Origin of the sequence: Fibrobacter sp. UBA2449, from assembly GCF_002342555.1 — a bacterium.
Classification (GTDB): Bacteria; Fibrobacterota; Fibrobacteria; order Fibrobacterales; family Fibrobacteraceae; genus Fibrobacter.
The window spans coordinates 1-57,671 of sequence record NZ_DDQF01000011.1 but is presented as its reverse complement, the minus strand read 5'-3'; the positions used below and the strand labels follow the sequence as shown (position 1 = coordinate 57,671).

Below are 57,671 nucleotides of genomic sequence, written 5' to 3'. Positions count from 1 at the left end.
CGGGGCGACTGCGATTACCAGTGCCGCAATGGCGAGTACGTGTTTGTGCCGAAACTGGCGGAAGAGTAATCCAGTAAAAAAAGGAGGAATGTCATGTTTAAAAAGATATTGTTTGCTAGACTCGGGGCTGCGACCGTAATCACCGCGTTCGGACTCGCCGCCTGCGGAAACGATTCCAGTTCTGGTTCCAACCAGTGCGAAGCGCTCACACCGGAATGCGGGTACACAGTCGAGGACCTTTGCCATACATATCATATTGAGCGATATTGCCCGGAACAAGGTTCCTCCTCCGTTGAGGAATCCAGTTCTTCGCGCTCCCTGGAACAGTGTGTTCATATGCCACACATGGATCCTGGCGAAGAAATCGTCTACCAGATTCCGATATGTGCGCAGGAAGAAGAGGGAACGATGCAACCCGACTGCAACACTGACGACGTGTATGTATGCCGAGATGGCCGTTGGACGGCTTCCCAGATTGAGACCTGCTCCCATATCACCGACAACGATTGTGTAATTTCGCAGGGGTGCAGCTTGACTCCGTGCATGTCGGGTACGGTGACTGTCGATTGTGCAAGGCATGCAGAATATACGTGTGAAGGCGGAACCTGGACGCTTTCCATACCCTCCGAAGGCAAAAGCTGTCTTGCCGAAGGCGATATCCAGAATGTCTTGGGGGAACAGACGGGTGGAAAAAGCAACACTTATGTTCCCTACCAGTGCAAGGACGGCAAGTGGGCGGAATTTTACCCCGCCTCCTCTGATGGGTGAGAAAAAATAGAAGGAGGTTCCCATGAGAAGGTTTGTGCTGGCAGCTGTCGCGGCTGCGTTCTTGCAGGCTCCGCTCTTTGCGGCTGGCCTCGTGAAGCAGTCTATCGATACGACCGACGCGATGGCGACGCTTGAAAATTTCGACCGCGGGTTTTATACGCCGCAGGTTCTGCATTTAAAACCTTCGGGCGGGATGCCGATTGAAAAACCATCAGGCAAGCTGTTGCACTTGCGTGCGGAGATTTCGGAATTCAGCAGTAACGCATGGCTTTCGATTGACACAACGGGCGGAAAGCGCGATACGGTGCGCGGCGTGAGCCAGGACCTGACCGAAGACGCCCTGAACGTTTTGCAGCAGACCTTCGACAACATTCGCGACTTTGGCGGGCGTGTGATTGTGCGCATCTGTTACGACCCGTGGTACAATGGTCGCAGCAACGTGACTCCGGCTCACGAGTGGGTGCTCAAGCATGTGAAGCAGTTGGCACCCGTGCTTTCGAAAAATACCGACGTCATCGTGGCGCTCGAGATGGGCATGCACGGCGCCTACGGCGAGATGCATTCCGACACGAGCATCACTTATGATCGCGTTGCCGAAGCGGTGAACATGATGCTGCGCAATACTCCGCCGGAATTGAAAATTCTGACCCGCACAGGAAACTATTCGGCGAAGGTCTTGGGCTTTGACAACTGGGGAGTCGACTTTCACATCGATGGCGAGAAGTTTGCGGAGATTGCGAAGGCCAAAGGCGACACCATGTACCGTGTGGGAATGTTCAACGACGGCTATCTGGGAACGCAATACGATTACGGCACCTGGGGCGCGGATTGCAATACTTCCATTTGTCGCGAAGAAGGTGTGGCCTGGCTTGAAAAATACGGCATTAACACGCCCTACGGCGGCGAGGCCTTGACGACGGCGAGCGGTTACGAGGTCATCAATACGCCGGAGTTCTTGGCGTACGAGGGATTCCGCACGCATACAAGCTATTTGAATGTCCAGTGGAACAACAACCTGATTGACAGTTGGAAGAAGACTCCCTTCAAGCAGAAGGATTTCGACTATGACCCGGCGCGGGTCGATTCGCTTTCGGGATTCAAGTATATCAACGACCACCTGGGCTATCGCTTCGTGCTGCGCGAATCTTGGATTACGGATACGGTTGGCGCCGATGGTATTTTCAAGGCGAAGCTGCGCATCCAGAACGTGGGCTTTGGGAACTTGACTCATAAGGTGAAGGCTTCACTAGTTGTTAATGGGACGCAACAAGTGGGTATGCTAGATACTTTGGCTTACATTTACTATGAAGTTCCTCTCCCTGATTCTATTGATTTTATGAAAGTGCATAGCCGCAAAATTGAAATCAAGGGTGCCGATACCGTGATGACATTTGATGGCAACAATGAAGTTTTGATCGAAGCGAAATTGGGCTCCTTGAAAAACCAATCTCCCGAAGATTGGACGGGCATCCCGTTGGAAGTGTACTTGAAGGTCTGTAATGACGACCCGGTCAAAGAATGCATCCACTTTGCGAACGACGAAACGAGAAACCGCATAAGCAACGGTGTTTTCATCGGAAAAGTTGTCTTCGATGAGAGTGTCAAATCCTCGATACCGCGCTCGTTGTCGACCCGCGACATACAGAAGCAAAACGCCCCCTTCGTGCAGAGGGCGCGCAACAGTGTGATTATTCGTGATGGCGAAAAACGTTACAAGTTGAACGGCGCGAAGCTAAAGTAACCGCTACGGAATCGCTTCGAGAATCAAGTTGCTTGTCAAGAGTTCCGGCAGTACGACCTGCTTGCTCTTATCACCTTTCGGGTAAATCGCGTAGGCGGGCACGCCGGATTTTCCCATGCTGTAGAGCAGTTCGTTCACTTCGGGCGTTTCGCGGGTCCAGTCCGCCTTCATGCGCACAACGCCTGCGCTATCCAGCTTCTGCAAAAGGTCTTTGTCGCTTAGGACGGCTGCCTCGTTCGCCTTGCAGGTAAGGCACCAGTCTGCCGACACGTCGATGAATACGGTCTTGCCTGCTTTCGCGAATTCCGAGACGAGTTCCGGCGTGTAGCGGTACCAGCCGTCTTCAAGTACCTGCTGGGCCATGCGGGCGTTGAACCGTTCGTCCAGAACCTTTTCGTATTGTGGGGCGATGTAGGCGAACCAGGCGAAGGCAAATGCGAGGGCGCATACAATGAGTAAGCGAACCTCTTTGGCAAACGATGAACCCGGAGGCGCGAACTTGCCGATGGCAAAACTGACGACGACAGTACCGAGGATGAACCCTACAAAGAGTGCAACGCCCCTTCCGCCGGCCTGCTCGTTTACGATCCACAGGAGCCATGCGACGGTCGCGATCAGCAGGATGCCCATGGCCTTCTGCAACGTGACCATCCACTTGCCGGGTTTCGGTAAAACCTTCAGCGTGGCGGGGAAAGCGCTCACCAGCAGGTAGGGGAGTGCAAGCCCGAGACCTGCGGCAGTAAAGAACAAGAAGAGTACGGGTGTCGATGCGGTAAACGCGAATCCCATCGCGGTCCCGAGGAAGGGAGCGGAACAAGGCGTGCTCAGCAGCACGAGCAGCGCTCCGGTAAAGAACGCCCCGACAAGCCCGGCCTTGTGGCCTGCGGCATCCATCTTCGTGGTGGCGCTACCCGGGAGCCAGACTTCGAACACTCCGAAGAAGCTCATCGCGAATGCGGTGAGGATGACAATCATGAAGGCAATAAAGCCCGGGCTCTGGAACTGCATTCCCCAGCCCGCGGCGCCACCGCCGGCCTTGATGGCGGCTACGATTCCTGCGAGCGTCCAGAAGCTCGCGAGGATGCCCGCGGTGGTCGCGATGCCGAGCGCCACGAGCCTGCTTCGTGACTGCCCCGCCTGCTTTATAAGGCTGAACAGTTTGAGCGAGAGAACCGGCAGCACGCACGGCATGAGGTTCAGGATTATGCCGCCGACAAACGCGAAAAAGAGCAGGAGCGCTACGGATGCGGCGTTGTTGGATTCTTGAGTCCCGTTCCCTTCATCGTTTTTTTTTAAATCGGCTGCGCTGTTGGCTTTGGAAATTCCTGCCTTGTTCTTGCCGATGCGGATGTCCACGCTCGCGGGCGCAAGGCAGATGGAGTTGTCGCAAGCCTGGTAGTGGAAGGTGGCGTTCGTGGTGAGGCTGTCGTAACCGTCGGTAACCGCCTTCACGGGAATCTTAATCTGGAAGTGTCCCTTGAACACGAGGTTCTCGAATTCGAGAACTTCGTTGTATTCCTTGATGGGCTCGGGCCACTTGGGTTCGCCGAACTCGATTCCGCGTGCCGCAATCTCGATGGACGAGGGCTTCAGGAATTCGTCGGCCGCGACGTTCGCGTTCACATGCCAGTTGTCAGGGATGACGATATCGACGGTGATTTCCGAGTTCTCGGAAAGGGCGCCTTCCGAATAGTGCATCGACGCTTCCGGAGGTTCCATGGCGTTCATGTTGAACTCTTGGGCGGATGCGGAGGCAACAATAGTTGACAAAATGCAAACGATTGTTGCCAAAGGGCAACAGTTGTTTGCAAAATTTTTTTCTGCCTTGAAAAATGCACCGATATTCATAAATTTGACGCCTAATATTTGGTTATGGACGATGATTAATCAAAATCTAGAAAAAACGCAGGCTCGGGAGTGGGTGGAGCAGGCTTGGAAAAAACATGGAGACATCATCTTTCGGCTATGCGAGATAAAATGCAATAATATTGATGATGCCAAAGATCTTTTCCAGACGGTTGCCTTGAAATTCTGCAGAAATGCCAAGGCTCTCATGTCGAGGGACGAGGTCATGTCTTGGCTCGTGAAAGTCTTGCACAATACCTTTCTAGATTCAGTGCCGGCAAGGTCCCGTTTTTCCCCGATGTCGTATGTCGCCGAACGTTCGCCAGACTACATCCCCTTTCGGCTGGAGGATTCTGTCTTTTTCGAGTCGCAGGGTCAGGAAGAAGCCTTGCGCCTGCTTGAAAGGGCTGCCGAAATCTTGAATCCGGTAGAGAGAATGATTATCGACATGACTTTCCTGGGCGGAATTTCTACCGAGATGCAGTGCAATATACTGGGGCTTTCCAAGAATGCGGTCCGCAAGCGCCGCTATTTCGCTCTGAAAAAGATGCGAAACATGGTGGATGCCGAACTCGATGGGTCGCTAAACGGCGCTACGGTCGCGTGAGGTCTTTTTTGCCGCCCGATAAATTCGTATTTTTATGTCGTGCGTTTTTTGATATACCTATCCCTGTTCCTTGGACTGATTTCGTCCGCCTTTGCCTCTGATGAGTGGCAGGGGTTTGCCGAACCGTTTCCCATAAGGGACGCAATCCGGATCGAGCATGTCCTGATGCTGGCGACCGATGGGGGCATGCGCTACAGGACTTCGGAAGGCGATTTTCTTTTCACGTCGGAGAAGGGGCTTGAAACGTCCGTATTCTATGGGGTCGCCATGGTCAAAGGGACAGCCTATGCCATTTCCGAATATGGCCTGGTGGCGAGGTATGCCGGGGATTCATGGGTCGTCGAGAACCGTTCCTTCCTTTCCCGGAAGTCCCGCGTAATCCCCGGAATGGTCGCGTCGGCCGAAAATATACTGGTAATCCCCTTCGAAGATGTAATCGCTTTTTTTGACGTGTCGACGAAATCTTCGATTATTTCCCTGGAGCGCGTCGCAAACGTCTCCTTGTCGCTCTCTCCTCCTGAACGCATTGAAATCAGGGGCGATTCGCTCTTTGTTTCGACGGTGCGTGGCTCTTTCGTGCGTGTCATGGACTGGAAAAATCTGGCCGCGGACAAGCGTCTGGCCGACCCGGAGACGTGGAAGCCCGTCGAGACCTGTGTCGCCTGCTGGGACTCTCTCCAAGTTGTCGTCGGTGGCAAGACCTTGACGGATTCAGTCCTGTACAGGGACGGTGTTAGCCGCATTCGCTGGGTGCTTGAAGGGAAAGACTTTTCCTATCTTGTCGGCCCCTCTGAAATTTTCAAGTACGAAAACGGACGGCTGCAGGACCTTTCCAAACACGAAAAGTACCAGCTGGGGCCCGCATACGAGGTGCGTGCGCTTCCTAAGGGCGGAGCCATTGCCGCTTCCCCTTCGGGAAGTATTGCCTTGAGCGACGGATCCATTTGGAGCGAGCCTATAGTCATGTACAACGGGCTTGGCAACGATATGGAAGCCTATGCGAACCGAATGAAGGTCCTTTCGGTTTTGGATGACGGCGTGCTGCTATACCATGTTTGGGGAATGGGCCTGTTCATCTACAGGGGTCTCGGAAACGAACCGCACTATTTCTTGACTCCGTGGATTGAAAGTTGCATGGACCAGTTTGTCGACCATTACTCGGTGACGGTCGGGACTACGGAGGCTCCTGACGGGACCGGTTTCCTTGCGGGAATATCTGTGGAGAAGGGCAAATACAGCCTCCTGTATATCACGAAGGATGGTGAGGTGAGTTGTGCGACAGGGATTGGAAGTACGACCCGCGCAGGTCCGTTGGTGGCGACGCTCGATGGGGACGACTGGATCGTCTATGTCTCCGCTCGTGAAGCCTTCGATGTCTTTGCCATCGGGGCCCTCGATGTCTTTCGTATTCCGGCGCCTTCCAGAAACGGCGGAAGGCTGGTGGGGGTAGAGCGGAAAACTATAGCGAGCATCGACAACAGGACTCCGGTAGACCTCGCCCTCAACGAGAAGGACAGCGTACTCTGGCTGGTGACGACCTCGGGTGTCGGCTACATGGAATTGGGCCAGGACACGGTCCGGAAGCCGGTTTCGATGAATGGTCTCCAGGGTGCGGAATACACCTCCCTTGACTTGGATCCCCACGGAAATCTCTGGATAGGTTCTTCGAACCGCGGAGCGTACCGGCTAGAAGTGCGTAAGGAAAGTTTTGATACTTTGTCTGTGACCCAGTATACGTCCCGGAATGGGCTCCTGGCGGACAACGTCTCGGATGTCGCCGTGGACAAGAAACTAGGCATGGTCTGGTTTACGCATGAAAACGGGGTCTCCCGATACAGGAGGAATGACCTTCGCGACGCTTCGGTTTTCATGACGGATTCTGCGGAAGCGAAAGTGAAGGCGTACCCGATTCCGTTCAGGCCGACTGTTTTCCCCTACCTGACGATAGACAATATCTCGGAAGGTGCCCGTGTCGACATATACAACCGCGGCGGCTCGCTCATTTGGTCGTTTGCGGGGAAGGATGTCCATGGCGGCAAGGTGGAATGGGACGGAAACGGGAAAAACGGCAAGCTTGTCGCTCCCGGCGTTTACTATTACGTTGTCCGGACCTCCCAAAAAACAGTAAAGGGAAAAATTCTTGTGGTCCATTGACGGAGGGCAGGAACTATGCGTAATGTGAGGAATATCGGGATATCGCTTTCGTTTGTGAGTGCAGTTGCCATTGCGGCCGTCCTTGCGGCGTGCGCCGGCGAACGCCAGGGCCTCGTATGTTCCGAAATCCAGTACAGGCTCGATACGCAGACGTATTCTCCGGACCAGCGCGCCTATATCGAAAACGAGCTTCGCGAATGCCGTGCGGAAGAAGCGAAAAAGCGTGGCGAAGATACCCAGACGAGGCAGGGAATCTACGAACGCTATGCAGCGAGCGCCCTGGCGGATTCTGTTTCTGCCGATTCCGCGAAAGGCGACATTTCCGTATCGGAAGCCTTGAAGGATTCCTCGGGCGAGGAGACTGTAAGCATCTACGACCGCTACAAGGCGGCCGATACTTCCGCTGCCGATGCGGGCAATTTCCAGTAAGGCGGTCTAGTAGATGGCACGCATCCAGACGCTAGCGGGGGAGTGGTTCGAGCCGGAACTGCCGAACCGTTTGTTGAAAATTGCGGGCGATATCCGCGACGCGGGTGGCCGTGCCTATTTGGTGGGCGGCTGGGTCCGCGATGCGCTCCTGGGAAAAGCATGCCGCGACTACGACATCGAAGTTTACGATATGGCGCAGGACGCGCTGGTGCCGATCCTCTCGAAGTACGGCCGCACGAACCTGGTCGGGAAGGCGTTCGGCGTGATTCACCTTGCCATGAAGGGACTGTCGCTCGATTTCTCGTTTCCGCGCACTGAGAGCAAGGTGGGCTACGGCCATCGCGGTTTCGTGGTGCATACCGACGAAAAACTCAGTTTCAAGGAGGCGGCGCTCCGGCGCGATTTCACCATCAACGCGATGGGCATGGAACTGCCGGAACTCACGCTCTGCGACCCCTATAACGGCATCGGTGACCTGAAGACGCATACGCTCCGCCATGTGGGCCCGGCCTTTGCCGAAGACTCCCTGCGTATCTTGCGCGGGGTGCAGTTCGCAAGCCGTTTCGAGTGCGTGCTTGCTCCCGAGACTGTTGAACTCTGCCGCACGCTGTCGCTCGATGACTTGAGCATAGAGCGCCTTTTCGAGGAATTCAAGAAGTGGCTCCTCAAACCGGGCAAGCCGTCCCTCGGGCTCCGCGCCTTTCTGGATATAAGGCTCGACGAATACTTCCCTGAAATCCGCCCGTTCGAAGGCTCCTGGGAAGCGCTGGGTGGAATTCTTGACAACATGGCGGAACTGCGCAACTCGAATGAGGGGGGCGCCGCTCCGCTTACCGATGCGCAGGCGATGGAATTCGCGTTTGCAGCACTCCTGAGTGGCAGTGCCGAAACCTCCCTCAGGTTCCTGGAACGCATCACGAACGAAGTTCACCTGCTGAAGGTCGTGCCGCCGCTCCTGGAAACGCTTCGCACGCTTGACCCGGCTATCGTAGGCGATATCCCCGCGCTTCGCCGCCTCGCCGTGAAGCTTGACGGACTCAAACTCCTTTGCCTGCTGGTCAGGTGCATTCCGGCAAGTTATTTCCGGTCTCCGGATTTCGCGGCTGCCCTGTGGGATTCCGCCGCCAAACACGGCCTGCTCGAAAAAGCCCCGCAGCCCTACCTTACGGGCAAGATGCTCCTGGACCTGGGATTGAAACCCGGCAGGCAGATGGGTGAAATCATCAAGGCGAGTTTCGAGCACCAGCTCGATGGAAAGATTACGAACGGCGAAGAAGCCGTTGAATGGGCGCGCGCCGCTATTTCCACCGGAACATGCCGGTAATGCCTGCGGGCACGGCGAACACGATCATCGGAATCTGGATAATCTCTACCGGCAAGAAGGCGAGCATCTTGCGCTTGGAATGCAGCTTCCAGGACGCTATCATCAGGAATACGAAATCCACGACGATTTTCGGAGCGATGCTGAACGCGCACCACTGCCACGGACAATCCAGGAAAGCCACGCACCAGGGGCTGATGAACATCCAGATGTAGTATGTATAAATTAATGTCAACAGCAGGACGTAAGCCTTGCTCTCGTAGTTCGTGCCGTTGCTGCTCCAGCGTGCGCGCTGATTGAAAAGCTGCTTCCAGGTGTGCACCGGCGCCGTTTCGATCACTGCGTCCTTGTCCAGGTTGTAACAGACCTTCGTGCCCGGGATTTTCATCATCTTGTGGATGAGCATGTCGTCGTCGCCGCTCGAGAGGTTGATGAGGTCGCCGAAGCCGCCCACCTTGAAGAACAGCTCCTTCTTGTAGGCGAGGCATGCGGCTGATGCTACAATCGGGTGGCCCCAGCTGAATCCGGCGGCTTCCATCGCGGTGTAGCCGAGCGTCTCGAGTTTCTGGTACAGGTGCGGCATGGTGCGGCTGCCGTTGTTCTGCTTGGGCCCCTGCACGATGCAAATGCCGTCCACGAACCTTCCCGCCATTGCGGTAATCCAGCTCTTGCGCGGGATGCAGTCGGCATCCATCGTCAAAAGCACTTCGTTTTTTGCAATCTTGAACGCGCTTTCGAGGGCGCGCTTCTTGGGGCTTGCGATAACCGGCAAGTCCTGCGGTAGCGACAGCACCCTAAAACGCGGGTGCGTGGTGGCGAACTTCTCGAGAATCTCTTTCGTGGAATCCGTGGAGCGGTCGTCCACGCAGATGACTTCCCATTCGCCCGCGTAGTCCTGCACGGCGAGGGCTTCGAGCGTGCGCTGCGCGAATTCCTCTTCGTTTCGCATCGGCACCACCACCGAGACGCTCGGGGTCGCCTTCGGCCCCCTGTAACGGTGCGTGCGGGCAAGCCCTATTATGAAGAATAGGAACAGGAGCACGTAGAGTGCGGTGAGGCATGCGACAATGATACCGCCCATATGCAGAAATATAGAAAATGCTATATTCTCCGCCATGATTCACCCGTCCGCATTTGTAAGCCCGCAGGCAAAAATACACGAGTCTGCCGTTGTCGGCCCGTGGTGCATCGTGGATTCCGGCGTGGAAATCGGGGAGGGCGTTGTCCTGGAATCCCGCGTGCATGTGTATGGAGGAGTCTCCATCGGAAAGGATACGCACGTATTTGACGGGGCCATCCTCGGCGCTCCTCCGCAGGATTTAAAATATGCGGGCGAACCGACCCGCGTAAGCATCGGCGAACGCTGCACCCTTCGCGAATACGTGACTGTCAACCGCGGCACCATCCAGGGCGGTGGCTGCACCCGGATTGCGGACAAGGTTCTTGTCATGGCGTATTCGCATATCGCCCACGACTGCGACATCCGCGAAGGCGCCGTCATCGCGAACGGTTGCCAGATTGGCGGCCACGTGCGCATCGGCGAGTATGCGACCCTCGGGGGCGTTACGGGAATCCAGCAGCGTAACCAGGTGGGCGCCTACGCGTTCGTGGGCGGCACGCACAAGGTGGACCGCGACGTGCCCCCCTGCACCAAGGCGTGCGGGAACCCCATCCGCTACGGCGGACTCAACCTGCATGCGCTCCGCCTGCATCCCGATTTGTTCCCCGACTCCCGCGTCGAAGCGCTCTCCCGTGCCTACCGCGAACTCTACCGCAGCGGCCGCCCGGTCGCCGAAGTTGTCGAGGAACTAAAAAAAGGCCCGGAACCTCTGTTCCAAGCCTTTTTCGACGAGCATTGGGGCGGTTCTCTCGTTCGCCCCTGAATACCGGAATCCGTTACTTGTCGAGTCCCAGACCCTTGAGGATTTCCGGGTACCATTCGTCGGTACTCTTGTTGTAGATGTCGAATCCGACCCCGGTGAATCCCCAGATGTGCCAGGAGTAGCCCAGCTGGTTTGCGACCTGGACAATCGACTTGATGTAGAGCGCCCTGTTCGCGTCGTCCTGGCCGTAGGCTTCGCACCTGGAGGAGGCTCCGAATTCACCGATGTTCAGCGGGATATGCGTCCCGTTCTTGCCGGGGAAGTATTTCTTCGCCATGCTCATGTAGCTCTTGAGGTCGGTCACGATTTTCAAGGTCGCTTCCTGGTCGTTCGCCTTCCACAGCACCTTCTTGGCGCAGTCGGTGTTGTGCCCCTGGTGGCTATAGTTGTAGGGCTCGTAGTAGTGGCCGTCGATGATGATATTGCTGTCCTTGATGTCGGCGAACACGTCCATCTGTTCGAACTTGCCCCAGTTGCCCGGGTCAATCATGATGGTGCGGCCGGGGTTGGTCTTGCGGATAATCTTGATGGCGCTGTCCGTCATTTGGGCGAGATAGGAGTCCGACTTTTCTCTGGATTCGTTGAGGATTTCGAAGATGAGCGAGTCGTTGTCAAAATCCTTGAATTCCTCGGCGATGTTTTCCCAGATGCCGTAGAATGCGGCCATGTATTTTTCGGGATTGGCGTAGAGTTCGTTGAAGTGGTGCTGGTTGATGATGACGGGCATGCCGAGGCCGTTTGCAATCTTGACATGGCGCTTCACGCCTTCGACGCGTTCGGGCTGCAGGGTGTAGGGAGGTTCGTGAAGTGCCGTCTGGTTCCAACGGACGGGCATGCGGATGGACTGGAAGCCCGCGTCCTTGGCCTTCTGGAACCATTCGTCCTGAATGGGGTTGCTCCAGTTTTCGTCGAGGTAGGTGTAGACCTTGCCTTCGACGAAGCACCAGTTGGTCTCTTCCCCTTCAGGGCATGATTTTGTCGGGTCTACGCCGGATTCCCAGGAGTTGCCGAAGTTGATGCCGTGGCCGAGCGCTTTGTTTACGGCGATGGCGCGGCTGTAGTTGGGGAGGTCGTCGCTTGTCTCGGACGAGGACTCTATTTCGACGCTCGAAGAGGAACGCACGCTTGTCTTTGCGGAGGATGATTCCGGTTCAGAAGACGCGCTGGACGAGTCGTCACAGCCTTGCATGAAAAGCGAAGCGGAAAGAGCGAATGCGATGTAAAGAATTTTTTTCATATGGGCGACCCTAATCCATCATGGTTGTTGTACGGGTATAAAACTAACTTTATTTTCGGTGATGTAACGGCCTTTTTACGCATTTGTGTTTACTCCCGAAACCATAATTCCGGTAAAGGCCTGATTCGGTAAAGGCCATAAAGAGCTATTTTTAGGCAGAGACTTTGAAATCTGTCTTTTTTTCGGAATCTAAGGTTTCGAAAAAAGATTATATTTTAGCTCTGTCTGTATTTGGAGACTCCTTAAGGTATGAAACATATGAGAATCTCGTCTTTACTGAAGTGCACTCTGGGTGTGCTTCTTGCCGTTTCTTTAGCGGATGCGGCCTCTTTCAGTAGCTATCGTGACCGCGATGCGGGGCGTTTTGTCCTCAAAGAAGGCAAGCCGTTCCGTCCGGACAAGGACATTGTCACTGTCGTGATGCGTGAAGCCATTCCCCGCGGCGGTGGATATACCTACCAGTACCCGCGTGAAAACCCCGAACCGGTTCTTACGGACAAGTATGCCATGGAAGGCGCCCTTTCCATGGAAATCGAGCTGATTGCAAGCGACTATTCCGGCGTGGCTATTTGTATTGCTGGTTCTGTCGACCTGACCCCGTACATGGAAGACGGCGTCCTCGAATTCTGGATCAAGGGTGCCAAGGGCGGCGAGAACGCCCTGTTCGTGCTTGTCGACGACGGCGTGAAGAGCGGCGGCGAATCCCTCCAGGTGAAGCTCCGTTCCAAGAGCCTCGGCGAAATCACTACGGAATGGACCCATTTCAGCATCCCCCTCAAGCTGTTCGGCAATACCGGTGTCTACTGGGATGCGAAGAACACCCGCGAAGTGATGCTCCCCTTCAACTGGGCCAATTTCAAGGGTTTCCGTATCGAAGTCCGCAAGGATGAAAACGAATATTTCAAGGTCTGGATTGACGATGTCGTCATCAAGAAACATGGCAAGGCTTACGAAGGCCCGGCCTATTACCCGTTCCGCAACGAGATTTAAGAGGGTTTTATGCGTAATTTAATTGTTGCTATGTTGCTTTCTTCCTCGTTCCTGCTGGCCCAGGAATCCGAGGAAATCGATGCCGCAGAAAGCTCCCAGAGCGAGGCCCCTGCAGTAGAGGAACCTGCCTCCGAGGAAGCTCCCGAAGCGGTTGCCGAGGCCGAACCCGAACAGGCGGTCGAAGCTGCCGCCGAACCCGCCCCTGAACCCGAACCGGTAGCCGAGGCCGAACCTGCGGCTCCTGCCGAAGAACCCAAGGTCGAAGGCGCCGCCGTGGAAACGGCTCCTGCGAAGGAACCTTCCATTGCCCCGGTCTACGTGCCTAAGGAAATGACCTCGGAACAGCGCGTTGCCGCTATCGAGGAAAACCTGGATACCCTCGCGAACAACATGGAATCCACCTTGCTTGGCAAGGACGACGCCCCGCTCGCCGTTTCCGGTTACATGGCGTTCCGTGTCAAGAACTTCGATTACACCGAAATCGCCCCCGTCTATGGCGACGACAAGGCCCGCACCCTCGTGGATGCTACCTTGAAGATGAACATGGTCCTCATGCCGAACTCCTACATGACGCTCTGGACCAACATGACGTTCCCCTTCGACTTGACCGGCCTCTACACCAACTACCTGGCCGACCACCCGAACACCAACCCGAGTTTCCACTGGGAACGCGTCCCGTTCGACCACAACACCGACTACACGCCGGCTTCAATCGAAGAAGAAATGAACTTCGGCGTCGATATCCGTTCGTCCGTGTTTGGCGCCTACGTGACTGCGGGCGGCGTGATCTGGGCCTGCGCTTCTCCCCTTACCATGTGGGAACGCGAGACGATGCCCCGCTTTGCCTGGCAGTACGAGACCTTCGAAGAAGAAAAGACGGTTTCTACCTACTATAAGGAAAAGTCCTTCAAGCCTGTCAAGGAAGGCGGCCGTGCCTTCTGGACCAACCGCTCGTTCGGTGGCGTGTTCATGAACGTGTACAACATGCCCTTCGGCCTTGTCGCCCAGGCGATGATTTCGCAGCCCAAGGACATGGATGCCGGCACCCGCGACGGTCTGCGCCTCTACGGTGGCCAGCCCAGCGAACTTGAGATGGACGGTAACTACGACTTCCGCGGCGATGTCTACCACGCAAGACTTGCGAAGACGAAGCTCTTCGACGGCATGACGCTCGGCGCGAACTACATGGGCGTGTTCTACGACAAGGGCCTCATCGACGAAGACGAATTCGCCGGTCCCTGGACAAAGCTCAAGTTCGATGGCGAACCGCATCTGGAAAACAACCAGATTGTGACGATGGATATCAAGGGAAACATCAACCCGAAGTTCTACTTGATGGCCGATGTGGGCTTGAGCTGGGATGATTCGACCTACTTCCATAACGCAGGCACCGAGAACAAGCGCTCCTATAACCGCGACTCCAGTTCTTCCGCCACGTCGAGCCCTGGATTCGGCCTCTATGTCAAGATTCAGGACAAGCACCTCGAATGGCTGCCGACAACAGTCGAAGCCGTATACTTCTCCAAGGATTTCTTCTCTCCCTACGGCATTACGGATCCGTCCCGCTTCCGCAGCTGGCGCAAGGATGAATTCTACCTGAACGGTGGTTCCCTGCGCTACGGCCCCAACATGGCCGGTGTGAACGTGAAGTTCGAACCCGAATTCAACCGCGGCCGCTTGGGCGTTCAGTACGGCCAGCACCGCCAGGTCACAAAGGGCAAGGACGTGCTCTTGTTCAACTACCGCTTGAACGGCCGCAACATGTGGGAAAGCTCCAACTCCTGGACCAAGTACAACGCCCTCTTCTGGGCGGACTCGGGTAACTCCACTGCCCCGAACGGCTACGTGAACCGTGCCGGCGTGCTGACCCCGGCCCGCAAGATGGAACGCCAGCGCGGCGGCCTCTACGGCGGAACCTGGGAACTCTGGGAATCCTTCGTTGCCTATGAAAATGCGGACCAGCTCAAGACCGAGACCGTTCCCGAACACGTCAAGTGGTCGACCTACCTCTCCATTGATGGTGGCTACGATATCGGCCACTGGGTCGGAACGGAACGCAACCTGATGATGGCCGGCTATGTCTCCATCTCGGGCATTTCCAAGACCTTTGCCCCGATCGCCTACAGCGAAGAACAGTCCGACATGATGCTGTGGAGCTTCTACGGTTTGTTCGAACCGACGTTCGCCCTGACACCGACGATTCACCTGGTTGGCCAGGTCGGCTTTGAATGCTGGCGTTCCCAGTATGGCTACACCGTGCAGGATGCAAACGTGTCGGTCGGCGGCATCAACAGCGCCGGTGCTTACGGCAACCTGATTCCGACAACCCAGACGACTTACACGAAGACTCCTCTCAGCTACTACCAGACAGCTCTCGGTATCGGTTTCGACTGGGACTTCTCTGCCCGTGCCGGTTTGCACATGCGCTACAAGTGGGCAACGCATACGGATAACTACGTTCCCGAAAACAACTGGAGCGGTCACTTCATCACCGCCGAAACAAAGGTTTGGTTCTAAGGGGTTAATGGTATGAAAATGATGTATAAAATATTGTTATCTCTCCTTGTCACTGCTTCTGTCGCGTCCGCACAGTCGGATTACGAGATGAACCAGCTGTTGAAAGCGAAGCAGGATTCCCTTGAAGCAAAGCGCGGCCTGGAAATAGGCGGAAGCGTTAAGGGCTTGCTCGTCAACTCCTACATGTCTTCCGACCAGGAGAAGGCCGAAATTAACAAGATGCCCAATGTCGAGCGCTCCCAGTTCGTGACGGCCGACTTGGACTTCCATTTCCGCCCCTACGATGCGGCCCGTTTCAACATGATTCTCCGCTTCCAGGCGGGCATGCAGAACTACTTCGCGAATTCCGCGAAGAGCATCTCGGTCGCATGGTTGAATATCGAGGGCAATGTCGGAAAGGACTTCTACTGGGTGGTCGGTGACTTCCGCCAGCAGTACAGCCCCCTGACCTTGTTCTCCCCATCGGGTATCGATGGACTCCTTTACGAGCCGCTGATTTTCACCAGGGGCCGCGACATGGCGATAAGCGATGCCATGATCGAAGGCAACCAGCGTAACCTGCAGGGTATGAACCTCCAGTTCCGCCACGACTTTGGCGGCTACGCCGGTGAACTCCGCGCGGAAGGCATCTTTGCCCGTCTCCGCCGCGTTCAGCTGCTCGACTTCTCGGGTGCGAACGGCAACCTCCTGCCGAACGGTGGCGATCCCATCATCAACAACGGTATGATTTATCCGGGCTCCTACCAGTCCGCCAACATGGACAAGTGGCTGTTGAGTGGAAACTTTGAATACCTGCCGGTCAACAAGAACGTCTTCGTCGGCTTTACCGGCATGTACGTGTTCGACGACAGTTCCTCGTTCACGCTCACTTCCCGTCCGGAATATCACGAATTGATTGTTAACGGCCAGCTGCAGTATGCGACCGACACGGAATTGATGGACAAGATCAACAACCCGACCCAGTTCAGTGCCGGCAAATACCAGACAGCCCTTATCAACCCGCTTGAAACGGAACCGCAGCGTACCACGATCATGGCTGGCCGCGTCGGTGCCGATGTCGCCGGAATCATGAAGAACAGCGCGCTCACCTTGGACGTGATGGGCGAATTCGCCATGTCAAACGACAAGCTCTACGAATACGTGACGGTCGTGGATCCCACGACGGGCGCTCCTGCGGTTGACCCTGCGACGGGCGCTGCCGTTATTCAGAGAAACGAAATCGACGACAACGGCATGGCTATCCTCGCGACTTTGAACGCGGGCTACAAGCTGCCGATGGGCCTCGACTTGCAGCTTTCCGTGAACTACATCAAGAACGACAGCAACTGGTACAACAACCTTGCCCAGTCTCCGCAGTTCTTCGCTTCGCGCATCCTGAATACGGACAAGGACGGGAACACGATCCGTTTCGGCGTGAATTCCCCGCTCTACTCCACCTTCGGAGCCCTGTATTACTTCGACCCGAAGTTTACTCCGGTTTCTACCCAGCTCGCGAATACCGACGACCCGACAATCAAGGGCCAGACCAACAGCTACAACATTGCTCCGTTCAACAAGAATTCCTGGAGCAACTACGTGTACACCCGCAAGGAGCTGATGCTTTTGAGCACGATGCTTGACCCCGCGGTGCAGATGAGCCTGCCCAACGGTCTTGCGACTCCGAACAGGAACGGTATCAAGGCCGACCTCAAGGTGGGCTTCAAGAACTTTGTCGAAGTCGGCGCCCTGTTCTCGATGCTCAACCAGGACAAGAGCGACAACGTCATCATGAAGGAAGCCCAGTTCATGGAATACGGTGCCGGGCTCAAGTTCGATGTCTTCAAGATGCTTAACTTTAGCCGCCCGCTCGAACTTTCCGGAAGCTACAAGCATTCTGTGAAGACCCAGGAATTGACGGACGATGGCAAGGCCGTCCTCCCTGTCCCCGACAAGGGTGAGCTGAGCCTCGACTTCATCAATGCCGGGCTCTATGTCCAGTACATGCCGCGCCTCGGCTTTAGCGCCGGCCTGCAGATGATTGACATGACTCTCGATGCGGTTTCTTCCATGAGGGGCGCTCCGGGATATGTGAATCCGCTCCTGAAGGGCAAGCAGATGCAGTGGATGGCCGGTCTCGACTACACGGTGGGTGACGGCGTCTACCTGGCCCTGAACTACGGCTGGATTACGACCGAAAATACCTACAATACGACTTCCGGAGTTCTCGGATCCAACATGCCGGATTACGCCGATATCATGGTGCGCGATGCCGATGGCAACGTGGTGAAGGACCCCGAGAGCGGCAAGAACGTCACTGTTCCTGAATATACGCACAAATTCTCCCAAGCTGTGGTTCAAGCAGTCTTGAACGTCAAATTTTAAGGGGGACGCAAGATGAAATGGTATAAGGATATGTTTAAGATGACCTCCAAGATTTCGCTTCTCCTGTGCGGAGCCATGGCCTTTGCCTATGCCGAGGATTCTACCTTGGTAGAAAAGCAGAAGAGCCTTGTCGGAACGCTTGATTCTGCCAATGCTTCCGTGATGGGGCTTCGCGTGGGTGGTACGGCCAAGGCCGGCGTCCTTTCTTCTACGCTGAGTTCCGACCAGCTCCTGGGCGGGATGGATTCTCGCGAAAGCCAGGCGTTCTCCGATGTGAACTTGGTGGTGAAGGCTCGCCCGAGCGAAGAGACCGAAGCGAAGGTCGAACTCCGCCTGCACAAGGATTGGCAGACGGCCTACGAAGAATCGGTGAACCCGATCATCGGCCACTGGTTCAGCTATGACGGCAAGATCCTGAACAAGCACGTTGACTTCAATTTGGGATACATGCGCGTCGGCTATACTCCGCTGACGATTTACGTGCCCCAGACCGAAATCCTCCAGGAACCGGAGATTTTCGCGTCCAAGCGAGTGGATGCACTTGCCATGCGCTCCCTGGATACGTCTTCCAACCGCCTGCTGCAGGGTCTCAACTTCAAGTACAACAGCTTCGATCTCGGCCCCCTCTCCAATCTCTATGTGCAGATGACGGGTGCCCGTATCCGTAACATCGCCAAGAAGAACGACGAAGTGTTCTTCGACTTCGACTGGAGCGACCGCTACCTTGCTGGCGCCAACCTCGGTGTCGAAGCGTTCGGCGTGACCCTCGGTGGAAACTTCGTCTACACGTTCGACCGCGAGAAGACATCGCGTTCCCGCGACGACTCCCACATTGCGGCGTTGTACTACGAAGACAACATGGTCTATTCCGGAATCTTGAACTATGATTCCAAGGACCTGATCATGGGCGGTGCGCTGCATGCGGGCTTGAAGTCCGAAATTGCGGGCTCTCGCTGGACCTACAGCGAGGATGCCTACCGTCAGGATACAATTGAATCTTTGGGCGTCTACGGCATCGGCTACGAAAAGTTCGACGAGAACGGCTTTGTTCACGACGATACGAACGCTATCGACTACGATACGCTCTTCTATGTTTACAAGAATACGACGACCGAATACAACTGGCACAAGAGCAAGATTGACGAACGCAAGGGCATGGCCATCAACGTGTCGCCCTATGTGAACGGCAACATTGCAAAAATCAAGTTCGATGTGCTGGGAACCATCGTGATGAACGATGAGGAGTTTTGGTCCGAACAGGCTGCGTCCAGCTACTACGAAGGCAACAAGTCCATCCTTAACGGCGATGCGCTGATTACGGGTGCGAACGAGGCCGTCGTGGAACGTTTCCGTTACGGAAGCCTCGAGAACATGTACTTCGCCCTCTACAACACCAACGTGCTGCAACAGCAGAACTTGATGAGCAAGAACGAAGGGGCAGCCATACTCGACCAGGGCGATGCTACTCATCAGAGAAAGGACTCCTACTACACCTTCGGCCGCCTGAACAACAACTACAAGCTGGGCCACTTCTACAAGAACGGCTACAATGCGGTCGCCTACAAGTACCAGGAATACCTGGCGGCGAAGGAATTCGTGGACCCGTCCGTGAACATGGCGATGCCCATGGGCCTTGCCACTCCGGACCGCAAGGGTTTTGCCGTGAGCGCGAATGCCGGCTGGAACGATGTCGTGACCTTGAACCTCCGCTTCTCGAAGTATAATGCGGAAGCTTCCGACAACGACTTCACGACCATCGGTGCCGGGCTCGGCTTCAATGCGGCTCCGCTCCTTGGCCTCGACCGCCGCCTGATCCTCCAGGGCTCCTTCGAAAGCAGCGAAGAGAGCGCAAACCTCAAACGCAAGACATCCCGCTTCGTGGGTGGCCTCACGGCCGATGTCTGGGGCCCGTTCTCGGTCCTCGGTGGCTTGCAGATGCTCACGAAGGAATTCGGCGATAACGGCCTCGCCTTGAACGAAGCCGGTACGGTCGTCATCAACGACGTGAACGAAATGCTCGCCATGGGCGGCCTCCAGATCAAGCTTGCCGCCGGTGCGAAGCTCGACCTGCAGGGTGGCCTCATGACCAACAAGGTCAACTACACGGTGAACGGCCTTGCCGAAGATGGTGTGACACCTGTTTCTGCAGGTGCAGAACTGAGCTTGGACAAACTGTTGCTCATGGGCAACGTTACGATTTTGTTCTAGGAGATGGATATGAATACGAAACTTAAACTTGGTTTGGGTCTGGGCTTGGCTCTCGTGCTTGGGGCCTGCTCTGCAGATAGCATCGACGCCCCCATTTCCGAAAACTGGCCCGATGACTTTTCGCTCTCGGAATATGCGAGGGCAAACCCCGATTTGGGTATTTACCAGAGTGTAGCCGCGGTTGCGGATTCCAACAAAGCCTATTTGACGGTCATCCGCGAAAAGATGCTGGATTCCTTGCTGCAGGTTGCCACTACCTCAAAAGATTCCTCGAACGCGACCCTCAAGGTGTCTAAGTTCACCATTTCCATGACCGACGAGGCCTCCGTGTTTTTCGACGATTCTGTCGCCGTCAAGACGATATTCACGGATTACGCGCTTCTCGACGAAGAATGGTGGCCGGGGCTTTCTGCACTTGTCAACGGCATGTTCATTGTCGACCCGGTGACGGGGGACACCACGATTGACGCTCTCAATGGCCCCCGTGCCATGGAATACCGCGAAGCCTTCAAGAAGTTCCACCGCTACGGATTCTCGGCAACTCAGGATCTCGCGTTCCTGAAATCCGTCAAGGTCGATTCTAGCCTCATCGAGAAGCAGTACATTATGGCGGGCCGCTACGAGGGCCGTCCCTACCGCTTCTGCCATGAAGGCGAAGCGAACATCAAGAAGCTCGATGTCCAGGTGGTATATGACACCATTCCGGACGGTATCAAGACCTACGTGTTCAAGGATACGATTCTCCTGATCGAGCCCGAGAGATCCACGTGGAAGTATGCGCTTTCCAATGGCGATACTTGCGTTTCCGAGATGGCCTGCGGCAAAAAGATCGAAGAAGATCCTACACTGAGCATCACGGATACCATCAAGCCCCCTCCAACCGAGAAGCCCGATTCCATCAAGGTCGATTCTGTCTTTACGGACAAGATAAACAAGAAGACGACCATCAAGCCGATGAGCGAGAATGCCGTGGCTCCTGCAGGCAACAAGGACCGCGTGTGGGATTTCTCCGCCGACCTGTATTGCAGGAACGAAGCCGATTGGGAAGTTTACTTGATCGAGAATCCGTAGAGAGGTTATTATGAAGAAGATGTCATTGCTTGCTATTGCCGCCCTTGCCGCCGCCGCCATTGCGGCTCCGTTTAAGGTCATCGGCTATTTCCCCTACTGGGCCCAGTATAGCCAGTTCATGCCGAAGGATGTCCGCTACCAGTTCGTGACGCATATCCATTACGCCTCCCTGGCTCCGGCCGAAGACGGCTCGATCGCGTTTGCCGACGAGAACGATGCCCCGCAGTTCGAAGAACTGGCGAAGAAAGCCGCTGAAAACAAGGTCTCCCTCATCGCCTCGATTGGCGGCTTTGAAGTGGAAGGCAACCTGAAGGCAATCGCCGAAGACGATTCCAAGCTTTCGGCTTTCTGCGACGCCGCTGCCGAATGGGTCGAGAAATATAACCTCGGCGGTGTCGAGCTCGACTGGCAGAACGCCACGGGCGAAGACGCTGCCGCTATCGGCAAGCTGGTCGGTGCGCTCAAGTCCAAGCTTTCTTCCAAGGAAGTGGCCGTGCTCACCTACGCAAGTTCCATGGATGCTTATTCCGATGCCCTCAACCAGGCCGATTACGTGGTGCTGATGCTCGGCGACCAGATGAGCGATTCCGAATCCTCGGTCAAGCCTAACCTTTCGAAGCAGGATATCGCAGGCGCTGTCGACGGTCTCTCCGGCAAGGGCGTTTCCAAGGACAAGATTGTCCCGGTGGTCTCCCTCTACGGTAAGTCCTTTGCTGGGGCTTCGGGTCTCGGTTCTTCCCATCAGGGAGTCGGCAGCGGAAACGAAGGGTTCATCCCCTACAAGGAGCTGATGAAGAAGTTCGAAGCGCCCGACTACAAGGTCTCGTTCGACGAATCCTCGGCTTCCGAAGTGGCCGTGAGCGATGCCGAAACGATCGTGTTTACGGGAATCCCTTCGATGAAGGCCCTTTGCGGCCTGGTGAAGGACGAAGGCTTGGCAGGAATTGCCGCCTACGATCTGAGCCAGGACCACAACGAAAGCATCGTTTCCCTGATGGTCACGATTGGCTTGCAGCTTCGCCCCGGGGTGGATTACTCCGGAAAGAAGAGGAAATAGTCGGGAAAACGCAGTCGTTTAGTGTGAAAAATCACAAACTATTGTAAAAATTCAAATTTTCCACTTTTTTTTCTTTGAAAAGAATATATATTTAACCACAAACCCTTTTCCCGGTGTCGGGAAATAAAAAAGAGAGAGATACTATGAAAAAGCAAATCCTTGCAACAGCAATCGCGTCCGTTGCTTCCCTTGCAATGGCGCAGACGGTAAATACGTCGATTTGGTTCAACGGCTCCGACCAGCAGGTGAACACTGGTGGAGACTGCGTCTACGAATACAACGAATGCGAATCCACCACCATGGGTTACTGGTACGACTACGATGACCGTAAGAACGACAACGGTGGTTCCTATGCCATGTATCCGTACGATACCACGGGTTACTATGGTTCCTTGATCGCTCCGGAAATCGAAAACCTCGGTTACGTGACCATCAAGTACCACCTGGAAGACCCGACCACTACTGGTCAGACGGCTGAATATCCGTACAACTTCGTTGGCTTCGGCTTCAACATCGTGGGCGGAACAAAGGCTCCTCTGGACATTTCCGCTGCCGGTGGCCTCTGTGTTACCTACACGGCTGATAACGCTGTCACGCTCGAAATTGCCGAAGAAAAGTCTGGCGATGCTTCCTGCTCCGTGACCCTCACGAAGGCAACCTCTCCGACGATGGTCAGCAAGACGATTGCCGACTTCTCTCAGCCGACTTGGGCTCCTGCAGGCAACAAGCTTTCTTCCTGCGCTGACGCCTTCAAGGCCGCCCAGTCCGTGAAGTTCAAGCTCGACGGCGGTGCTTCCGTAGCTGACGGTCAGCTCCGTATCTTCGAAGTTGGTCCTGCTGGTACTTGCACTGGTGCTGGTGCTATCAAGCCTGAACCGGCTTTCGGTTGCAAGGCTGACGGTGACGGCCATGCCGTTTGCACTGATGCCATCAAGGCTTCTGTTGCCGCTAGCAGCGTGAAGGCCATCGTTGCCAACCGCATGCTCTCCTTCACCGGCATCAACAACGGCATGTACGAAATCGTGAGCCTCCAGGGCCAGGTTGTGAAGAGCGGCAAGGTCGCTTCCTCCATCAGCCTCTCCTCCCTCGATGCAGGTGTCTACATGGTCCGCGTGTCCGGCAAGGCCGTCCACATGAGCCAGAAGATTCTCGTAAAGTGATTTAACTTACAGGAATTTTAAAAAAAGAGGTCCCCTTTAGACGGGGCCTCTTTTTTTATATATATTATGGAAAATTTTAAATTGTGAGGCTTTATGCGTTATTCCCATCTCCTGTTGGCGATGCCCTTGGCTTTTGGTCTTTATGCTTGCGGAGGCGACAGTCCGACCCATCCGCACGATCAGGTTCCCGTGTCTTCGGATGCTACCGGCCCGGGTCCTCTGCCCGCATCGTCTGCTGATGGCGGAATAATTCCGCCCCAGAGTTCCGCCGCCGTGGCCCCCGCGACAGTAAGCCTTGCCGCCAATGCGAACATCGCCAATGCGACGTCCCTGTATGCGACCTGGAAGGCCCGCTGGATTATGACGCTGCAAGACGAAAAGGCGGGCGGCTCCACCTTGAACTACGACTTGTTCGAAGGTCCGCGCGCAAAGGAACTTCTCACGGCAAAGATGGGCGCGTTCCATACGAACCCCGCCCGTGTCGTCTGGGATGGCGGAAACAAGAACCAGTGCGCCCTTACGGGGATGTCCAGCTGGAAGGGTACTTCCCTTACGGTGGCGCTTGCGAACAAGCTCGGCTGCACCGTTTCGGAAGGTATCGGCTACGGCATGCTTATAGCTTACTTCCATGGCGACAAGGAACTCTTCGATGCCCTTTGGGCCTACAATATCATTGCCCGCGACAACAACAACAACGGCCTGATGCCTTGGGAACTCCTCTCGTTTAGCGCTACGGTATCTACGGCTGCCGCCCTCGATGCCGACCTTGACGTGGCTACTGCCTTGATCCTTGCCTCCAGGAAGTGGCAGAACCCGCTCTACCTGAACGATGCGGTCGCGCTGATTGCCTCCATCAAGAACAAGGGACTCAATCCCAACAACCTGCTGATCCGTCCGGGTGATACGTGGGCGAACAAGGACGTCTACAACCTGAGCTACCTCTCCCCGGCAGCGCTCCGCCTGTTTGCGGAAGTTGACCCGACGGGTGGCTGGGATGCAATCCTTGCTGCGAACTACGCCTACATGATTAACATCCAGAACGCGGGGGCAGTCCCGCTGTTCCCGGACTGGTCCAATGCGGCCGGTCAGCCGGCCGACCCGAAGAACGGTTCTGCCGCGAACACCTACATGCTGTTCGACAAGGAATCCGTCCGTATCCCGTGGCGTATCGCGTGGGACTACTACTGGTATCAGAGTGCCGAATCGCAGCAGATTCTGACTGCCATGGCGAACTTCATTTCGACGGCGACGGCGAACAATCCGGCTTCGCTTCCGTCCACGTCGTACAACTACAGCACGGGTGCGCTTTCGACGAGCCAGACGGCCGGCGAGCACTATATCGGCATGTACTGCTTGATGGGATTCGGGGTGAACCCGACATGGCACAATGCCTGCTTCGACTACTTTACGCAGAAGGTGCAGGCATACCAGGCGGTGGGATACACGGGAACCTACTTCAAGGAAATCCTGACCATCATGTACAGCACGTTGATGAACGGCGGCTTTGTTAAGATTTGATAACTTTTTTGGAACGCTGAGTTCCAGGATTGTGTGAATTTCTTCACAAAAGCCCCTATTTGTCTACTGATGTAAACAAAGAATTTCTGAATGTGTGGTGTAATTTAGGGCTTTGAAAGTTATTTTTGTAATCGGATGTGGATTGCAAAAAAACGGGAGAGTTTATGATGAAAAAACTTTTATCGATAGCGATGTTGTCCTGCGCAGTGACGTTTGCGTCTGCTGCGGTAGATGCAAAGCCACTGCGTCTAGGCCCTGTTTCTGTATATGGAACGCTGGGTGTCAAGAGCGGCAAAATTGTAAGTCAGGCTAGCGGCAAGCAGGTGATGCTTCGCGGCATGAGCCTCTTCTGGTCCGATGCTACGGGATCGCAGTATTACAACCCGACCGTGATTAGCTGGGCTGCCGAAAAGCTCGGCATCGACGTTTTCCGCTTTGCGATGGGCATCAAGTGCTACAACAGCAATGGCGGCGACTGCCAGGCCAATAGCGACGATGCGATTATTTCCGCAAACTCCTATCTGGGAAACAAGGAAGGCAAGGAAGCCCAGCTCGACAACATGGTGAAGGCTGCCATCGAAAACGATATCTACATCATCGTTGACTGGCATAGCCACCGCGCCGAGAGCGAAAAGAGCTATGCGAAGGATTTCTTTGGCCGTATGGCAGCCAAGTACAAGGATGTTCCGAACATCATCTGGGAAGTCTATAACGAACCTGTCAATACCGATATGGGAACCATTGCTAGCTATGCAAACGAAGTGATTGGTGCTATCCGCAATAACGGGTCCAAGCACTTGGCCCTTGTGGGAACACCCTTCTATTCGCAGATGGGTTCCTGCTCGGGTGTGAATGACGCCAACTCTGCGTATGTGTTCCATTTCTATGCGGCATCGCATAGCTTGAATTCCTTCAAGGGGAATATCGAAGGCTGCTTGAATGGTGGAAAGGCTGTTTTCATTACGGAATGGGGCACGACCGATGCCAACGGTACGGGAAATGTGAGCTCTGGCGAAACCAACAACTGGACGAGCTACATGGACCAGAAGAACATTCCTAACTGCAACTGGTCCCTGCGTCATGCAACGATTGGCGGCAAGACCGAAGCTTCTGCCATGTTTGATGGCTCGACGCTCCTCAACTCGAAGGCTGCCTTGGATAATGCTAAGTATACTACGTCGGGTAACCTTGTCAAGAGCTATTTGACCAAGCACAACAACAAGAACTGGGCGGACTCGCTTGTTGCCGGCAAGAACACGGGCTCCTGTGCGTTCAAGGGCGCTTCGGCGAGCGAAATGGACGGAACCATTACGGGCAAGGCTGTAAGTTCCTGCACGTATACTTCCAGCGATCCGACCGTCGCGACCGTTGAAAACGGCACCATCAAGATTAACGGTGCGGGCTATGCCGTGATGACGGGTAACGACAATTCTCAGTCGGTCGTCTTGATTACGCAGGTTCCGGCCCAGACGTTCGAACAGGCCGCTATCACTTGCCGAGTTACTGGCGGCGGTGCCTGCAACAACTTTACGGGCAACTCCTCGGCCAAGCTTGAATACAAGATGAAGGTGACAAAGACCGTCGAAGGTTCCGATGTCACTTACGAATCCGACAATCCGAGTGTTGTCTCTGTGGCCAAGGCGACCTGCACGAGTTCCGAATGCTACGGCGACAAGGGTCAGCAGGTCTGGATTGCGACATTCAAATCCAGGGGTACTGCCAATATCCATGCGACGGCAAAGGCCATTTCTGGATACCGTGCCCTCGATACGACGATTACCTTCTCGCTTTTGAAGGCCGAGCAGACGCTCAATACCAAGTATTTTAAGGACCAGACCGTGGCGCTGAATTCCACGACGCAGGTCTTTACGCTGGAAGCGCACAAGGTCCCGGTCACCTATACCATCTACCCCGCGGGCTATGCCGAACAGCAGGGCGTGAACCTGATTGCCGGTGGCAAGAATGCGACCGTGATTATCAAGGCCGAAGCTCCCGAAAATGACCAGTACGAGTCCCTGCTCAGCTACATCAAGGTGGTTATCGGGACGGGCGATGTCGCGATGGAAGCACAGGCCTGGGCCGAAATCCAGGGGCAGAACTTCATTGCACCGAAGACCCAGAAGAACCTCGCCCCGACGGTCCGCATGAACGGCAGCCAGCTCGTAGTGGATGTGAAGCGCTCCGGGTTCGTGAAGGTCCAGGTTCTGGATGTCGCCGGCCGCAACGTCGTGAGCAACGTGTCGCGCTACATGAAGGCGGGCACGAACACGGTCGATCTTGCCAATGTGCCCCGTGGCCTCTACATTGTGGCTGTCAAGGACGGTTCTGCGATGCAGACTATTCGTTGGAGGAATAAGTAATGAAACGGTTATTCCTTGCAGGCCTCCTGGCCGTAAGCTCGCTTTCCATGGCAGCGGTTAAGTTCCCTTACCCGCAGGCCCAGACTTATCCCTATACTTCCAATATTGCAGATGTTTGGAACTGTTCCGGCCAGACTGCATCTACGATGCTCCTGAACCAGTTCGAAGCTTATCTGAAGGCCTATTACGAAGAAAGCGGCAACCAGGCCCGCATCAAGTTTGATGAAGACCAGTATACCGTTTCGGAAGGTATCGGCTACGGCATGATCCTCTGCGTTTACTTCAGTAGCAACACCAAGAGCTATCAGAGTCAGTTTGACAAGCTTTGGGCCTACTACAAGGCTCATTCTAACAACGGTGTTATGGACTGGAAGATCCAGGGCTTTGGTGGTACTGTCGGTTCTGGTGGCGCAACTGACGCCGAAGAAGATGTCGCGTTCGCGCTTGTCATGGCCTATCACCAGTTCGGGAACTCCCAGTACCTGAATGACGCGAAGACCTTGATTGCTAAAATGCGTACGAGCGAATTTGCCAGTGACGGTCGCCACAAGGTGGGTAACCAGTGGGACCCGTACCTGAACCCGAGCTACGTGAGCCCGGCAGCATACGAAATCTTCAAGGATGTCGATGACGCGAGCTTCTGGAGTAAGGCGATTTCGACCAACTACAATATCCTTCTGGGCAACCGCAATTCTTCGACGGGTATCCCGTCCGGTTGGGCGAATATGGGCAGTCCCTATTCTCCCATCACCGGTAACAACGGCTATAACTTTGCCGGCTATGACTACGATGCCGTGCGTGCCCCGTGGCGCTGGGCCTGGAGCTATGCGTGGTATGGACACTCCCAGGCGAAGGATTTGTCCGAAAAGCTTGCGAAGTGGGTGAGCACCAAGACGTTTGGCCAGCTCTACATCAACATGAAGACGGATGGTACGGCGAACCTGAACGGCGAACCCTGCAAGAGCAATGGTTGCAAGGCGAACGGTTCTTCGATCGGTTCGTTGAGCTCCGTGCTTATCGTAAACGATTCCTACCATGAATTGCTGAACACGAACTTTAGCGCCCTGATGGCTCAGCAGCCGGGTTATTTCCATTCCAACTTGCGTTTGCTGACGGGCCTCCTGATGAGCGGCAACATGGTGAACTTTGCGAAGGCGACTCCCGTGACCCCGAAGGAATTCGTGGTTCCGGAATCCTGCAACGAGGTTATCGAGTACCACAAGAACTCGGGCGCCTTCGGCTGGAATTCTACCTCTGTCGTGCTTGAAAACGAGACCAACACGAGTGTCCACATGGGTAATGTTATCCAGGGTGACCACCGCGAGGTCGTTCGCCATCTTACCGGCCTTACGGCGGGTTCCAAGTACACGTTGTCGTTCAGCGCTTCGCAGACTCCGGGATCTTCCCTCTGGCTGACCTATGCAGTCAATGGCGATAGCCTCAGCAACAAGTACTGCGGCGCCATGAAGAAGATGCCTATCGATATCACCTGCGAATTTACCGCTACGACTACCGATGCGTTCCTGTACCTGACCCTCAACAACTGGGATGACCCGCAGGTCGACATTAGCGGCCTCAAGCTCGTGGGCCCCGATGGCAAGGATCTGGTCGAGTCGGCCGCGCCCATCGCAGATGTCGCAAAGTCTGGCCTGGACAAGCTGAACGTGAGCGTGGATGGCAAGTCCCTCCTGATTCAGTTGCCGGGCTCCCAGACGGCTTCTGCGGCCCTGATGGACATGCAGGGCAGGGTTGTCTCCAAGTTCAGCGTGACCGGCTCCGAAAGGGTCTCCCTGAACCAGAGGCAGGGCAATTACGTGCTGATGGTGAAGCAAGGCTCCAACAGCTGGGTCCGCAATATCCGCATCACCGAATAGCGGTTCCCGTTCCTAGAAACTTTAAAACCCCGACACCAGTCGGGGTTTTATGTTATGCGAAATGGGCTGGCCCGTTTTTCGGGCTTGCTTCCTAGTTCATCATGTTGCCGGAGACGGGGACGTATTTGCGTGTGCCGTCGGCCTTGACGATGATTGCGATGCCTTCGAGGTACTTGATCCAGCGGCAGTCCGTGCAGTCTTCGGTGGCCGTGGCGTGCTTGCGCAAGATGGTGAGCTTGCGGTTGGTGCAGTAGGCGACGAGAGGACCGAGGAACATGTCGTGGCTGATAAAGAAGTTGACGCGGTTCTCGGTAGACATCCTCGGGAGGATTGCCTGGGTGATAATCTGGACGCCCGTCTTTTCGAGGTCGTTGAAGGCTTCGGCGAAGTCGCCGTCGAATGCCCACTGCGAATACATGAACGCTTCGTCGATGTATCCCGCTTCGCTCATGAGCGCCTTGAATTTTTCCTGGTCCGCGACGAAGGTGCTTGCGACAAGTTCGGGGAGCACGATGGGTTCGGGGAATACCTGGCCGCGGCCTTCGGAAATGTACTGGGCCGTCGCGCGCGTGCGGATGAAGTCGGTGGAGCCGTAAGAGAATGCTTCTTCGCTGACGAGGTGGCTGCCGAGCGTCTTGGCCTGCTCGATGCCCTTTTCGGTCAGCTGTGATTCGACTCCGGTGCTCTTTTCGCGCTGGGCGTGGCGGATGACGAAAGCCACGCGGTCGGTGGGGTCGAGGCTCTTGTAGAGTGTGGGGAGCTCCACGAATTCGGTCGTTTCGGAATTGGCGGTATAGATGCGTTCCTGGGCGATTTCTTCTTCGGTGGGCTCGCGGAAGCGGGCGCTGCTGCTTTCGGGCACGACCTCCGTGGCGGAGCTGGATTCGACGACCGGGCCGGCCGAGGATTCGGGGGTAATGGTTTCGGAGCCTTCTGCGCTGGAAGATGTCGCCTCGGGCTGGCCTGCTGCCGATTCGGGAAGCGCGGCTGCCGAACTCACGACTGGATCGTCGCCGCCAGAGGGCGATGTCGGCTTGTCGTCGCTGCAGGCAAAGAATAGGGGGATGGACGCGGCGGCGATGCACGTCAGGATGCGCTTTTTGGAAATAGTCATATTTCGGGACTCCTATTTGAAAATAATATAATAAAATTTTTTTGTATATTCTCCCTGTATGGAAAATGATTCTTTGAATATGGCAGGTGCGCCTGCCGATGTTGCATTACAGGATAGCGCTGCGGTGGATTCTGCGGCGGTCGCTCCCGAGATGGCGATGCCGACGCCCGAGCAGCTGGGAATCTCTATAACGGCGGGACCCGAAGGCGGGATGCCCGCCATTACCGTGGGTGACACGTTCGGATTCCCGGTGACGGTCAGCTGGAGCGTGCAGGGAAGCGCCCTGCTGGTCGTGCCTGCGAGTTCCGCGAACGCGAAGGGCCTTACGCAGGTGGGGGTGTCGCAGGAATCGGCGCGTGCCGTGAAGGACGGCAAGGAAATCGCTTCGATAAAGTTTACCTACAAGATCGTGGCGCAGGATACGGGAAACCTGAATGTCCCCGCGATGCGTTTCGAGATCCCGACGCAGGTGGGGCGGCCGCTCGACCTGCGGAGCGAAAGTGTCGCCATCCGCGTGGACGAGCCTTTCAATCCGCTGCCTGTTGCCGTTGGCGCCCTGGTTGCCGTGTGCGTGCTCCTTGCGGGCTTTTGGCGGATGCGGCGCCGTAACAAGGCGCGGGAGGCTCTCGCGGCCAGGAATGCGGCTCAGGATGCCCTGCGCGAGCGGATGCTGGTGCTCAAGCAGCGCGTGAACACCGCCGACAGCCGCGAATGGCTCCTGGAACTGGAAAATGTTTGCAAGGGCTATGTCGCACAGCGTCTGGGAATGGATGGCGCCGACGAATCCGCGGCTGCGTCCGTTAATTTGGATGCAATGGTGAAGGACGGCAAGCTTGAAGGGTGGGAATCCCTTGTCAACGAGTTCGCGCATGCGCGCTATGGTGGCGGCAAGCGCGACGATTTCGAGAATCGCGAAACCTGGAAGGCCGCGATGAAGCTTATGGGTATCGAAGAAGAGGAGTAGTCCTTACTTCTCTTCTTCTTCTTGGCATTGGTGGCAGGGACAGTGGTAGCAGTCGCCGGTTTCGGCGTAGTCCTTGCCGCTCCAGCAGTAGGTGCAGAGCTGGTCTTCGGGGAGCCCGATGGCGTGAATCACGTCGTCGATGCGCTGGAACGCAAGCGTCGTGAGGTTCAGCTTTTTGCGGATGTATTCGACCATGCCCTTGTAGGCGTCGCCATCCGGATCGGTGTACTTCTCGATGTCGGCGTTCTCGCCTTCCTGGTCGCGGATGTAACGGCGTGTGATGAGGTCGTATTCGTTCTTGGAACGCGAGAAGTTGATGAACTTGCAGGGGTAAACGAGCGGCGGGCATGCGATACGCATGTGCGTCTCTTTACAGCCAAGTGAATAAAGCTTCAGGGCCTGCTTTCCGAGCTGGGTGCCGCGCACGATGGAGTCGTCGCAGAACACGAGACGGCGGTCCTTGATGAGTCCCGGGATGGGAATGAGCTTCATGGAAGCGACGCGTTCGCGCTGCTTCTGGTCTTGCGGCATGAAGGAGCGGGCCCAGGTGGGCGTGTACTTCACGAAGGGGCGCGCGAACTTGATGCCGGCCTCGTGCGCGTAACCGAGGGCGTGCGACGTGCCGGAATCCGGGATGCCGCAGGCGGCATCGGCATCGGTGGGGGTGCGCTTCGCGAGCGCGGAACCGCAGCGGTAGCGCGTCATTTCCACGTTGCGGCCTTCGTAGCTCGAGGCGGGGTAGCCGTAGTAGACCCAGAGGAACGAGCAGATGGCCATCTTCTTGCCGGGTTCGACGAGAGTCGTGTCGCCATCGGGCGTGATTTCTGCGATTTCGCCCGGGCCGAGGTCGCGCACGTAGTCGTAGCCGAGGTTGTGGAGGGCGCAGCTTTCTTGCACGGCGATCATCGAGCCTTCTTTTTTGCCGAGGATAATCGAGGTGCGGCCCCAGCGGTCGCGGCTCGCGTAGAATCTGCCGTTGCTGTCCATCAGGAGCACGGAACAGCTTCCCTTCACCTTCTCGTGGACGTACTTGAGGCCGTCGACAATCGAGTCGCGGGTCGCGATGAGCGCGGATACGACTTCGGTCGGGCCGACCATGCCGCTCGTGGTGGAATACTGGAGCTGCATGCAGTTGTTGCGGAACAGTTCGTCCTTCAGTTCCTCGATGTTGGTGAGGAGGCCGACGGTGACAATCGCGAACGTCCCGAGTTTGGAGGTCATGACGAGCGGCTGCGGGTCGGTGTCGGAAATGACTCCGATTCCCACCTTGCCGGAGAATGCGGCGAGGTCATGTTCGAACTTGCTGCGGAACGGAGTGTTCTGGATGTTGTGGATGGAGCGGTGGAACTTGCCGCTGCCGTTCAGAACCGCCATGCCGCCGCGGTGTGTACCTAGATGTGAATGGTAGTCTGTCCCGAAAAAGAGGTCGCTGACACAATCTTCCTTGGAAACAACACCACAAAAGCCGCCCATAGAGACTCCTTGTCAAAAAGGGAATTTTTGTTTGCCACAAAGGTAGAAATTTTAGGCGGCGGATGCATCCGCAGTTTTAGATTTCGGTAAAGCGGTCGACGGTAGAACCGTCGGGGAGCGTCACCCTGCTTTCGAAATCCTTGCGGTCGCGCACCCAGAGCGTCCCCTTCGGGTGGTCGGGTGTCTCGTACTCGCTCCGGTAGACGACGAGGGGCTTCACGCTTTCGCAGTCGAGTGCATCGGCCGTGACCACGGTATAGACCATGGTCTCTTTCTTGTAGTGGCGGTAACGGTGCCCTGCAATCGCTTTCGACATGGTTCCCCCTGCGTAGGCTAGCGGCCCGCGTTCTCCATCAGCCACTGGAAGTCCTTCGGGTGGTCGACGAACTTTTCGGGGTGGAGCTTGTGCTTTGCGAAAAATTCTTCACGCGTCATCCACCTGAAGGCGTCGACTTCGCCGGGCTGTGGGACGAGCGAGTTCGCCTCCTGGTCGCTGAGTGTTACCTTGTACACATCGTAGTATTCGTTGTCGAGGTAGCTGCCGCCGTTGAGCACACTTTCGTGTGTCGCCTCGAATAGGTATTCGAGGTCGCGCGGACTTTTCGCGAGTCCCAGTTCCTCGCGCAGTTCGCGCACGGCGGCGTTGATGCTTGAATCCCCGGCCGAGATGTGGCCTGCGCAACTCGTGTCATAGAGTCCGGGATTGTTTTCCTTTACGCGGGCCCGCAGCTGGAACAGGATTTCTCCCTTGCCGTTGAACGCCCATATGTGTACCGTGCGGTGCCACAGGCCTTCCGCATGTACGCGCGTGCGCCCGCAGGAATAGCCCGCGGGGGTGCCGTCCGGATTCAGGATGTCGATTTGCTCTTCTGCCATGGGAAATAAGATAATACAAAAGAGGGGAAACGTCAACTTTGCTATAATTCGGGCAGGAGTTTCCCATGGTATTCAACGAAAGCAACATCTTGCGGCTCTTGGAACAGGCGGAAGAAACCGGTGTATTCCACAAGGCGGTCGCGGGGTTTCTTCTGCCCGACGGCACCACGCGTACGGTTGCACTCGATACGCCCGCAGATACGGTTTTCGACATTGCAAGCCTCACGAAAGTATGCCCCACCTCTACGCTCGCCCTCTCGTATATTCTCGAAGGGAAACTCGCCCTTGACGACCGCGTTGCAGACTATATACCGGAAATGCGGACAAACTACCGCGATGACATCCGCGTGTTCCACCTGCTCACGCACAGCCTCGATTACCGCGTGCCGATGAAGACGCTTCGCGAACTCCCGCCCGAAGGGATTCTCGACGCCCTGTTTACCTACCAGTTCTCAAAGGCGCCCGGTGCCGATTTCAACTACGGGAATCCGGCAAGCGTGCTCCTTGGGCTCATTCTGCAGCGCATCGCGGGGAAGGACCTGCAGCAGCAGGGCTACGAGCGGTTCTTCGGGCCGCTCGGCATGTCGCGAAGCGGCTACGACCCGCTGACGCGCGACACGAACCCGGTTCCGCGCGAAGAGATTGCCCCGACGGAAATCTGCGAATTCCGCGGGCGCGAGATTTGTGGCGAAATCCATGACGAGAGCGCCTGGGTTCTGCGCAAGCTGTTCCCGGTCGGAAGCGCCGGCATGTTCAGCTGTGTGCCCGACCTCCTGAAGTTCGTGAAGATGGTGATGGACGACGGTGTAGCCTGTGGCCCCGACGGATGCGAAATCCGCGTCGCGCCTGCGGGTATTCTCAAGATGGTGAGCGAAAATGCGTTCCTGTTGCCGGAAGCCCGTGCGTTTTCGAGTGCAGCGGACGCCTGCACAGCCCTCGGCTGGGAACTTGCCCAGGGCAAGTTCATGGGTTCGCGCGTGAGCCCGCATGCCTTCGGCAAGACCGGTTTCACCGGTGCGAGCATCGTCGCGGACCCATGCGCAGGCGCCGCGGTCGTGCTCCTCTCCGACTTCACCTACCCGCACCGAGAAAAAAACGCGGACCGCATCCATGCGTTCCGCGCTAAACTTGCCGATACCTTCTTCGGCGCGCTGTAGGGCGAGAGGCTAGCGGCCCATCGCCTTCTTCTGGAGTTCCTTCCTCTGGGCTTCGGCGAAGAGTCTCGCCATTTCCATGCGGTTGTTCTCCTGTTCCTTCTTCTTGGTCTCTTCCTTGCAGTTTACGCACTTGGTGGCCGTGGGGACTGCCATGAGGCGCGCCTTCGGGATGAGCTGCTTGCAGACCTTGCAGATGCCGAAGGTGCCGTTGTGGATGCGCTTGAGGGCCTCTTCAAGATACACGAGGTACTTGCCTTCGCGCGCGGCGAGCGAGAAGGTCGTCTCGAGCGTGTTGTAGTCGGTGGCCGAATCGGCGCTGTCGGAGTCGCCGCCGTCACCGGACTGGTTCTTCTGGCCCTGGAAGGCGTTCGCCTTTTCCGACTCGCTCTGGGCGGTTACCAGCTGACGGCGCTTCTCTATGAGCATCTCCTCGAAAAACTTGAGATCGGCATCGCTCATCTTTGCAGGTTTCTTTTCGGTCATGGTTAACTCCTTGTTAGAGTCGGTGAAACTTGATGGTTGTCTTTTATACGGGCTAAACTATCTTTTTTTTTACAAAAAGGACAAGAAAAATTAAAAAATATCCACATTTAGCTTGAGACCGCGCTTTTTTATATCGGAAATAAGCCTGTCGATGTCCAGGGCGAGCTTTTCGGTCTCCTTGGCGAGCTTCCCGTCGCTCTTGAGCGCGAGCCCTACGGTGTTGTCCTCGGCGTCGATCCGGGCGGCGAGGGCGTCCGCGTCCGCCTTGAGCTCCTTCACCTGCGAAAGCAGGCCGTCCACGCGGTCCAGGAGAGCTGACGCCGCGTCCACGGTAATGGACCCGCGCTTTGCCTCGGCGTCGATAGCCTCACGCGTCTTCGCGAGTGTCTCCTCGGCCTTGGAAACCACGCCGAGCACCTGGTCGCGCGTGTCGTTCACCAGGTCCTTGGAGGCCTTCACGATGCGCCCGCCCTTCTTGACGATGCGGTCGATCCGCTTGCCCGAGGTGCCCACGGTGAGCGAATCCTTGAGGGCTAGGACCATGTCCTTCATCTGGTTGACGTCGTCGATGGCGTCGAGCAGCACCTTGCCGACCCCGGCAATGCCGTCGTCGTAATTGCCGAACACGGTGTCGCCCTCGACAATCCAGTCGCTGTCGTCCGCGGTGAGGATGCTCATCTCGCGTTCGCCCATGAGCCCCGCGTTCACGAGCCTGAATTCCGAGTGCCTCGAAATTTTAGCGTCCGCAAAGACTTCTACCTTCACGAACACGGCGTCGTCCGTGAGTTCCACCTTCAGGATCTGGCCCTTCTCGATTCCCCTCACGCGTACGAGGTTGCCCGGCGAGAGCGTTCCGATGGACTGGTAGCTCACCACGAAGCTGTAGCGCGCGTGGTAGGGGCTCGCCGGGTGGAAGAAGTAGAACGCCGCCGCGCACCCGACCACCAATATCATGAATACGATAAAGGGGAACAGGTTGCTCTTGATTGTGTTTCGGAACTGGTTCATCGGCAGAAAGATAGATATTTGATTCGCCTATTCGTAGAGCGACCACTGGTCTATGTCCATTTCGAACGCGGGTTCGCCGCACTTGCCCTTCGCCTTGATCCTCTGCATCAGGTTTTCGTTGAAATCCTTCGCGACGTTCTGCCCGTTCATCTTCATGAGCGTGTTCATTGCGATAACTTCGGAAATCACGGTCAGGTTCTTGCCGGGCGCCACGGGCAGCACCACCTTGGGAATTTTGACTCCCATGATGGATTCGTCGAACTCGTTGAGGCCCGTGCGCTCGTAGCGCGCGTCGCGCTGCCAGGGCTGGAGCTCAACGATGACTTCGATCTTTTTCACCTTGCGGATGGCGTGGATGCCGAACATGGAACGGATGTCGAGGAGGCCGACTCCGCGGATTTCCATGTGGTGCCGGACGATGGGGTCGGGGCGGCCGATAATGGCGTTGCCGACGTGGCTGATGTGGACAACGTCGTCTGCAACCATGCGGTGGCCGCTTTCGACGAGGTCGAGCACGCATTCGGACTTGCCGACGTTGCTGTCGCCCACGAAGAGCATGCCGATGCCGTAGACGTCGACGAGGCTTCCGTGGATGACGGCATGCGGTGCGAAATATTCTTCGAGGATGCGCTGGGCGCCCTTGTTGAACTCGTAGGTGTGGAGGGTGGTCGAGAACAGCGGGATGTGGAGCTTGTGGCACATGTCGCGGAGTTCGTCGTGCGGTTTCTGCGCATGCGTCACCACCCACATCGGGGCCCTGAATACGGAAAGGGAGTCGAACACCTTCTTGCGGCCCTCGGGGCCGAGGCTTTCGAGGTAGTTCCATTCCGTGTGGCCTACGACTTGAATTTGTTCGGAACTGTAGACCTTGGTGTAGCCCGCCATGGCAAGCCCCGGACGGTGGATGCCGCTTTCCGCGATGCTTGTATCGAGGTCCTCGTCGGGAGAATATTGCGCGAGCTGGAGGTCCTTGCCGTAATTATCAAAAAAGCCCCGCACCGGGAGTTTTTCCCGGTGCAGGATGTTGAGATCTTTGAATCTGGATTCGGGCACGGCTTATGCGAGGTCGGAAACGGGCTGTGCGCGGTGATCGTTCTGCTTGTCGTTGGCCTTCTTGAGCTGCACCTTGACGCGTTCGAGGGCGACGTCGACGGCCTTGCCCATGTTTTCCTCGTCTGCCGAGGCGACCACGACGTTACCCGTAATCTTCACGGAGATTTCGCAGTGACGCTGGTGTTCCACTTCGTGGTCGAGGATGACGGAGGCTCCCGTGATGTTCGGGTAGAACTTGGCCAGTTTGTCCATTTCTTCCTGAATTCGGTCCTGGAGACCGGCAGATGCATTAAAGTGGCGAGCAGAAAACTGAATATCCATATGAATACCTCCGTATAAGTAGTGTTACGTTGTATTTTACTGTTGCAGGGCCTTTTTTTGCCTCGCATTTAGAGTATATACATCTTTTTTGGGCAAAAAAACAAGTGAAAATTCATTTTTTCGCAAAAAAAATCGTCCTAGTTGGAATAAGGCGTTACGGGGAGAGAAGAGTGGGCGAACGCTTGATTGTAAAATTTTATAAACATTAAAATTACGATTAGATATTTTGTTACTTTAAGTATACATTTTCCCTACGAAGAAGAGGAATAAACATGGCCATTATCGATTCTATATCCTGGCAGCCGCCTGACAACAACGCGCTTGCCTATAGGTATCCTGAAGAAAATCTCAGCACATTCACGCAACTTATCGTCAACGAGTCCCAGGAAGCAGTTCTGTTTTCGAAGGGACAGATACTAGGCAAGTTTGGCCCTGGCAAGCACACGCTCAGTACCGAGAACCTGCCGCTCCTGAGGAATTTGTTCGGAATACCGTTCGGTGGTAAGAATCCGTTCCAGTCGGTGGTCGTGTTCGTGAACAAGAGCATCCCCCCGACAATCCCCTGGATTACGAAGAAGTTCAACATATACGATCCCGGCTACAACGCCCGTATCCCGGTCATTTCGCAGGGCCGCTTTGGAATCGAGGTTACTAACGCCGAGTGCTTCCTCACCGAGGTCGTCAAGACGGCAAAGTCGTTCAGCGTTGTCGACCTGAGCAATGTCATGTGGGCCGAACTCACGATGAAGCTCAACAGTTTCGTAAGCAAGTACATGCAGACGAACCGCCTGAGCATCATGAACATTTCTGCCTATCTGGAAGACATCTCCAACTTTATGAAGGAGCCTGCAGCCGAGTTCCTCGAAAGGTTCGGCATCTCGCTCAGGTCCTTCAACATCGATTCCATCGATGTGGACGAAACGACGGAAGACGGGCGCAAGGTGATGGAAGCGATGACGGCGCGTACAACGCAGAATATCGCTGGCTACAGCTGGGCTCAGCAGCAGGCGTTCGACACCGCGAATAACGCTATCAACAATGGCGGCGAGATGGGAATGCTCGGCATGGCATTGATGATGGGTGGCGGCATGGGCGGTGGAATGGGAGCCGGCATGATGCAGGGTGCCCCCGTGATGAACCCGGTAAACGACCCGACCCAGCTGATGGCTGCCAATCAGGGCATGGCGCCGGGTGGCGCTGGCATGATGCCCGGTGCGACTGGCGGCATGGCGGCCGTTCCCCGCGAAGTGTTCTGTTCCGCATGTGCGAAGAAATTCCCTTCGACATCGAAGTTCTGCCCCTTCTGCGGCAACCAGTACAGGCCGTGCCCGAAGTGCGGAAGCGACAACAGCCCGAAGGCCCGTCGCTGCGTCAGCTGCGGCACTCCGCTTGCCTCGGCAGATCCGATGGTAGCAGGAGGCATGGGTGGCAACCAGTGCTCCCGCTGCGGACAGGCCGTTTCCCCGACCCTTAAATTCTGCCCCAACTGCGGCAACAAACTGAGGTAAACATGCTGAACTTTTTTAGAGCATTTATTTTCGCTTTCGGGCTTGGAGTGATTATACTGGCCCTGTTCCTCGTCCATGGCGATGGCGAGTGTTCTAGGGAGTTCATATTCACATGCATTTCCATCATTGTGATGTATGTCATGGTGATGGCTCCGTTCACGTTCTTCAGCATCCTGCCGAAGACGGAGAACGTGGAAAAGGCGATTGCCGCCTATACCGCGTCGTGGTTTGCGATAACCGCTTACTGCGCCTCCTCGATTGCGCTTCTGATCTTTGTCATCTCGCGCAATATAGTCATTGGCTGGTTCATGGGGCTGCCAAAGGACTGGATCGAGAAGGTGGTGGGCGAGAACAGCGAAATCATGCAGCAGGCGGCTCACTACAGCGACCTGATTTTCTACGCGGTGGTCGTCATTCAGCTCATCCTATTCTTTGCCTTCATGGTGAAGATGTTCTTCGGCTGCCTGGTCGCGCACCAGATTGGCTCCGTCAAGCAGCGCGAGACGCAGGAGTTTTCGCGGATTGCGCAGCTCCGTTCGCAGTCGCAGCTGCTGGAAGTCGAATGCGCGGCCAATGCGTCTATTCCGGCCGAGCAGAAGAACGCTATCGCAAAAATCAAAAATGACCTGCGCTACCTTTCGCCTGCGAACAGCGCCGAGGCTTTCGATTACGAGGCCCAGATGGTAGAATCCCTTTCTGCACTGCGCTCCCTTTGCAAGCAGGGCGGGGCGTCTGCCGATGAGATCCAGAATGCTATCAACGCGTTTGCTGGCCTGCTCCAGGCGAGAAAACTTATCTACAAGAACTAGAGTTAAACAAGGATTAGAACATGACCGGAAAAATATTCGCGGAATCCGAAAACATCTACCAGGACCAGGCCAAAATCCTGTTCAACTACTATAAGACCGCTGCCGAAAAAATCGTCACGGAAGAAATGGGACTTGAATCGAAAATCGACGAGACCCGGAACGAGATAAACCGGATCAAGGACAGCAAGACTCCGAGCATCGTGGGCCTCGTCATCTTTATCCTGGTGGCCATCGGCGGTATTATCCTTGCCGCGACGACCTCCGTGGGCGGGGGCGTCTTCCTCATGATCCTGGGTGTCGTCTTCATCATCGTGTTCGCGGTCAAGCTGTCGGGTCTCGGGAAGAAGGTCGAGGCTGCGGAACAGAAGATTCTCGCCTATGAACAGGCGAAGGCCGATATCCGTCGCGACTACAAGGTCTCGAAGATTGGCGTGGCCTATGTCCCGGTCGAGATGAACGTGCCGTTTGGAAACGGACATATCTCCGTGGACCTTACCGAAGGGACGGAACAGACGAAGTTCAGCCTTTCCACGATTCGCAAGCCGGAAGAATGGAACGAGACTCTCAATTCCGTGGCCGAGGAAATCAAGAAGATTCCGGTCGTGGAAGGTTCCGACGAAACGGAACAGATCGATACGGCCGACTATTCGACCTCGATGCAGAACGTGACGATGCACGACTACATGAGCTCCATCGACAGGCAGGTGAGAAATATCCGCTACCTGCTCGGTGACAGCGAAAGGAAGTCGGTGTCGCTTCCGCTCGTGAAGCCCAATTCCAAGGAAGACAACTTCCTCAAGAATTTCGCGACAAGCGAGGCTCCGGCCGGACATCCGGTCGTCAACGTGTTCGACGAGAAGAAGTTCGATACGTCGCTCAAGGTGTTCAATGATATCAATATCATGAAGAAGAACATGGAACAGAGCGATGCCTCCAGCGGCGCAAGCCATGTCGATTACTACAAGGCCCTGATGAAGACCCTGGGCGAATCCATCCAGGTGATTTCGGCCAGCAAGGCGAGCAGCTGCGACAAGCTGATCGATTACTGCAACGGCATCTTCGCAAACGTATTGAAGGCCGCCTACAACCAGTATTCTCCCGTCCTGGAAGCCGAAGAAATCGAGCGCATCCGGAACGTGGCCTTCGATTTCAAGGAAGATTCGACTTCCTACAAGCCGTTCAACCTGCAGGCTTCTTCGCGCGTGAAGTATGACCTGTTCCAGTCCGTCTGGCTTGCCGAGGACGGCTCGAGAACCAGCATGCCGTTCTCCATGAACCAGATTCAGGAAGAAGTGTTCGCGCCGCTTATTGAGAACCTGATGGAAGAGAACCGCAAGGACCGTCTCGACGTGTACAACGATATCGAGAACCAGAAGACGGATTACCTGATGCAGTGGCATCGTGACGCGGACGACTTCAACGCAAGAAACCGTGCCGCCGCCCAGGACCTTATCCGCGACTTCATGAGCGCGAACTCGGAATTCATGACGGCGCTGAATACGTACAAGGCGCTGCAGCAGTCGCTCGACGATATGAAGCAGAGCGGTTCGCTTGCCGCAGGCGAGGTGCAGGTCAAGGACAAGAAGGCGGAAGCGCTCGCTGCCATGGAAGTGCAGGCTGCGGCGTGCAGGCGCCAGCAGGAGGAATTCTCCGAATACATGGACCGCGTGGCCGAGGATATCCAGCAGAAGTCGGAACGCTTCAAGTATGTGGAATACTTCGAGGCGACGCTGCGCGATGCCGAGGCGAAGGATATCGCCGTGTCTTCCGACAGCGTCCAGGAACTCGATGACCGCCGCAGGTCGCTGCTGGCCATCAACGCCTATACGGCTGCGAACGCGGAACTGCCGCCCGAGCCGCAGGTGTCCGAGGACATGATGGAAGACTTCTCCTTGAACCTCATCAAGGAAGTGGACTCGATTCTCGAAAAGTACGAGAATATGGGTGTCGAAGAGAAGGAAGTGCAACCGTTGCCCGCCGAAGAGGATGCTCCCATCGCAGAGGATGTGGCTGCCGCAGATACCGCTGTAAATACCGCCGCTTCCGCTGCGGAGGAAAATGTGGAAGCCGCTGCGGAGGAAGAATCCGGGGATGCTTCCAGTGCGGAAGCGGGCGCATTCGTGTTCTGCACGGAATGCGGGGCCAAGATCCCGGCCGGTTCCAAGTTCTGCGAAGAGTGCGGAGCGCAGATAGATAACGAGGAGGCTTGATTATGGGTCTGTTTTCGTCATTCGGAGCCGACCATACCGAAGCCATCACCATCGACGTGCGGCCTCTCGCGCGGAAGGTGGACGAGGTAACCTCTTCCGTCGACAGGACGACGGGAGCCGTGGTTGCAATGGAAGCTGCGGTTATCGCCCAGGAAAAGAGGTCGGCAAAGCAGATTTGCGAGAACGTGAACTACGGATTCTATTCCCTGATTGCGTCGCAGATTAGCCAGAAGCTCGCCGTTCACGAGAATGCGGCGAATTCCAAGCTCGCGTTGATGCAGAGCATCTCGAAGAAGATTCACGAGATTCTCCTCACGGCGCAGGTGGACTACCAGCGTATCAGCCGCCGCTATATCGAAACGTTCAGGACGCTCGACAAGAATCTGAAAAACCGCATCACGGAACTCAACAAGCCCGCGGTCAACCTTTCCGAAAAGAAGAAGAGCCTGATTTTCAAGTCCACCACGAAGAACGTGGCATCGGCCATCTGCTACGCGAAGGAATCGCTGCCGGCTTCACAGATGTTCATCAACGCGGAACTGAAGAAGCATGCGAACATGGCGCTGGACAGCCTTTCCGGAACCATGGAAGAGGAGAAGGATTACGAGAGCAAGATGAAGCCCATCATGTGCGATGGGGCCCTGGAGACTCCGGCCATGGAATACGTTCCTGTAGTGGTTTCGGAAGCAGAAAGCCTTCACCAGCAGGATTCCAACGTATGGAACGTGACCCTGCCGGAAGACGGCCGGTTGAAAGAACGCGGCACGATTACGACTACCTGCCTCGAGAGCGCGAGGAACGCATCGTGGGACAACTCTTCCGAGGAGAAGAGGAACGCCCTGTTTGAGGCGATGACGGCGCTTCCTGAATTTGCATCGCTGAACCCGCGCATCGCGGAGGAAGTGAAGAAGATGTTCGCCGCGAGCGACCTGCAATCATGGGTTACCGGAGGTAACACATGAGTTACAAGGCCGGTAGCAAGTCTTTTAGCGTCCAGGTGCCTACGCACACCGAGTATATCACCGAATACCTCGGTGGTGGCGGACAGAACAGTCCCGTGCGTACCCGGCATAGGGCCGTCGAAGTCGCGGACAAGGACTACCTGGACGTGAATGTCGACTTGTATGTGGACGATGCCCCCTTCAATGAATCGGCCAGGGATTGCCGCAATTCGGTGACGGAACTGACGGGCTCCGTGGCTGCCATGAATGCGGCCCAGGTTGCAACCATCAAGAAGTCTGGCGAAAAGATTTCGCAGACGATTGTCAGCGGCTTCTACAACATGGTGAAATCCGAGATTTCGCAGCAGCTCGCCGAGATGTACAGCAAGTTCGAGGCCCTGCTCGCGCGGATCAATTCGATATCGAAGCTGGTCGCTGTCCAGAAGGAGACCATGGAGAGGGACTATTCCCGCATCAGCAGGCAGTATCTGGAACTGTTCGACGGCCTGGACGAAGCGCTGAACCGTCGCATCCGTAGCCTCGATGCGCCTGCATTTGAAGCCAATGCGGCAGGGAAGAACGCCCTTGCGCAGCGGTTCATCAAGTCGGGTGTTGCAGGAACCCTTATCTCTGCGGAAGAGAATCCGGCCTACCAGATTCAGCTGGAAATTTCTTCGCTGCGCCGCCGCATCCAGGAGGCCATCGCCGGTATCTCGACCATACTCGACCAGGAAAGGGAATACGAGAATTACATGCAGGCGATTGTCCATGGAGAACCGACGGAGCAAAAGAACTTTACCTATGTTCCGGTCATGGGTGTGACGGCTGACAGGTTCGATACCCAGGAAACCTATACCGAAGCCAAGATTCCATCGGATATTCCGTTCAACCTGCGACAGATAATGTCGAAGAGGGTTCTCGAGGAAATTGACAAGGAAGAAATGCCGCTGTCAAGCGAGGAAAAGGAAAAGATGGATTTCTACTTCCAGTCGGAAACCGAGAAATGGATGGACGGCACGGAAGAGGCGAACAGGAACAAGAACAATAGGGTTGCCGAGATGATCAATCGCCTGTGGAAGCAGGACGGGGCAAACTGAAATTTTAAAATCGGAGAATCAAAATGAGTGACATGACAGACATCCGCATCGGTAGCAACGACGTTATCCTCAAGGACAACCGTGTCAAATCTTCCATTATCCCTACCGGCACCAAGGAACTGAAGCGAAACGTGACGGTCCAAGGAAACGTGGAAATCGACGGCGCCGTCTATGCCGACAAGCTGCAGGTGGAAAGCGGCCCGACGCGCTTTGCGAAGTCGGTATTCGCGGAAAGCGAAATCTACGTGCTCGCCACCAGCAAGAACACGGTGCTGTTCACGAAGGCGGTCGGAAGTTCCGACCGTATCTCGGCCCTCGTCAATTCGGGTCGCGTCGTTTTCGGCTCGGATGTGAACGCTCCCAAGGTGTCGCTGAAGAACTGCTTTGTCGCCGGTAGCATTTTCGCCGAGACGGTGACGCTCGAGAACTCGGTCGTGCTCGGTGGCGTCTTTGCCTCGAAGAACCTGACTATCAAGAATTCCATCGTCGGGCTCTTCAATTCGTCGCACGTGAAGGCGGAAGGCATCAACTACATGCTGTACCCGACATCGTTCTCGGTGGAACCCATCGAACAGATTCCGGGCACCATCTTCAACAACATCTCCCTGGCCGATCTCGGTTCCCTCTTCAAGGGAGAGGCTTCCAAGCCGAACACGGGTCGCATCGAGATGAACCTCCAGGAAGACGCCCAGTACATGAACCTGTCGGACAAGGACGGCAACCAGTACGTGGTCAACAGCTACTCCGTGGCGGCCCGTATTATTGTCGCCGACCTCGTGAACTTCGAGAAGATGGAAAATCATTTCCTGATTACCGCGGCGAGCCTCGGCCCCCAGCTGCTGAAGTCGTATTCCCTCATCAAGGAAGACGGAAGCGCTTCCGACCCGCTGAACCTCGCGCATATCGTACCGTTCTTCTTCAACATCCTGAGCGGCAAGATCGATATCCCTGTCCTTGACGCACATGTTTCCTTTGAAGAACTCAAGTCGAAAATCATGAAGGAGTAGAGTATGGCCTTTTGTATCCAGTGCGGAGCCACTATAAAGGACGGAGCGAAGTTCTGCCCCAAGTGCGGCGCAAAGCAGGAAGCCGCCGAAGTAAGTGCTGCCGTTACAAAAAACGTGGAAGCGGTCGAAGACGACGATAACGAAGAGGAAGGCGAGGTAGTCTACGCCATCCACCTCAAGTCGGTGGATCCGGCAAGGAAGATGGATGTCCTCAAGAAAATCCGCTCCCTCTACGAAATCGGCCTCTCCGAAGCCAAGCGCTACGTCGACACCCCTGATTCCATTGTTGCGGCGCGGCTTACCATGGAAGAAGCGCAAGAGGCAAAAAAGGAAATCGAGGCTAGCGGCGCGACTGTTTCCATAGAGGAATTCGATGAGCCCGAAATCGATGACAACCTCTACGACGTATTCCTAATGGAAGTCAATCCTGACAATAGGCAGGAAATTATCGAGGAACTCACAAGAGCAGACATTGGAATGGATTCCGATGAAGCCGAAGAATGCGTCGACAATCCGGGCAGTGTCATTGCAGAATCGGTTTCCAGAAACGAAGCAGAAACAATGAAGAGTGTCTTCGAGGATCTATACGGGGCGACCGTGTCAATCGAGCTCGCCGAAGATGACGGTGATGACGATGATGAAGATGAGGAAGATGGGGAAGGCGAGGACGATGACGTTCCCGACGAAGGTGGCGAGGAAGTGCCTGATGGCGTATTCCGTCAACCCAATACCCAGCCGCGTGTCGTAGAGGAGAAGACCAGCTTTAAGGATACCTGCCTCGGCTGCGGCTGTCTGACCGTTATCGCCATCGTGGTGATAAACGTCGTTATCAAGTTCGTCCTTTAGTTTTTCTACACGCTTTTTCTGAAACGCGCGGGCAGAATCTTCAGTTCTGTCTCGCGGTATTTTGCCACGGTGCGGCGTGCGACCCCGAGCCCCATCGAGTTGAGCGCGTCGGCGATGGCCTGGTCCGAAAGCGGTTTCTTCTTGTCCTCGTTGTCGATTAGCTTTTTGATGGCGTCGAGAATCTGCGCGGAGCCGATGATTTCTTCTCCTGCCGCCTGGGTGCCGCCGTCCGCTGCCGGAACGTCCGTGGCCTGCGTCGCCTGCTTGCGCACGCCCGAAGTGAAGAACTGCTTGAGCTCGTAGATTCCGTAGGGGGTGTCCACGTACTTGCCGTTGGTGACGCGGCTGATGGTCGAAAGGTCGCGCCCCACCTCGTCGGCGATATCCTGGAGGATCATGGGCTTGAGGAACGCGGGGCCACCCCTGAAGAAGGCCTCCTGGCGCTTGACGATGGCGCGCATCACCTGTTCCATGGTGCTGAAGCGGCCGTTGACTGCGCTGATGAATTCCTCGGCCTTGCGCTTGCTGTTGCTGATGTATTCGCGGGTATCCTTGTCCAGCCCCTTGTCGTTCAGCATGTCGGCGTAAAGCTTGTTCACGTGCAGCCGCTTGGTAATGCGGGATGCGGCCTTGGTGCATTCGACTTCGAAGCGCCCCTTCTTTTCGACGACGCTCATGTCGGCATTCTTGATTTGGAGCGGCGCGTTCGAAATCTGGCGTCCCGGATGCGGCGAGAATTTCGAGAGCGACGTTATCGCCTTCTGCACTTCTTCCGTACTCCGCGCCATGCTCTTCGCAATCTTTGTGTAGCGGAGCGCCATGAGGTCCTCGAAATGGTTCTCGACGATTTCGAGTGCGACTTTCGGGAAGTTGTCGCAGGCGCGTGCCTGGATGAGGAAGCATTCCTGGAGGTTGCGCGCGCCGATGCCGAGCGGCTTGAACGTCTGCAGCACGTGTATCGCCTCGGCCACGGGGAGGCTCGCGTTTTCGAGCGGGATTTCGCCGCGGATGACGCGTTCTGCCTCCACGACGAACTTGTCGTTGTCCGAAAGGATTTTTACCATGGCCTCGTCGGGGGCGCTCTGCAAAAATCCGTTCTCGTCGAGGCTGTCGATAAGGTACTGCACCAGGTCGCGGAACCGTTGCTCCGAACAGCCCGCCTGCTTCAGCTGCTTGAAGAGTTCCCTCGTGCCGTTCCAGTCGCGCAGCTGGTTTCTCAGGTTGTCCTGGAGGCTCTGGTCGCGGTCTTTTTGCGGGCGGTCCCAGAGTTCGTCGGGGTCGGCGGGGGCGCTGTTCAGGTCCTTGAACGGGGCATCGGTATCGGCGGTGCCGTCGGAGAGACGGCGTTCCATGTCGGAATTCGTCGTGTTCTCGAGGATGTCGTAGTCCATGTCGGCGCTGTCTTCGAGGGATCCCGACTCGAACTCGACTTCTTTCGCCATGTCGTCGGAAGAACCCGAGGCGTATTCGTCTTCGCCCTGGTTCTCGGAGTCGCGGGTTTCGGGCAGGCTTTCCGGGATTTCGTCGTCGAGTTCCAGGAGCGGGTTCGATTCCACTTCCTGCACGATGGCGCTCTCCAGTTCCTGCGAGGTCTTCTGGAGGATGGTCGCCGACTGCAGCATCTGCGGCGAAATCGTCTGTTCGAGTCGCTGGGATTGTCCCAGCTGCATTCCCATATTCATCGCGTGCTCCTAATCCAGGCGGAAACTGTCACCCAGGTAGATGCGCCTTGCCTCGGGGTCGTTAGCGAGGTATTCCGAGGAACCTTCCGTCAGCACCTGGCTCTTGTACATGATGTAGGCGCGGTCGGTGATGGACAGCGTCTCGCGGACGTTGTGGTCGGTAATGAGGATGCCCATGCCCTTTTCCTTGAGCCCGGAGATGATGGACTGGATGTCGGCGACGGCAATCGGGTCGATGCCAGCGAAGGGCTCGTCGAGAAGCAGGAACGACGGGTCGCTCGCGAGCGCGCGTGCGATTTCGAGGCGCCTGCGTTCACCGCCGGAGCAGCTCATGGATTTCGTCTTGCGGATGTGTGTAATTTTGAATTCCTCGAGTAGCTGTTCCAGGCGCATCTTGCGTTCGCGGCGCTTGAGCCCCTGCGTCTCGAGGATGGCCATGATGTTGTCTTCGACCGAGAGCTTGCGGAAGATGGATGCTTCCTGCGGGAGGTAGCCCACGCCGAGGCGTGCGCGCTTGTACATGGGCTTGTCGGTCATCTCGATATCGTCGAGGAAAATGTGGCCCGCGTCGGGGCGAACCATGCCCACGATCATGTAGAACGATGTCGTCTTGCCGGCTCCGTTGGGGCCGAGGAGGCCTACGATCTCGCCCTGCGAAACGCTGATGGAGACGTCGCTTACGACTTGACGTCCGCCGTAGACCTTGCGCAGTTTGTCTGTACGGATTGTGCTTACCAGGTTCTTCATGGCTTCTTTTCCTCCGCATTTTCGGTTGTGGGTTGCCGGCCTTTTGCGGCGCGCCTTGCGCGTCGAGCGTTGCGGGCGTCGGTTTCCGCCTTCCTCTCTTCGCGCGTCATGGTCCGCATGTGCGGCTTCTGCCGGGCTGTCGCTGCGGAATCCGCGGTGATGCCCGCCTTTGCGAGCGAATCCCGCGTCACACGCTCCTTGGCGGCCTTGTTGCGCTGTTCCTTCTCGAGGTCCACGTAGCGTCCGCTCGCCATGGTGCCGCGGCCAAGCAGCCGGAGCGTCTTTACCGCGTTCTTGAGGGGGTCGAAAACGATGTTGATGGTGTCTCCCGCCGCCTCGTTCTTGCCCGAGACGGTGCGGTCTTTCTTGATGTAGAAGTAGGTGCTCTGCGCCTTGCCCGAAACGATGGCGTGGTCCATCTTGCCCTTGTTGAAGAAGAGGTCGAGGCGGTTGCCGTCCATGAGGTTGCGATAGTCGGGAAGGTCGGTCTCGTAGAAGAACCCCTTCGCGTTCAGGTTCACGTAGAGGCGTTCGATCTTGTTGTCCTTGAATTCGCAGAAGAGCGTGTCGCCGAAGGCTTCGGTCACGTTGCCGGGGGCGTTTCTCTTCGGGTCCTCTTTCGATATGCCGTGCGCGTTCCTGATGACGAGTGCCGACTTGAGCGTCTTTTTCGCCTCGTCGATCACGAGGAAGATGGAATCGCCCGTGAGGTGGTAGTTCTTCATGTCGAACGTCGGGTTGCCCTTCATCGAGAGCCATCCGTTCGCGCGGTCGAAATAGCCCGTGTCGCAGGTGACGACCATGTCCTTCTGCGTCACCTTTACGTTGTTGTAAGCTTCGGCAAAGGAGTATTTCTTGTTGTAGATGATTTTGCGCGCCTCGATGGTAGTCGTATCGACGGTGCCGTCCTTTTGCTTCTCGAACTGGAAAAGTTTCGGCTGAACGGGCATCGTGAGGATCTCGTTTTCGCGGTCGTATTCCAGCATCTCGCCCTTGAAAAGGTAGGTGTTGAGGGAATCCCCGGATACGACATTCCCGGAAGCGGTCGCGAGAGCCTGTTTCTTGCGGTAGATTCCATTGCTAGCTTGTATGTACCCGGAGGGGTGCGTGAAGAGGAACCCGCCGTCGCACTGCACGACTTCGGAATCCTTGTTCCAGGTGGCGCGCTGCGTGCGGAAGCGGACGCTGTCGTGCACGAAGAGCACGCGGCCCTGCAACAGCAGGGACCCCCGCTTGCGGGCGACAGCGAGGCTGTCCGCGTGCTTCATGATGAGCGGGGAACTCTGCGCGAAGACATCCGCCGTGGCGAGCAGCAACAGCATCAGGAATATGATGGGGAGGCGCTTCACTTGTTCCCCCGCGGCGGCGACTGGATTGCGGACGCTCCCTTCGTGGCGGGGGAGGCACCGCCTGCTCCGGGCACAGGGCCCCTCGCGGCAGGAGGCGGCGCGGGAGGCTTCTTCTCGAGTTCTTCCGCCTGCTTCTTGTCTTCTTCCTTCATGCGCTTCGCCGCGTCCTGGAATATGCCCGTCACGTTCGAGAGTATCCTCCAGTTGTCCATGTGCGCGTCGCTCACGAATCCCTTGCCCTGCAGCACGTCGCCATCTTCGGAAACCACGCGCACGTAGCTGTCGGTTTTGACCAGGTTGTCGCCCTTGTTCCAGAGGAGCGAATCCGCACGGACGGAAGCTCCCTTCGGGGTCAGTGCATACACGTGGCCGTAGGCGTACACGTAGGTGAACTTCATGTCCATGCGTCCGGAATCCGCGCGCAGGAACGCGACGCGCTCGCCGACCGAATCGTAGATATCCACGAGCACCGGGCGCACGAAAACCACTTCCTTGTCGGCCCAGCGTTCGAGGTAGGCCGTCTTCATTTTCCAGGAGAGGACATCCTTGTCGTAGCAGTCCAAAAGCGTCGTGTCGGTAAAGAGCATCTGCGGACGGTCCACATGGATCCACGGCTTCTCCTCTTCGATTTCTTCGCAGCCCATGAGCATGGCGAAGCACGCCGCCATCAGGAGGGCGGAAACGGCCTTCTGAGGGTGATGCAGAAGCCGTGCCGGGAGCTGTTGCAAGAGCAGTCGCGATAATTGTTGCAAAAACCGTGCCATCGTGCACAAAGTATAAATATTTGGGGCCCCGGATTGCATAATTTTGGCCCGGGAAGGCCGGAATCCGGCATTACCGGTTCTTTTTGGGGTTCTTGCCGCCCAATCCCTGGAAGTAGAAGGTCGCGAGGATAAGGAGGAGGGCGATGCCGTAGAAGACGCCCTTCGTCAGGAGGCCGGGCTCGAAACCGTTATTTAGAACAACGTAAAGCGCCGTGAGGAGGGCGATCCAGATTCCCTGAATCCAGAGGGTCCACTTGTAGGGCCAGAAACCTATCATGCGGTAGACGTAGATGTTCATCCATACTGCCTGTAGGATCTGGTAGCCCATCGAGGAAAGCGCCGCGCCCGCGATTCCGAGCCGCGGAATCAGGAGGTAGTTCATGGCGATGGCGAACACGAGCGAGACCACGTTCATGAGGAGCATGAACTTGCTGCGTCCGAGCCCGTTGATGACCGGCCCTGCAAGGCCGAACATGCCGTTGATCAGGTTCCCGATCATGAGGATGCCGAGCACGGCGACGGGGTTTTCTTCGGTAATGAACGACTTGCCCGCAATCATCATCGTCTGTTCCGGGAAGAGCACGATGAAAAATCCGATTCCGAGCTGTATCAGCGTCACCATCGAGACGCAGTAGCTGAAAACGGGCTTGAGGTCTGTCTTGAGGCGTTCGGGAGTCATCCCCGCGACAACGGGGAGGAGGATCGGGTTGTAGCTCTGGCGTATGGTCTTGAGGCCGTTCGAGATGGTGACCATCACGGCGTAGATGCCCGCCGCTTCGGGGCCGAGCAGCGCAAGCACCATCCACAGGTCCATGCGGAGCAGAAACGAGGTGACCACTTCCGAAAAGCCGAGCGGGATGGAATAGTTCAGCAGGTCCTTGGAAAGGCCCTTGCGCGGACGCCACGGCATCTCGGGGAACTGCTTGCGGATAAGGTAAAGGTAGCAGACTACGCCGAGGCAGTTTGCGACGAAGAGGCCCACCGGCAGGGCGAGCGTCTGCGGGAACGATGCGTAGAAGAGGACTAGCCCGATGACCGGCGCAAGAGCCGATACAGCAAAGTCGTTGATGAAAATCTTGTATTGCGGATTCCGGTTTCCTTCGGAGGCGCCCGCGAAAATGTGGAGGAAGGACCAGGGTACGAGTGAGAGGATGTAGATGGAAATTTCCGTGGAAGAGAGCATGGCAAGGCCGCTCGAGAGCTTGTGCAGGCCGAAATAGGCGGCAATCAGCACGGCTGCCGTGAGGATGACGGAGAAGAGCACCGTGCGCTTGACGGATTCCATGATGCCCTCGAACCTGTCGCGCCCCTGCACGATATTCTGCGGAATGTAGCGGTGGAGGCCCTTGTCGAGGCCGAGAACCGCCACGCGGCTCATCGTGAGCACCCACAGCTGGGTAGAGACATAGACGCCGAAGAGCGCCTTGTCGAACACGCGCGCCACCACGATCATCAAAAGCGGGGCGATGACCTTGAGCGCCGTACCCGCCAGATTGAGGAACGCGCTTTTGACAAGGTATTTTTGGTCTGTCTTGATGTCCGACATCGGAATCAAATTTAATATTTTTAGCACGTATGAAATATTCCTGGTCGTTCCTTGTCGGCTATCCGTTCGATTTCCTGCATGCCATGTTCTTCAGGATGCTTGCGCCCCTTTATGCGGAGTGCAGGGCCAAGGCTGCGTGCCCGTGGGTCATCGGCGGCCACCGCGGGAGAATTTACGAGGACAATGCCGCTGCCGTCCACCGCTACGTAGCTGAATCGACCGACCAGAAAATCATCTGGATTTCTGGAAACAAGTCGTTGACGCGGGAACTCGAGGGCAAGGGCTACAAGGTATTGCGCAGGAATTCCTGGAAGGCGAGGCTTGCCATGATAAAGGCGCCTGTCGTGATGTATTCCCACGGCGAAGACGATATCGACCAGTTCTTCAGATACTTCAGGAAGTGCGCCGGTTTGCGGCTCTACCTGAACCACGGGCATTCATTTACCAAGACGGGCTATTTTGCCGTCCCCGCCGCCGCCACCTGGAGCGAAAAGAAACGCCGCCAGATGCAAAAGAAAGTAGTCAATTTCGACTACATGCTTCTCGGTTCCGAATACGAGCGCGAGATGCTCATCATGTCGATGCCCTTCAGGTCGCCAGATGCTTTTATCGCGAATTGCGGGTGCCCCCATGTGGACAAGTTCATTCTCGCTGCGCGAGGCAAGCCCGAGAAGAGGATTCTCTGGTTTCCGACATTCCGCGACGACCCCGTAGATGCCGAACAGCTTGACCGCATGGAAATAGAGATGCTGCAGAATGCGAAACTCCGGCAGTATCTCGAAAGTACGGGCACGACGTTTACGCTGGTAAGGCACATCAATTCGGGGAAGAAATCCTTTGAAGGCATTGCGCCTTGTTTTGAAATTCGCGACATACAAGAAATCGGGAGCATTTTGCCGACGGCTGAATGTTTTATATCGGATTACTCCGGCATCATCATCGACTGGCTTTTGTTTGACCGCCCGTTCGTGAGGTTCGCCTTCGATATCGAGCGGTACACCCGCAAGCGCTCCTTCTACATCCCTCTCGACGAACTCGTCCTCGGTAAGGACGTGAAGACCGTCGATGAGCTTGCGGAATTTATATCGTCGGGTGCATGGAAGGACAGAAGCCCGTACATCCCGAAGATTGAATACTACAAGAACAGGATTTTCCCGAACCTGGAACCGACCCACACCGAAATTTGCGTTGCAAAAATCCGCGAACTTCTCCATCAAAGGCAGGCGACGTAAGCATGGCAAAGATTCCTTATGCGATGGCGATTGGCAACTGGCTCCCTTACAGCGAGACCTTTATCTACGACCAGGTGAAGCATGCCTGTAGATACGAACCCTACGTGCTCGCTCGCGGTCTCAACCCCGCGAGGGAAAATTTCCCCTACGACCATGTGACTTCGCTTGGCGCCTTGGAACGTGCGCTCTACTATGCGGCATTGCCGAGCGGCAAGTTTGTCCGTACCATCCGCGAGAGCGGAGCGAAGTTCGTGCATGCGCATTTCGGCACCAACGGGGCGCTTGTCGCCGCGACCGCGAACAAGGCGGACGTCCCGCTTGTCGTGACGCTCCACGGAGTCGATGTCGGAATCCTCCTGAACGAGCGGATCCCGGTTGACTACCTTTTCTACAAGCGCACTTACAAGCGCATGTTCGAGACGGCTCAGCTGCTGCTGCCCGCCTCGCAGGAACTTGCCGACTGTCTCGTGCAGCTGGGTGCACCCGAAAGCAAAATCCAGATTCACAGGCTTGGTGTCGACACGTCGGCTTTCACGCCCTTCACACGTCCCGAACGCCCCGCGCAATTCCTGATGATCGGCCGCCAGGTCGAGAAGAAGGGATTCGAGTACGGCATCCGCGCCTTCGCAAAGATTGCAGATAAACACAAGGAATCGACCCTCACGCTCATCGGCAAGGGCCCATTGCAAGAGCAGTTGCAAAGCCTCGCCACAGAACTCGGAATCGCCGACAAGGTAATTTTCAAGGGCAGCGTCAATGCGCAGCTGATGCCCGCCCTGCTCGAAAACTACGACGTGCTCGTGGCGCCCTGCATTGTCGCGAAGAACAACGACCGCGATTCAGGCCTCATCGTGCTCAAGGAAGCGGGCGCGAGCGCGATGGCGAGCATCGGCACGTTCTGTGGCGGCCTTCCCGAAATCATCGACGACGGCAGGACCGGGATGCTTGTCGGCCAGCGGGATACAGAAAAGCTCGCCGAATGCATGGACGCACTGGCGAGCGATTACAGTTTGCGGACGCGGATGGGTGCCGCCGCACGGGCCAAGATCGAAAGCGATTACGACACCGTGAAGCAGAACGAAAGGCTCGAAGAAATCTTCGACACCATCCTTCACGGAATGTAGTTTACCCTTCGCGGCCGAGCATGAACGCCTTCTTGTTGCCTTCGTGGAACTTTTCGGCGAAGAGCTTGTTCAAAGCGACCGTCCACTGGTCCACCGTGAAGTCGAAATGCTTGCTGAGCTTGCCGAGCATCGCGACGTTCAGGGCCTTCACGTTCTCGAGCTTCGAGACATCGATGTCCGCCGGAGTGAGGAGCACGCCGCCCTGCTTGAGGAAGGCCTCGTTCACCACGACCTGCGTCTCGTCGAATACCACCAGGTAGTCGGCTTCGCCCGTCGGGATCATCGGGGACTGAACTTCTTCGCCCTTCGCAAAGCGGACGTCGCTTGCGATGGAACCGCCGCGCTGGCTCATGCCGTGCACTTCGGCCTTCTTCACGTCGTAACCCTGTTCGAACACGAGTTCCGCCATCACGTCGCTCGCCTTGATAACGCCTGTGCCACCGAGGCCGGCAAATTTCACGTTAACTACGCTCATACAAATTAATCTCCGTTAAAAGTTGCCGTTTTTCTTTGCGGCGGCTTCGGACTCCGCGAGAGCCTTTTCCGCCTTTTCCTTGTTGGCCTTGTCCCAGGCGAGGATGCTCTTGAGGGCAAGAATGCAGGGGCTCTTCGCCACGATGAGCGTGAGCTCGTCCTTCTCGAGAGCGTCCTTCACAAGTTCCTTGAACTTCTCGGGTTCCTTGACCTGGTTCACTTCGTATACGTTATCGAAACCGGCAGTCTTAGCGATGGCACCGTAGTCAAGCTTGTAAGCCGGGCTGTGGTCCAGGTGGCGGCCCGTACCCGGGTGTTCCTGCTGGCCCGTCATGGCGGTGATGCTGTTGTCGAGAATGACGACCACATGGCCGGTGTCGGGGCGGTTGTAGCCCGCTTCCACGAGGCCCGTGATGCCGCTGTGCACGAAGGTGGAATCGCCAATCACGGAGACGACCTTCTTGGCCTGTTCGCGCGGGAGCACGTTGCGCAGGCCAATACCCATGCCGATAGCGGCACCCATGTCAATCATGTAGTCCATCGCGCTGATGGGCGGAAGGGCTGCCAGCGTGTAGCAACCGATGTCGCCGGAAACGATGCAGTCGAGTTCCTTGAGAACCGCGAAAGAGCTGCGGTGCGGGCAGCCCGGGCAGAGCATAGGCGGCTTGCCCTTCACCGGAACCGGGTCCGGATTGCGATCGCCAGCGATAATGCGGCGCACGCGGTTCACGTCGAGTTCGCCGAAACGGAAAATCGGGTCGAACTTGCTTTCGCACTGGATGCCCGCGGCCTTGATGTTCTCGGCGAGCCACGGGTCGTTTTCTTCAATCACGAGCAAGCGCTTGCCTTCGAACTTCTTCGCGAAATCCTTGATGAGCTGCATCGGCAGCGGGTAGGTCATGCCGAGCTTGAGGATGCTTGCTTCCGGGGCGGCTTCGCGCACGTGGTGGTAGCTGATGCCGCTCGTGATAATGCCCATGTCGGCACTGCGCATTTCCACCTTGTTCGGGCCTTCGGCCACGTTCCAGGCTTCCATCTCGTCCATCTTGGCACGGAGCTTGCGGCCCGCAGGCTTGGAGAAGCCGGGCACCATCACGTGCTGGGCGATGTTGCGTTCGAAGTTCGGCACCATCGCCGGGAGCTCTTCCTTCGGGACGACGATGGACTTGGAGTGGTCCACGCGGGTCGTCATGCGGAGGATTACCGGAATCTTGAACTTTTCGCTGGTCTGCATGGCAATGCGGAAGAAGTCGTAGGCTTCCTGGGAGTTGCTGGGCTCGAACATCGGGCAAACGGACGCCTTCGCGTGGTTGCGAGTATCCTGTTCGTTCTGGGAACTGCCCTGGCCCGGGTCGTCGGCAACGATCCAAACCATGCCGCCATCCACGCCCGTGTAGGTCGCGGTGTAGAGCACGTCGCTTGCCACGTTGAGGCCCACCATCTTCATGGTGACCACGCTGCGGGCATGGCCAAAGGCTGCACCCAGGGCCACTTCGGCGGCGACCTTCTCGTTCGGGGCCCACTGGGCATACCCGCCGAGTTCAGAATAGTCCTCGAGGATTTCGGTGGAGGGGGTTCCCGGGTAGCCTGCGGCAAACTGCACGTTGCAGTGGCGCATGGAAAGCGAGATGGCCTCGTTTCCCGAAATCAGCATCTTTTTCGCATTCGGATCAAAAGCTGGCATAGCGTTCCTTTTCTTGTGTCAAATGGATTATAAGGCATGGCCTTAAACACACGGAAATATAGAAAAATTAGGCGGAAGCAGCGTTATCGAGCACCACGTTCACGTAAGTCTGGTAGGGGATGCCCGCGGCGGCGGCCTTGCGCTTGATCGATTCCACCGTCTTGACCTTGAGCCTTATGGAATACATCTTCTTTTCTTCCTTGGCCTCGGCAATGGCGCGGCTGATGCGCGCAATGGATTCCTCCAACGTCTCCGACTCATGACCACCGGTGATAACCATCGGATCCCTCATCGTGGTATCGTTCTCGAGCGCCTCGATTTCCTCTTTAGACAAGAAATCGTCAACCAGCTTGAACCCCTTGGGCAGCCTAACCTTCTTGCACTTTTTGCACTTCATCTTCATGAGCTCTCCTTACAGTTATTGCAGACCCTCCCTATTGTAGAAAATGTATATACACTTGTCAATACACATTACAATACACATTGAAATACATGTTTTTTACACCTCGTCCTTATCGGCAGGGCTATATTTTGAGCAGAACAAATCAACCCCAATTAACTGTTGGTTTTCCACAATGCAGTCCTTCATCTGCTTGAAAAGGCGAATAAGAGCCTTGCTTTGGGCGGTAGCCCGTTCGCCCTTGAGCACAGTCATGAGCATGTAGATGCCCTGCTCGGTAAAGGCGTAGGGACTGGTTTTTGAGTATTTTCCCTGTTCTAGGGTCAAAAATTTTGACCCTAGAATTTCGCGATATTCCGTCCTCGTCAACTGAAACCGGAAATCGTCATCGAATTTTTCGATATTATTCTTGACCTGCTGATTGAATGCTTTGGTCGTATACCCGTAAATCTCGGCCAGGTCGGCATTGAGCATCACCTTGACCCCGCGAATGGTGTATATCCGCGATTTGAGCAGGGCTTCGTCGATGAGCGGGAATTCCGCAACAGCCAATTTATCAGTTTTTCTTGCCATAAAAATCCTCTAGCCCGCACGGCCTGTGCGAACGTTAAAAACGGTTTTAATTGCGCCTACACTGCGGACGCAATTAAGGTTTGTCTATGTTTTGATTTGGGATGCTCTTGCGGTGCTGTTGGCGAGGG

Annotated in this window: 48 protein-coding genes and 1 pseudogene (1 of these 49 running past the window's edge); 29 read left to right on the top strand and 20 right to left on the bottom strand. The window is 56.2% G+C overall.

Features of this window, described 5'->3' with window-relative positions; all coding sequences use genetic code 11:
- The 3 genes in view from B4B27_RS07615 to B4B27_RS07605 are tightly spaced (at most 24 nt apart) and all read left to right on the top strand, a layout consistent with a single transcriptional unit that may run on beyond the window.
- Positions 1–69 carry the 3' end of a hypothetical protein gene (locus tag B4B27_RS07615; RefSeq protein WP_290725274.1) on the top strand. The gene continues 981 nt to the left of window position 1, outside the view, so only the last 69 of its 1,050 coding nucleotides appear in the window; the start codon falls outside the window, past its left edge; its stop codon occupies positions 67–69.
- Between the two features lie 24 nt (positions 70–93).
- Positions 94–768, top strand: coding sequence for a hypothetical protein (locus tag B4B27_RS07610; protein ID WP_290725272.1), 675 nt, complete (start codon positions 94–96; stop codon positions 766–768).
- A gap of 22 nt (positions 769–790) precedes the next feature.
- A complete protein-coding gene (locus B4B27_RS07605) occupies positions 791–2,509 on the top strand; it encodes a DUF4832 domain-containing protein (RefSeq protein WP_290725270.1) in 1,719 nt (572 codons plus the stop codon).
- Between the two features lie 3 nt (positions 2,510–2,512).
- Here the strand turns inward: B4B27_RS07605 and B4B27_RS07600 are convergent, their stop codons facing one another.
- Positions 2,513–4,237 carry a protein-disulfide reductase DsbD family protein gene (locus B4B27_RS07600; protein ID WP_290725268.1) on the bottom strand — a complete coding sequence of 575 codons (1,725 nt, stop codon included), beginning with the start codon at positions 4,235–4,237 and terminating at the stop codon, positions 2,513–2,515.
- Between B4B27_RS07600 and B4B27_RS07595 the strand changes: the two genes are divergently transcribed.
- From B4B27_RS07595 to B4B27_RS07580, 4 genes are read left to right on the top strand one after another with little or no spacing between them, the layout of a single operon-like run.
- On the top strand, positions 4,227–4,961 hold the full coding sequence (locus B4B27_RS07595) for a sigma-70 family RNA polymerase sigma factor (RefSeq protein ID WP_173365067.1): 735 nt from the start codon (positions 4,227–4,229) through the stop codon (positions 4,959–4,961). The two genes, B4B27_RS07600 and B4B27_RS07595, sit on opposite strands and share 11 nt — an antisense overlap.
- Positions 4,962–5,000: 39 nt before the next feature.
- A complete protein-coding gene (locus B4B27_RS07590) occupies positions 5,001–7,115 on the top strand; it encodes a gliding motility-associated C-terminal domain-containing protein (RefSeq protein ID WP_290725265.1) in 2,115 nt (704 codons plus the stop codon).
- Positions 7,116–7,130: 15 nt separating this feature from the next.
- A complete protein-coding gene (locus B4B27_RS07585; protein WP_290725263.1) occupies positions 7,131–7,544 on the top strand; it encodes a hypothetical protein in 414 nt (137 codons plus the stop codon).
- A 13-nt stretch (positions 7,545–7,557) separates the two neighbouring features.
- Positions 7,558–8,868 carry a CCA tRNA nucleotidyltransferase gene (locus B4B27_RS07580; protein WP_290725261.1) on the top strand — a complete coding sequence of 437 codons (1,311 nt, stop codon included), beginning with the start codon at positions 7,558–7,560 and terminating at the stop codon, positions 8,866–8,868.
- On the opposite strand, the gene B4B27_RS07575 is transcribed toward B4B27_RS07580, so the two are convergent.
- Complete coding sequence (locus tag B4B27_RS07575) at positions 8,843–9,946, bottom strand: glycosyltransferase (protein ID WP_290725259.1); 1,104 nt, start codon at positions 9,944–9,946, stop codon at positions 8,843–8,845. The genes B4B27_RS07580 and B4B27_RS07575 overlap by 26 nt on opposite strands.
- Before the next feature lie 34 nt (positions 9,947–9,980).
- Here B4B27_RS07575 and lpxA point away from each other — a divergent pair, with 34 nt between their 5' ends.
- Positions 9,981–10,748, top strand: coding sequence for an acyl-ACP--UDP-N-acetylglucosamine O-acyltransferase (gene lpxA / locus B4B27_RS07570; RefSeq protein WP_173365072.1), 768 nt, complete (start codon positions 9,981–9,983; stop codon positions 10,746–10,748).
- 13 nt (positions 10,749–10,761) lie between these two features.
- Here lpxA and B4B27_RS07565 read toward each other — a convergent pair whose 3' ends face one another.
- Positions 10,762–11,985, bottom strand: coding sequence for a glycoside hydrolase family 5 protein (locus B4B27_RS07565; protein ID WP_290725256.1), 1,224 nt, complete (start codon positions 11,983–11,985; stop codon positions 10,762–10,764).
- A gap of 249 nt (positions 11,986–12,234) precedes the next feature.
- On the opposite strand from B4B27_RS07565, the gene B4B27_RS07560 reads away from it, so the two are divergent.
- From B4B27_RS07560 to B4B27_RS07515, 10 genes are all read left to right on the top strand, one after another.
- Entirely contained in the window at positions 12,235–12,975 is a 741-nt protein-coding gene (locus tag B4B27_RS07560; RefSeq protein WP_290725254.1) for a sugar-binding protein, read from the top strand.
- A 9-nt stretch (positions 12,976–12,984) separates the two neighbouring features.
- Positions 12,985–15,492, top strand: coding sequence for a hypothetical protein (locus B4B27_RS07555; protein WP_290725253.1), 2,508 nt, complete (start codon positions 12,985–12,987; stop codon positions 15,490–15,492).
- A 12-nt stretch (positions 15,493–15,504) separates the two neighbouring features.
- A complete protein-coding gene (locus tag B4B27_RS07550) occupies positions 15,505–17,853 on the top strand; it encodes a hypothetical protein (RefSeq protein WP_290725251.1) in 2,349 nt (782 codons plus the stop codon).
- A gap of 12 nt (positions 17,854–17,865) precedes the next feature.
- Positions 17,866–20,061 (top strand): hypothetical protein, encoded by a 2,196-nt coding sequence (locus B4B27_RS07545; protein WP_290725249.1) that lies wholly within the window; start codon positions 17,866–17,868, stop codon positions 20,059–20,061.
- Positions 20,062–20,070: 9 nt separating this feature from the next.
- The gene (locus B4B27_RS07540; RefSeq protein ID WP_290725247.1) at positions 20,071–21,132 is read left to right on the top strand and encodes a hypothetical protein; all 1,062 of its coding nucleotides are present in this window, start codon (positions 20,071–20,073) and stop codon (positions 21,130–21,132) included.
- A gap of 10 nt (positions 21,133–21,142) precedes the next feature.
- Positions 21,143–22,189 (top strand): glycoside hydrolase family 18 protein, encoded by a 1,047-nt coding sequence (locus B4B27_RS07535; protein ID WP_290725244.1) that lies wholly within the window; start codon positions 21,143–21,145, stop codon positions 22,187–22,189.
- A 143-nt stretch (positions 22,190–22,332) separates the two neighbouring features.
- The gene (locus B4B27_RS07530; RefSeq protein WP_290725242.1) at positions 22,333–23,349 is read left to right on the top strand and encodes a T9SS type A sorting domain-containing protein; all 1,017 of its coding nucleotides are present in this window, start codon (positions 22,333–22,335) and stop codon (positions 23,347–23,349) included.
- Positions 23,350–23,442: 93 nt separating this feature from the next.
- Positions 23,443–24,867, top strand: a complete 1,425-nt coding sequence (locus B4B27_RS07525) for a glycosyl hydrolase family 8 (protein ID WP_290725240.1) — start codon at positions 23,443–23,445, stop codon at positions 24,865–24,867.
- Positions 24,868–25,031: 164 nt separating this feature from the next.
- Complete coding sequence (locus B4B27_RS07520) at positions 25,032–27,227, top strand: cellulase family glycosylhydrolase (RefSeq protein WP_290725237.1); 2,196 nt, start codon at positions 25,032–25,034, stop codon at positions 27,225–27,227.
- Positions 27,227–29,101 carry a glycosyl hydrolase family 8 gene (locus tag B4B27_RS07515; RefSeq protein ID WP_290725234.1) on the top strand — a complete coding sequence of 625 codons (1,875 nt, stop codon included), beginning with the start codon at positions 27,227–27,229 and terminating at the stop codon, positions 29,099–29,101. The genes B4B27_RS07520 and B4B27_RS07515 overlap by 1 nt, the downstream gene beginning before the upstream one ends.
- 91 nt (positions 29,102–29,192) lie before the next feature.
- Here the strand turns inward: B4B27_RS07515 and B4B27_RS07510 are convergent, their stop codons facing one another.
- A complete protein-coding gene (locus tag B4B27_RS07510; RefSeq protein WP_173381075.1) occupies positions 29,193–30,215 on the bottom strand; it encodes a histidine phosphatase family protein in 1,023 nt (340 codons plus the stop codon).
- Between the two features lie 58 nt (positions 30,216–30,273).
- Here B4B27_RS07510 and B4B27_RS07505 point away from each other — a divergent pair, with 58 nt between their 5' ends.
- Entirely contained in the window at positions 30,274–31,179 is a 906-nt protein-coding gene (locus tag B4B27_RS07505; protein WP_290725230.1) for a protein BatD, read from the top strand.
- A 3-nt stretch (positions 31,180–31,182) separates the two neighbouring features.
- Here the strand turns inward: B4B27_RS07505 and B4B27_RS07500 are convergent, their stop codons facing one another.
- The 3 genes from B4B27_RS07500 to B4B27_RS07490 all read right to left on the bottom strand — a co-directional run bounded on the left by B4B27_RS07500 (position 31,183) and on the right by B4B27_RS07490 (position 33,528).
- On the bottom strand, positions 31,183–32,652 hold the full coding sequence (locus B4B27_RS07500; RefSeq protein WP_173365083.1) for an amidophosphoribosyltransferase: 1,470 nt from the start codon (positions 32,650–32,652) through the stop codon (positions 31,183–31,185).
- 76 nt (positions 32,653–32,728) lie between these two features.
- On the bottom strand, positions 32,729–32,968 hold the full coding sequence (locus tag B4B27_RS07495; RefSeq protein WP_173365084.1) for a DUF1653 domain-containing protein: 240 nt from the start codon (positions 32,966–32,968) through the stop codon (positions 32,729–32,731).
- 17 nt (positions 32,969–32,985) lie between these two features.
- Complete coding sequence (locus B4B27_RS07490; RefSeq protein WP_173365085.1) at positions 32,986–33,528, bottom strand: NUDIX hydrolase; 543 nt, start codon at positions 33,526–33,528, stop codon at positions 32,986–32,988.
- Positions 33,529–33,593: 65 nt separating this feature from the next.
- Here B4B27_RS07490 and B4B27_RS07485 point away from each other — a divergent pair, with 65 nt between their 5' ends.
- Positions 33,594–34,685 (top strand): serine hydrolase domain-containing protein, encoded by a 1,092-nt coding sequence (locus B4B27_RS07485; protein ID WP_290725223.1) that lies wholly within the window; start codon positions 33,594–33,596, stop codon positions 34,683–34,685.
- A 9-nt stretch (positions 34,686–34,694) separates the two neighbouring features.
- Here the strand turns inward: B4B27_RS07485 and B4B27_RS07480 are convergent, their stop codons facing one another.
- From B4B27_RS07480 to hpf, 4 genes are all read right to left on the bottom strand, one after another.
- On the bottom strand, positions 34,695–35,168 hold the full coding sequence (locus B4B27_RS07480; RefSeq protein WP_173365087.1) for a TraR/DksA family transcriptional regulator: 474 nt from the start codon (positions 35,166–35,168) through the stop codon (positions 34,695–34,697).
- A 90-nt stretch (positions 35,169–35,258) separates the two neighbouring features.
- Positions 35,259–36,176: an MlaD family protein gene (locus B4B27_RS07475; protein ID WP_290725221.1), complete on the bottom strand. Its 918-nt coding sequence runs from the start codon at positions 36,174–36,176 to the stop codon at positions 35,259–35,261.
- A gap of 27 nt (positions 36,177–36,203) precedes the next feature.
- Positions 36,204–37,229: an HPr(Ser) kinase/phosphatase gene (gene hprK, locus B4B27_RS07470; RefSeq protein ID WP_173365089.1), complete on the bottom strand. Its 1,026-nt coding sequence runs from the start codon at positions 37,227–37,229 to the stop codon at positions 36,204–36,206.
- Between the two features lie 3 nt (positions 37,230–37,232).
- On the bottom strand, positions 37,233–37,550 hold the full coding sequence (hpf, locus tag B4B27_RS07465; protein WP_173365090.1) for a ribosome hibernation-promoting factor, HPF/YfiA family: 318 nt from the start codon (positions 37,548–37,550) through the stop codon (positions 37,233–37,235).
- Between the two features lie 272 nt (positions 37,551–37,822).
- Between hpf and B4B27_RS07460 the strand changes: the two genes are divergently transcribed.
- The 7 genes from B4B27_RS07460 to B4B27_RS07430 are packed head-to-tail and all read left to right on the top strand — an operon-like array spanning position 37,823 to position 45,968.
- Positions 37,823–39,058, top strand: a complete 1,236-nt coding sequence (locus B4B27_RS07460) for an SPFH domain-containing protein (protein WP_173365091.1) — start codon at positions 37,823–37,825, stop codon at positions 39,056–39,058.
- Between the two features lie 2 nt (positions 39,059–39,060).
- Positions 39,061–39,867 carry a hypothetical protein gene (locus tag B4B27_RS07455; protein ID WP_173365092.1) on the top strand — a complete coding sequence of 269 codons (807 nt, stop codon included), beginning with the start codon at positions 39,061–39,063 and terminating at the stop codon, positions 39,865–39,867.
- Positions 39,868–39,887: 20 nt separating this feature from the next.
- Positions 39,888–42,077 carry a zinc-ribbon domain-containing protein gene (locus B4B27_RS07450; protein ID WP_290725217.1) on the top strand — a complete coding sequence of 730 codons (2,190 nt, stop codon included), beginning with the start codon at positions 39,888–39,890 and terminating at the stop codon, positions 42,075–42,077.
- A gap of 2 nt (positions 42,078–42,079) precedes the next feature.
- Positions 42,080–43,039, top strand: coding sequence for a hypothetical protein (locus B4B27_RS07445; RefSeq protein ID WP_290725214.1), 960 nt, complete (start codon positions 42,080–42,082; stop codon positions 43,037–43,039).
- Entirely contained in the window at positions 43,036–44,115 is a 1,080-nt protein-coding gene (locus tag B4B27_RS07440) for a hypothetical protein (RefSeq protein ID WP_290725212.1), read from the top strand. Before B4B27_RS07445 ends, B4B27_RS07440 begins: the two co-directional genes overlap by 4 nt.
- Before the next feature lie 23 nt (positions 44,116–44,138).
- Positions 44,139–45,122, top strand: a complete 984-nt coding sequence (locus tag B4B27_RS07435; protein ID WP_173365095.1) for a hypothetical protein — start codon at positions 44,139–44,141, stop codon at positions 45,120–45,122.
- Between the two features lie 3 nt (positions 45,123–45,125).
- Entirely contained in the window at positions 45,126–45,968 is an 843-nt protein-coding gene (locus B4B27_RS07430) for a ribosomal protein L7/L12 (protein WP_290725209.1), read from the top strand.
- 5 nt (positions 45,969–45,973) lie between these two features.
- On the opposite strand, the gene rpoN is transcribed toward B4B27_RS07430, so the two are convergent.
- From rpoN to B4B27_RS07405, 5 genes are all read right to left on the bottom strand, one after another.
- Complete coding sequence (rpoN, locus tag B4B27_RS07425) at positions 45,974–47,650, bottom strand: RNA polymerase factor sigma-54 (protein ID WP_290725206.1); 1,677 nt, start codon at positions 47,648–47,650, stop codon at positions 45,974–45,976.
- Positions 47,651–47,659: 9 nt separating this feature from the next.
- The gene (gene lptB / locus B4B27_RS07420; protein ID WP_173365098.1) at positions 47,660–48,397 is read right to left on the bottom strand and encodes an LPS export ABC transporter ATP-binding protein; all 738 of its coding nucleotides are present in this window, start codon (positions 48,395–48,397) and stop codon (positions 47,660–47,662) included.
- On the bottom strand, positions 48,394–49,746 hold the full coding sequence (locus tag B4B27_RS07415; protein WP_290725203.1) for a hypothetical protein: 1,353 nt from the start codon (positions 49,744–49,746) through the stop codon (positions 48,394–48,396). Before B4B27_RS07415 ends, lptB begins: the two co-directional genes overlap by 4 nt.
- Positions 49,743–50,510 carry an LPS export ABC transporter periplasmic protein LptC gene (gene lptC / locus B4B27_RS07410; protein WP_290725201.1) on the bottom strand — a complete coding sequence of 256 codons (768 nt, stop codon included), beginning with the start codon at positions 50,508–50,510 and terminating at the stop codon, positions 49,743–49,745. Before lptC ends, B4B27_RS07415 begins: the two co-directional genes overlap by 4 nt.
- Before the next feature lie 70 nt (positions 50,511–50,580).
- Positions 50,581–52,083, bottom strand: coding sequence for an oligosaccharide flippase family protein (locus B4B27_RS07405; protein ID WP_290725198.1), 1,503 nt, complete (start codon positions 52,081–52,083; stop codon positions 50,581–50,583).
- 2 nt (positions 52,084–52,085) lie between these two features.
- Here B4B27_RS07405 and B4B27_RS07400 point away from each other — a divergent pair, with 2 nt between their 5' ends.
- Positions 52,086–53,288, top strand: coding sequence for a CDP-glycerol glycerophosphotransferase family protein (locus B4B27_RS07400; protein WP_290725195.1), 1,203 nt, complete (start codon positions 52,086–52,088; stop codon positions 53,286–53,288).
- A gap of 2 nt (positions 53,289–53,290) precedes the next feature.
- Complete coding sequence (locus tag B4B27_RS07395; protein WP_290725192.1) at positions 53,291–54,412, top strand: glycosyltransferase; 1,122 nt, start codon at positions 53,291–53,293, stop codon at positions 54,410–54,412.
- A 1-nt stretch (position 54,413) separates the two neighbouring features.
- Here B4B27_RS07395 and B4B27_RS07390 read toward each other — a convergent pair whose 3' ends face one another.
- The 4 genes and pseudogenes from B4B27_RS07390 to B4B27_RS07375 form a co-directional block, all read right to left on the bottom strand.
- Complete coding sequence (locus B4B27_RS07390) at positions 54,414–54,887, bottom strand: 2-oxoacid:acceptor oxidoreductase family protein (RefSeq protein WP_072807646.1); 474 nt, start codon at positions 54,885–54,887, stop codon at positions 54,414–54,416.
- A gap of 15 nt (positions 54,888–54,902) precedes the next feature.
- The gene (locus tag B4B27_RS07385; protein WP_290725188.1) at positions 54,903–56,570 is read right to left on the bottom strand and encodes a thiamine pyrophosphate-dependent enzyme; all 1,668 of its coding nucleotides are present in this window, start codon (positions 56,568–56,570) and stop codon (positions 54,903–54,905) included.
- A gap of 67 nt (positions 56,571–56,637) precedes the next feature.
- A complete protein-coding gene (locus B4B27_RS07380; protein ID WP_290725186.1) occupies positions 56,638–56,973 on the bottom strand; it encodes a CopG family antitoxin in 336 nt (111 codons plus the stop codon).
- Between the two features lie 150 nt (positions 56,974–57,123).
- Positions 57,124–57,543 (bottom strand): annotated as a pseudogene (locus tag B4B27_RS07375) (ORF6N domain-containing protein); the annotation flags it as partial.
- Positions 57,544–57,671: the final 128 nt, after the last annotated feature.

Coding starts and splice junctions, on each gene's coding strand:
- B4B27_RS07610 (WP_290725272.1), top strand. CDS start 94: ATGTTTAAAAAGATATTGTTTGCTAGACTCGGGGCTGCGACCGTAATC.
- B4B27_RS07605 (WP_290725270.1), top strand. CDS start 791: ATGAGAAGGTTTGTGCTGGCAGCTGTCGCGGCTGCGTTCTTGCAGGCT.
- B4B27_RS07595 (WP_173365067.1), top strand. CDS start 4,227: ATGGCGTTCATGTTGAACTCTTGGGCGGATGCGGAGGCAACAATAGTT.
- B4B27_RS07600 (WP_290725268.1), bottom strand. CDS start 4,237: ATGAACGCCATGGAACCTCCGGAAGCGTCGATGCACTATTCGGAAGGC.
- B4B27_RS07585 (WP_290725263.1), top strand. CDS start 7,131: ATGCGTAATGTGAGGAATATCGGGATATCGCTTTCGTTTGTGAGTGCA.
- B4B27_RS07580 (WP_290725261.1), top strand. CDS start 7,558: ATGGCACGCATCCAGACGCTAGCGGGGGAGTGGTTCGAGCCGGAACTG.
- B4B27_RS07575 (WP_290725259.1), bottom strand. CDS start 9,946: ATGGGCGGTATCATTGTCGCATGCCTCACCGCACTCTACGTGCTCCTG.
- lpxA (WP_173365072.1), top strand. CDS start 9,981: ATGATTCACCCGTCCGCATTTGTAAGCCCGCAGGCAAAAATACACGAG.
- B4B27_RS07565 (WP_290725256.1), bottom strand. CDS start 11,985: ATGAAAAAAATTCTTTACATCGCATTCGCTCTTTCCGCTTCGCTTTTC.
- B4B27_RS07560 (WP_290725254.1), top strand. CDS start 12,235: ATGAAACATATGAGAATCTCGTCTTTACTGAAGTGCACTCTGGGTGTG.
- B4B27_RS07555 (WP_290725253.1), top strand. CDS start 12,985: ATGCGTAATTTAATTGTTGCTATGTTGCTTTCTTCCTCGTTCCTGCTG.
- B4B27_RS07550 (WP_290725251.1), top strand. CDS start 15,505: ATGAAAATGATGTATAAAATATTGTTATCTCTCCTTGTCACTGCTTCT.
- B4B27_RS07545 (WP_290725249.1), top strand. CDS start 17,866: ATGAAATGGTATAAGGATATGTTTAAGATGACCTCCAAGATTTCGCTT.
- B4B27_RS07540 (WP_290725247.1), top strand. CDS start 20,071: ATGAATACGAAACTTAAACTTGGTTTGGGTCTGGGCTTGGCTCTCGTG.
- B4B27_RS07535 (WP_290725244.1), top strand. CDS start 21,143: ATGAAGAAGATGTCATTGCTTGCTATTGCCGCCCTTGCCGCCGCCGCC.
- B4B27_RS07530 (WP_290725242.1), top strand. CDS start 22,333: ATGAAAAAGCAAATCCTTGCAACAGCAATCGCGTCCGTTGCTTCCCTT.
- B4B27_RS07525 (WP_290725240.1), top strand. CDS start 23,443: ATGCGTTATTCCCATCTCCTGTTGGCGATGCCCTTGGCTTTTGGTCTT.
- B4B27_RS07520 (WP_290725237.1), top strand. CDS start 25,032: ATGATGAAAAAACTTTTATCGATAGCGATGTTGTCCTGCGCAGTGACG.
- B4B27_RS07515 (WP_290725234.1), top strand. CDS start 27,227: ATGAAACGGTTATTCCTTGCAGGCCTCCTGGCCGTAAGCTCGCTTTCC.
- B4B27_RS07510 (WP_173381075.1), bottom strand. CDS start 30,215: ATGACTATTTCCAAAAAGCGCATCCTGACGTGCATCGCCGCCGCGTCC.
- B4B27_RS07505 (WP_290725230.1), top strand. CDS start 30,274: ATGGAAAATGATTCTTTGAATATGGCAGGTGCGCCTGCCGATGTTGCA.
- B4B27_RS07500 (WP_173365083.1), bottom strand. CDS start 32,652: ATGGGCGGCTTTTGTGGTGTTGTTTCCAAGGAAGATTGTGTCAGCGAC.
- B4B27_RS07495 (WP_173365084.1), bottom strand. CDS start 32,968: ATGTCGAAAGCGATTGCAGGGCACCGTTACCGCCACTACAAGAAAGAG.
- B4B27_RS07490 (WP_173365085.1), bottom strand. CDS start 33,528: ATGGCAGAAGAGCAAATCGACATCCTGAATCCGGACGGCACCCCCGCG.
- B4B27_RS07485 (WP_290725223.1), top strand. CDS start 33,594: ATGGTATTCAACGAAAGCAACATCTTGCGGCTCTTGGAACAGGCGGAA.
- B4B27_RS07480 (WP_173365087.1), bottom strand. CDS start 35,168: ATGACCGAAAAGAAACCTGCAAAGATGAGCGATGCCGATCTCAAGTTT.
- B4B27_RS07475 (WP_290725221.1), bottom strand. CDS start 36,176: ATGAACCAGTTCCGAAACACAATCAAGAGCAACCTGTTCCCCTTTATC.
- hpf (WP_173365090.1), bottom strand. CDS start 37,550: ATGGATATTCAGTTTTCTGCTCGCCACTTTAATGCATCTGCCGGTCTC.
- B4B27_RS07460 (WP_173365091.1), top strand. CDS start 37,823: ATGGCCATTATCGATTCTATATCCTGGCAGCCGCCTGACAACAACGCG.
- B4B27_RS07455 (WP_173365092.1), top strand. CDS start 39,061: ATGCTGAACTTTTTTAGAGCATTTATTTTCGCTTTCGGGCTTGGAGTG.
- B4B27_RS07450 (WP_290725217.1), top strand. CDS start 39,888: ATGACCGGAAAAATATTCGCGGAATCCGAAAACATCTACCAGGACCAG.
- B4B27_RS07445 (WP_290725214.1), top strand. CDS start 42,080: ATGGGTCTGTTTTCGTCATTCGGAGCCGACCATACCGAAGCCATCACC.
- B4B27_RS07440 (WP_290725212.1), top strand. CDS start 43,036: ATGAGTTACAAGGCCGGTAGCAAGTCTTTTAGCGTCCAGGTGCCTACG.
- B4B27_RS07435 (WP_173365095.1), top strand. CDS start 44,139: ATGAGTGACATGACAGACATCCGCATCGGTAGCAACGACGTTATCCTC.
- B4B27_RS07430 (WP_290725209.1), top strand. CDS start 45,126: ATGGCCTTTTGTATCCAGTGCGGAGCCACTATAAAGGACGGAGCGAAG.
- rpoN (WP_290725206.1), bottom strand. CDS start 47,650: ATGAATATGGGAATGCAGCTGGGACAATCCCAGCGACTCGAACAGACG.
- lptB (WP_173365098.1), bottom strand. CDS start 48,397: ATGAAGAACCTGGTAAGCACAATCCGTACAGACAAACTGCGCAAGGTC.
- lptC (WP_290725201.1), bottom strand. CDS start 50,510: ATGGCACGGTTTTTGCAACAATTATCGCGACTGCTCTTGCAACAGCTC.
- B4B27_RS07400 (WP_290725195.1), top strand. CDS start 52,086: ATGAAATATTCCTGGTCGTTCCTTGTCGGCTATCCGTTCGATTTCCTG.
- B4B27_RS07395 (WP_290725192.1), top strand. CDS start 53,291: ATGGCAAAGATTCCTTATGCGATGGCGATTGGCAACTGGCTCCCTTAC.
- B4B27_RS07390 (WP_072807646.1), bottom strand. CDS start 54,887: ATGAGCGTAGTTAACGTGAAATTTGCCGGCCTCGGTGGCACAGGCGTT.
- B4B27_RS07385 (WP_290725188.1), bottom strand. CDS start 56,570: ATGCCAGCTTTTGATCCGAATGCGAAAAAGATGCTGATTTCGGGAAAC.
- B4B27_RS07380 (WP_290725186.1), bottom strand. CDS start 56,973: ATGAAGATGAAGTGCAAAAAGTGCAAGAAGGTTAGGCTGCCCAAGGGG.